General features: G+C 66.4%; 35 protein-coding genes (2 of these 35 cut by a window edge). 26 read left to right on the plus strand and 9 right to left on the minus strand.

The window, feature by feature from the left end:
- The 5 genes from HBK84_RS06545 to HBK84_RS06565 form a co-directional block, all read left to right on the plus strand.
- Positions 1-2,128: the 3' portion of an MMPL family transporter gene (locus HBK84_RS06545; protein ID WP_167318473.1), read on the plus strand. It extends 104 nt beyond the left edge of the window; only the last 2,128 of its 2,232 coding nucleotides appear in the window; its start codon lies off the left edge, out of view; it ends in the stop codon at positions 2,126-2,128.
- A gap of 110 nt (positions 2,129-2,238) precedes the next feature.
- Positions 2,239-3,168 (plus strand): phosphoserine phosphatase SerB, encoded by a 930-nt coding sequence (gene serB / locus HBK84_RS06550; RefSeq protein ID WP_167318474.1) that lies wholly within the window; start codon positions 2,239-2,241, stop codon positions 3,166-3,168.
- A 66-nt stretch (positions 3,169-3,234) separates the two neighbouring features.
- On the plus strand, positions 3,235-4,017 hold the full coding sequence (locus tag HBK84_RS06555) for an ABC transporter ATP-binding protein (RefSeq protein WP_131332912.1): 783 nt from the start codon (positions 3,235-3,237) through the stop codon (positions 4,015-4,017).
- Between the two features lie 9 nt (positions 4,018-4,026).
- Positions 4,027-4,932, plus strand: a complete 906-nt coding sequence (locus HBK84_RS06560; protein WP_167318475.1) for a sulfite exporter TauE/SafE family protein — start codon at positions 4,027-4,029, stop codon at positions 4,930-4,932.
- A 96-nt stretch (positions 4,933-5,028) separates the two neighbouring features.
- Entirely contained in the window at positions 5,029-5,859 is an 831-nt protein-coding gene (locus HBK84_RS06565; protein WP_167318476.1) for an RNA methyltransferase, read from the plus strand.
- Positions 5,860-6,212: 353 nt separating this feature from the next.
- Here HBK84_RS06565 and HBK84_RS06570 read toward each other — a convergent pair whose 3' ends face one another.
- The gene (locus tag HBK84_RS06570; protein WP_240918807.1) at positions 6,213-8,150 is read right to left on the minus strand and encodes a S8 family serine peptidase; all 1,938 of its coding nucleotides are present in this window, start codon (positions 8,148-8,150) and stop codon (positions 6,213-6,215) included.
- A 258-nt stretch (positions 8,151-8,408) separates the two neighbouring features.
- Positions 8,409-8,669 carry a type B 50S ribosomal protein L31 gene (locus HBK84_RS06575; RefSeq protein WP_035962003.1) on the minus strand — a complete coding sequence of 87 codons (261 nt, stop codon included), beginning with the start codon at positions 8,667-8,669 and terminating at the stop codon, positions 8,409-8,411.
- Positions 8,670-8,819: 150 nt separating this feature from the next.
- On the opposite strand from HBK84_RS06575, the gene HBK84_RS06580 reads away from it, so the two are divergent.
- The 17 genes from HBK84_RS06580 (at position 8,820) to HBK84_RS06660 (ending at position 39,219) form a co-directional block, all read left to right on the plus strand.
- Complete coding sequence (locus HBK84_RS06580) at positions 8,820-10,850, plus strand: hypothetical protein (protein WP_167318478.1); 2,031 nt, start codon at positions 8,820-8,822, stop codon at positions 10,848-10,850.
- On the plus strand, positions 10,851-11,915 hold the full coding sequence (locus HBK84_RS06585) for a lipoate--protein ligase family protein (protein ID WP_144931059.1): 1,065 nt from the start codon (positions 10,851-10,853) through the stop codon (positions 11,913-11,915).
- Between the two features lie 142 nt (positions 11,916-12,057).
- Positions 12,058-13,080 (plus strand): LCP family protein, encoded by a 1,023-nt coding sequence (locus tag HBK84_RS06590; RefSeq protein ID WP_370520633.1) that lies wholly within the window; start codon positions 12,058-12,060, stop codon positions 13,078-13,080.
- 121 nt (positions 13,081-13,201) lie between these two features.
- Positions 13,202-14,617 carry a glycosyltransferase family 4 protein gene (locus tag HBK84_RS06595; protein WP_240918809.1) on the plus strand — a complete coding sequence of 472 codons (1,416 nt, stop codon included), beginning with the start codon at positions 13,202-13,204 and terminating at the stop codon, positions 14,615-14,617.
- Positions 14,614-16,569, plus strand: a complete 1,956-nt coding sequence (locus HBK84_RS06600; protein ID WP_167318481.1) for a glycosyltransferase family 4 protein — start codon at positions 14,614-14,616, stop codon at positions 16,567-16,569. The genes HBK84_RS06595 and HBK84_RS06600 overlap by 4 nt, the downstream gene beginning before the upstream one ends.
- Entirely contained in the window at positions 16,562-17,464 is a 903-nt protein-coding gene (locus tag HBK84_RS06605) for an ABC transporter permease (RefSeq protein ID WP_240918811.1), read from the plus strand. The genes HBK84_RS06600 and HBK84_RS06605 overlap by 8 nt, the downstream gene beginning before the upstream one ends.
- Positions 17,454-18,437, plus strand: a complete 984-nt coding sequence (locus HBK84_RS06610) for an ABC transporter ATP-binding protein (RefSeq protein ID WP_240918813.1) — start codon at positions 17,454-17,456, stop codon at positions 18,435-18,437. Before HBK84_RS06605 ends, HBK84_RS06610 begins: the two co-directional genes overlap by 11 nt.
- Positions 18,434-20,359, plus strand: a complete 1,926-nt coding sequence (locus HBK84_RS06615; RefSeq protein WP_167318482.1) for a glycosyltransferase — start codon at positions 18,434-18,436, stop codon at positions 20,357-20,359. Before HBK84_RS06610 ends, HBK84_RS06615 begins: the two co-directional genes overlap by 4 nt.
- Before the next feature lie 88 nt (positions 20,360-20,447).
- Complete coding sequence (gene wecC, locus HBK84_RS06620) at positions 20,448-21,695, plus strand: UDP-N-acetyl-D-mannosamine dehydrogenase (protein WP_167318483.1); 1,248 nt, start codon at positions 20,448-20,450, stop codon at positions 21,693-21,695.
- Between the two features lie 98 nt (positions 21,696-21,793).
- Positions 21,794-26,227 (plus strand): glycosyltransferase, encoded by a 4,434-nt coding sequence (locus tag HBK84_RS06625; RefSeq protein WP_167318484.1) that lies wholly within the window; start codon positions 21,794-21,796, stop codon positions 26,225-26,227.
- Positions 26,224-26,580, plus strand: a complete 357-nt coding sequence (locus HBK84_RS06630; protein ID WP_131332923.1) for a hypothetical protein — start codon at positions 26,224-26,226, stop codon at positions 26,578-26,580. The genes HBK84_RS06625 and HBK84_RS06630 overlap by 4 nt, the downstream gene beginning before the upstream one ends.
- Positions 26,571-29,285 (plus strand): glycosyltransferase, encoded by a 2,715-nt coding sequence (locus HBK84_RS06635; protein WP_240918816.1) that lies wholly within the window; start codon positions 26,571-26,573, stop codon positions 29,283-29,285. The genes HBK84_RS06630 and HBK84_RS06635 overlap by 10 nt, the downstream gene beginning before the upstream one ends.
- Before the next feature lie 5 nt (positions 29,286-29,290).
- Positions 29,291-31,219: a heparinase II/III family protein gene (locus HBK84_RS06640; protein ID WP_167318485.1), complete on the plus strand. Its 1,929-nt coding sequence runs from the start codon at positions 29,291-29,293 to the stop codon at positions 31,217-31,219.
- 262 nt (positions 31,220-31,481) lie between these two features.
- Positions 31,482-31,859 carry a PASTA domain-containing protein gene (locus HBK84_RS06645; RefSeq protein WP_167318486.1) on the plus strand — a complete coding sequence of 126 codons (378 nt, stop codon included), beginning with the start codon at positions 31,482-31,484 and terminating at the stop codon, positions 31,857-31,859.
- A gap of 59 nt (positions 31,860-31,918) precedes the next feature.
- A complete protein-coding gene (locus tag HBK84_RS06650) occupies positions 31,919-34,633 on the plus strand; it encodes a heparinase II/III family protein (protein WP_167318487.1) in 2,715 nt (904 codons plus the stop codon).
- Between the two features lie 43 nt (positions 34,634-34,676).
- Positions 34,677-38,690, plus strand: coding sequence for a glycosyltransferase (locus HBK84_RS06655; protein WP_167318488.1), 4,014 nt, complete (start codon positions 34,677-34,679; stop codon positions 38,688-38,690).
- On the plus strand, positions 38,683-39,219 hold the full coding sequence (locus HBK84_RS06660; RefSeq protein ID WP_167318489.1) for a hypothetical protein: 537 nt from the start codon (positions 38,683-38,685) through the stop codon (positions 39,217-39,219). Before HBK84_RS06655 ends, HBK84_RS06660 begins: the two co-directional genes overlap by 8 nt.
- A gap of 83 nt (positions 39,220-39,302) precedes the next feature.
- Here HBK84_RS06660 and HBK84_RS06665 read toward each other — a convergent pair whose 3' ends face one another.
- Together HBK84_RS06665 and HBK84_RS06670 are read right to left on the minus strand one after the other, a co-directional pair.
- A complete protein-coding gene (locus HBK84_RS06665; RefSeq protein ID WP_167318490.1) occupies positions 39,303-41,282 on the minus strand; it encodes a DUF6270 domain-containing protein in 1,980 nt (659 codons plus the stop codon).
- Positions 41,283-41,311: 29 nt separating this feature from the next.
- Positions 41,312-43,900 carry an FkbM family methyltransferase gene (locus HBK84_RS06670; RefSeq protein WP_167318491.1) on the minus strand — a complete coding sequence of 863 codons (2,589 nt, stop codon included), beginning with the start codon at positions 43,898-43,900 and terminating at the stop codon, positions 41,312-41,314.
- A 527-nt stretch (positions 43,901-44,427) separates the two neighbouring features.
- On the opposite strand from HBK84_RS06670, the gene HBK84_RS06675 reads away from it, so the two are divergent.
- From HBK84_RS06675 to HBK84_RS12840, 3 genes are all read left to right on the plus strand, one after another.
- Positions 44,428-47,031, plus strand: coding sequence for an LGFP repeat-containing protein (locus HBK84_RS06675; protein WP_167318492.1), 2,604 nt, complete (start codon positions 44,428-44,430; stop codon positions 47,029-47,031).
- Positions 47,032-47,673: 642 nt separating this feature from the next.
- On the plus strand, positions 47,674-48,246 hold the full coding sequence (locus HBK84_RS06680) for an S-layer homology domain-containing protein (protein ID WP_167318493.1): 573 nt from the start codon (positions 47,674-47,676) through the stop codon (positions 48,244-48,246).
- Complete coding sequence (locus HBK84_RS12840) at positions 48,182-49,069, plus strand: NPCBM/NEW2 domain-containing protein (RefSeq protein ID WP_167318494.1); 888 nt, start codon at positions 48,182-48,184, stop codon at positions 49,067-49,069. Before HBK84_RS06680 ends, HBK84_RS12840 begins: the two co-directional genes overlap by 65 nt.
- Positions 49,070-49,266: 197 nt before the next feature.
- Here the strand turns inward: HBK84_RS12840 and HBK84_RS06690 are convergent, their stop codons facing one another.
- Both HBK84_RS06690 and wecB read right to left on the minus strand, forming a co-directional pair.
- Positions 49,267-50,616 carry a UDP-glucose/GDP-mannose dehydrogenase family protein gene (locus tag HBK84_RS06690; protein ID WP_167318495.1) on the minus strand — a complete coding sequence of 450 codons (1,350 nt, stop codon included), beginning with the start codon at positions 50,614-50,616 and terminating at the stop codon, positions 49,267-49,269.
- 42 nt (positions 50,617-50,658) lie between these two features.
- On the minus strand, positions 50,659-51,816 hold the full coding sequence (wecB, locus tag HBK84_RS06695) for a non-hydrolyzing UDP-N-acetylglucosamine 2-epimerase (RefSeq protein WP_370520507.1): 1,158 nt from the start codon (positions 51,814-51,816) through the stop codon (positions 50,659-50,661).
- Positions 51,817-52,147: 331 nt separating this feature from the next.
- Between wecB and HBK84_RS06700 the strand changes: the two genes are divergently transcribed.
- A complete protein-coding gene (locus HBK84_RS06700; protein WP_167318496.1) occupies positions 52,148-52,903 on the plus strand; it encodes a hypothetical protein in 756 nt (251 codons plus the stop codon).
- Positions 52,904-52,937: 34 nt separating this feature from the next.
- On the opposite strand, the gene HBK84_RS06705 is transcribed toward HBK84_RS06700, so the two are convergent.
- From HBK84_RS06705 to pepN, 3 genes are all read right to left on the minus strand, one after another.
- Positions 52,938-54,635 carry an AarF/ABC1/UbiB kinase family protein gene (locus HBK84_RS06705; RefSeq protein WP_167318497.1) on the minus strand — a complete coding sequence of 566 codons (1,698 nt, stop codon included), beginning with the start codon at positions 54,633-54,635 and terminating at the stop codon, positions 52,938-52,940.
- Between the two features lie 17 nt (positions 54,636-54,652).
- Positions 54,653-55,831 (minus strand): hypothetical protein, encoded by a 1,179-nt coding sequence (locus tag HBK84_RS06710; protein WP_167318498.1) that lies wholly within the window; start codon positions 55,829-55,831, stop codon positions 54,653-54,655.
- Positions 55,832-55,946: 115 nt separating this feature from the next.
- Positions 55,947-57,671 carry the 3' portion of an aminopeptidase N gene (pepN, locus tag HBK84_RS06715; protein WP_167318499.1) on the minus strand. It continues 969 nt past the right edge of the window, so 1,725 of the gene's 2,694 nt are visible here — the last part of the coding sequence; the start codon falls outside the window, past its right edge; it ends in the stop codon at positions 55,947-55,949.

A 57,671-nucleotide genomic window follows, 5' to 3' on the forward strand; every position in this document is an offset into this window, starting at 1 on the left:
CCCCGTGGTGCTCGTGCTTGCGTGGCTGGGGGTCATGGGCGTGGGCGGACCCACGTTCGGCAAGCTCTCGGACGTGGTGTCCAACTCGCAGACGGACTTTCTGCCCGTGGACTCGCAGGCCACACAGGTCCAGGACCGGCTCGGGGAGTTCCAGGATTCGGACGGTGTGCCGGCCATCGTGGTCATGGAGTCCGAGAACGAGATCACGCCGCGGCAACTACGCGCGATCGGGACGAACGCGCAGGCCCTGGGTGAGATCCAGGACGTCCTGGAGGTCTCCCCGCCCATCCCGAGCGAGGACGGCAAGGCCGTGGAGATCATCGCCCTGGTGAGCTCGGAGGCGGACACCGGCACCGTGGTCGAACACCTGCGCGAGCGACTGGCCGAGGACACCCCCGAGGGACTGTCGGTGGCCGTGACCGGTCCGGCGGGACTCGTGGCGGACCTCTCGGCGGCGTTCGCGGGTATCGACGGGCTGCTGCTGATCGTGGCCCTCGTGGCGGTGCTCGTGATCCTGGTGATCGTCTACCGCTCGCCGCTGTTGCCGTTCCTAGTGTTGCTCACGAGCGTGGGCGCGCTGTGCGGGGCGATCATCACCGTCTACTTCCTGGCCCAGCAGGGCTGGATCGATCTCAGCGGGCAGACGCAGGGGATCATGTCGATCGTGGTGATCGGTGCGGCCACCGACTACGGGCTGCTCTACACCGCGCGGTTCCGCGAGGCCCTGCACCACACGCCGTCGCGCTGGACCGCGACCCGTATGGCCTGGAAGGGCACCGTGCCCGCCGTGCTGGCGTCCGGGACCACGGTCATCGCGGGTCTGTTGTGCCTGCTGTTCTCCGCCCTGACCTCCAACCGCGGTGTGGGCCCGGCCACCGCCATGGGCGTGGTCTTCGCGATCCTCGCCGGTCTCACGCTGCTGCCGGCGCTGCTCGCCCTGTTCGGTCGGGTGGCCCTGTGGCCCAAGATGCCGCGCGTGGACGAGAACCCCGAGACCCACGAGCAGGCCATGAACCCCTACGACCACAAGGGGCTGTGGCCCTCCGTGGCGCGCCTCGTGGACCGGAGGTCGCGCGCGGTATGGCTCGCGTGCGCCGTCGTGCTGGGCGCCGCCGCCGTGGGCGCGAGCCAGCTCAACGCGGACGGCGTCCCGCAGTCCGAATTCGTGCTGGGGGAGTCCGAGGCCCGCGACGGTCTGGCGGTCATCGAGCGTCACTTCCCGGGCGGCGCGGGGGATCCCGTGTACGTCCTGGCCCCGCAGGAGGACGCCCAGGCGGTTGCCGAGCGGTTGTCCCAGGACGACGACGTCGCGTCCGTCGCGTTCACCGCCCAGGACTCCCCGAACGGGACCCTGCCATATCCCACGCCGCAGGGCGGACCCCTGGCGAACGCGGAACCCACCGTGAGCAACGGGGACGTACTGATCCAGGCGACCCTCACCTACGCGTCCGACTCCGAGGAGGCCCAGGCCACGGTCACCCGCTTACGCGACGATCTCGCCGGGATCACCCCCGACGCGAAGATCGGCGGGACCACCGCCGTGCAGGTGGACACGATCGCCGCGTCCGAACGTGACCGCGCGCTGATCATCCCCATCATCCTGGCGGTGATCCTGCTCATCCTCATGGTGTTGCTGCGCAGCATCCTGATGCCCGTGCTCTTGATCGCCACCACCGTGCTGTCCTTCTTCTCCGCGCTCGGCGTGGCCACCCTGGTGTTCCACCTCATGGACATCAACCAGGCAGACCCCACCGTGCCACTGTGCAGCTTCGTGTTCCTCGTGGCGCTGGGGATCGACTACAACATCTTCCTCATGAGCCGCGTGCGCGAGGAAGTCGTCACCGCGGGCCACCGCAAGGGCGTGCTGGCCGGACTCATCACCACCGGCGGGGTCATCACCTCCGCGGGCATCGTGCTGGCCGCGACGTTCGCCGCGCTGGCCGTGCTGCCCATCCTGTTCCTGGTGCAGCTGGCCATCATCGTCACGATCGGCGTGCTCATGGACACGATCATCGTGCGCTCGCTGCTGGTGCCCGCCCTGGCCCTGGACATCGGCCCCCGCTCGTGGTGGCCCTCGCGCGTGGGCAGCCCCGGGAAGCACCGCGCCCTGCCGACGACGCCGCGCTGAGCCTTCCTAACGCCGCACGGCTCACGTGCCCGAGGCCCGGGAACGGGCCGAGGGGCGTCGTGCCGGTGCCTTCTTTGTGCGCGCTTCCGCGGGGCCGATAAACTGCGACCATGTCCCTGAACTGTGCTGTCGTCGCCCTGGCCGTGTCCCCGGAGGACGGTGCCACCGAAGCCGTCCTCGACGCCGTGGAACGTGCCGGTGCCGTGGTCGAGACGCACAACTGGGTGCGGGTCACGGGGACCGCGTCGGACGGGCAGGCTGCGGACGTGGAGGGCTACAACGCCCTGACCGTGCGCGTGCAGACCGAGGACTCGCAACAGTTGCGCCGCGCCTTGCAACCGGACCCGCAGCGGCAGTTACTGCCGGGGATCGACCTCAACGTGGTGCCGCACACCTGGTTCGACCAGTCCCGCAAGAAGCTCGTGGTGCTGGACGTGGATTCCACGCTCATCCGCCAGGAGGTCATCGAACTGCTCGCCGCCCACGTGGGCCGCGAGGCGGAGGTCGCCGCGGTCACGGAACGCGCGATGCGCGGTGAGATCGACTTCGCGGCGTCCCTGCGCGAGCGCGTGGCCGTCCTGGAGGGACTGCCCGCCTCGGCGATCGACGACGTCGCTGCCGCCGTACGGCTCTCGCCCGGCGCCAAGGTGCTCGTGCAGACCCTGCTGCGCGAGGGACACGCGGTGGCCGCGGTCTCGGGCGGCTTCAGCCAGGTGCTGGACCCGCTCGCGGCGCACCTGGAACTCACCCGCGCGGCCGCCAACGAGCTCGAGATCCAGGACGGCGTGCTCACGGGACGCGTGGCCGGGCGCATCGTGGACCGCGCCATGAAGGCGGAGGTCATGGGGCAATGGGCCCAGGAATTGGGCGTGGCACCGGAGGACGTCATGGCCGTGGGGGACGGCGCCAACGACATCGACATGGCCCGCGCAGCCGGGCTGTCCGTGGCGTACCGGGCCAAGCCCGCGCTGCGGGAGGTCGCGGACACCCAGGTGAGCATCCCCAACCTGGACGCCCTGCGCTTCTTCCTGGATCTGTGACCGAGCCGGGCTGCCACGGAGCGCCGGACCGCGAACCGGCGCGCGCGGGGCACTAGAGTTGCCGTCATGAGTTCAGTGCTTGATCTGGTGGACGTCACGGTGGTCCGCGGCGAGAAGACCCTGTTGGACGGCGTGAACTGGACCGTGCGGGACGGGGAACGGTGGGTCATCCTGGGCCCCAACGGCGCGGGTAAGTCCACGCTGTTGTCGATCGCCGCCGCCCGGTTGCACCCCACGCGCGGCATGGTGGACATCCTCGACGAGATCCTCGGTGCGGTGGACGTCTTCGAGCTGCGCCCGCGGATCGGTGTGAGCTCCGCACCCCTGGCCGGTCAGATCCCGCATGCGGAGACCGTGGCCAACGTGGTGCTCACCGCGGCCTACGGCGTCACGGGGCGCTGGCGCGAGGAGTACGACGACGCCGACGTCCAGCGCAGTGAGGAACTGCTCGAGGCCTGGGGCTTGGGGGCCCTGCGCGAGCGCACGTACGGCACCTTGTCCGAGGGCGAGCGCAAGCGTGTTCTGATCGCCCGCGCCCTGATGACCGACCCCGAACTGTTGTTGCTCGACGAACCCGCCGCCGGTCTGGATGTGGGCGGGCGCGAGAAGCTCGTGCAGCGCCTCGATGAACTCGCCCGGGACGAGGCCGCCCCGGCCACGGTCATGGTGACCCACCACCTCGAGGAGGTCCCGGACGGGTTCACCCACGCGCTGTTGCTGCGTGAGGGTGCCATCGTGGCAGCCGGTCCGGTGGCGCAGGTGATGACGCAGAAGAATCTCTCCCACACCTTCGACATGCCCCTCAAGCTGGTGCGCGTGGCCGATCGTTACGCGGCGTTCGCCCGCTGATCCGCCTCCATGCTGACACTGTCCTCCGCCATGGTCCCCACGGAGTTCTTCGGTTCCGGCGGGACCGTGGGCTTCGAGTGGTGGCAGGTGCTGCTGATCCTCGTGGCCGGGTTATGGGCCGGGACGATCAACACCATCGTGGGGTCCGGCACGCTCGTGACGTTCCCGGTGCTCGTGACCATGGGGGTTCCCCCGGTCACGGCGTCCATGTCCAACGCCATGGGGCTGATCGCCGGTAACCTCACCGGCGCGTGGAGCTACCGCAGTGAACTGCGTGGGCTGACCCGCACGCTGGTGAAACTGCTGCCGTGCTCGATCCTGGGCGGGGTGATCGGCGCTTCCCTGCTGCTGCACCTGCCCGAGGAAGTCTTCGGTGTGGCCGCGCCCGTGCTGATCGTGGTCGCGCTGCTGTTCGTGGCATTCCAACCCACGCTCCAGGCCAAGGTCCGCGAGCGCAAGGAACGTCAGGCCCGGGACGCCGCGGCCGGCGGCCTGGATGCCCCGCAGGCGGGGGAGGCGGCCACGGACACCGAGGCCGTGGACCGGTCCAAGCAACCCTTGATGCTGTACGTGCTCGTGTTTTTCGCAGGCATCTACGGCGGGTACTTCGTGGCCGCGCAGGGCGTGTTGCTCGTGGGCATCCTGGGTGTGTTCCTGCTGGCCCCGCTGCAATCGGCGAACGCGGTCAAGAACGCCCTGGTCGCGGCGGTGAACATCGTGGCGGCGGTTTCCTACGTGCTGCTCGCATTCGACCGGATCAACTGGTGGGTCGTGGTGTTCATCGCCCTGAGCTCCACTCTGGGGTCGTGGCTGGGCGCCAAGATCGGTAAGCGGCTGTCCCCGGTGGCGCTGCGCGCCGTGATCGTGGTCCTCGGTCTCGTGGCGCTGATCAACATGGTTTCCCAGGTGTTCTGACCCTTCCTCGTCCCCCCCCTCCTGTCGTCCGACGGGTCCCGTTCTTCCGAAACCCAGTCCGTTCAAAGCCTTGTTCCTCCGATTCCCAGGATGTCCGTGAGCACTCCCGCGCCCCTGTCCGAACGTATCGTCTCGCTGACCGACCCCGCGGACCCGCGCGTGGCCGACTACACGAGCCTCACGGACGTGGCCCTGCGGCGTCGGCTGGAACCCGAGCGCGGGCTCTACCTCGCGGAATCGTCCAAGGTGCTGCGGAGAGCGCTCGACGCCGGCCACCGGCCGCGCTCGTTTTTCATGGCCGAGAAGTGGGTTGAGGGGCTGCGCGACGTGCTCGAACGCTACGACGTGCCCGTGTACGTGGGCTCCGACGAGGTGCTCGAGCGGATCACGGGGTTCCACCTGCATCGCGGCGCGATCGCGGCCATGCAGCGCCCCGAGCCCCTCGAGCTCACCGAGGTCCTCGCACGGTCACGGCGCGTGGCGATCCTCGAGGACATCGTGGACCACACCAACGTGGGCGCGATCTTCCGTTCCGCCGCGGCCCTGGACGTCGACGCCGTTCTGGTCACCCCGCGCTGCGCCGACCCGCTCTACCGCCGTGCCGTGCGGGTGTCCATGGGAACCGTGTTCCAGGTCCCGTGGGTGCGCCTGGAGCACTGGACCGCGGATCTGCAGCAGGTCAAGGATGCAGGGTTCCTCACGGCGGCCCTCGCCCTGTCCGACGACGCCGTCACGGTGGACGAGCTCGCGGCCGAGCACCCGGAGAAGTTGGCGTTGATCCTCGGGACCGAGGGCCAGGGGCTGAGCGCGGCCACGCTGCATCACGCCGAGCGGCACGTGATCATCCCCATGAGCCACGGCGTGGACTCGCTCAACGTGGCCGCGGCGAGCGCGGTGGCGTTCTGGGAGACCCGCCCGCGAGGGTGACCGCCGCGATTTCGTCCGGGTGCCATCCTGGCCCATCTTGCTGCCCCGCACCGCATGTCCACCCATGAACGTCCAGGCACCCTAAGGCCAGCCACGAGTTTCTGGGCACCCCGAGGCTATTCGCGGGGGTCTTTCGTGACCTCGGAGTGCCGAGGAGTTGCCCAGGTGTCCCCGGAGTGCCTCGGAGTTGCTGGACGGCGCGGCGGTAGCTGGGAGCTGCGCGAGGCGCAGAGGTGGCAGTGCGCCGTCGGCGGATACGGGCCGGGAATGACCGCAGGGCGGTTCCCCGGGAAGGGAACCGCCCTGCGGTGTTGTCGATGTCCCTCACGAGGGAGGGGCGACCGGGGGAGGGGTCAGCGCGTGGTCCACACCGCGCGCTGGGGGGTCCAGTGGGCGGTCACGCCGTTGGAGAAGCGCTGGTGGACCACACCGTTGGAGGTGTACTCGTCCGTGGCGGGCCAGCCCCAGCCGCGTTCGAGTCCGGCGCGCTTCCAGGCCTTGCCGATGGCTCCGGTCTCCTTCACGGCGTGGGCGCCCGTGGAGGGGCTCCACAGCACCTTGGTCTGCGCGGAGCCCTTGCGGTGCACCTGGTAGGCGCCGCCGGAGATGCGGATCTCGTCGGTGCTGGGGTAGCCGTAGCCGCGCTCACGGCCGGCGGAGATGAACTTCTTGCCCACCAGGGTGGAGTTCTCCAGGATGTGGGCGCCGGTGGCCGAGCTCCAGTAGATGGTGGTCTTGCGACCGTTCCTGGAGAACTCCTGGTAGCGACCACCGTTGGCGGCGTTGGCCTCGTTCATCACGGGGTTGCCCCACTTGGCGGCGCCACCGGTGGCACGCCACTTGGAACCGATCCCACCCGCGGCGGTGTAGGACGCCTGGACGGTGGTGCGAGGCGTGACGGCGCGCACGGCGGCGGCGGGGTCCAGGTTGAGCGAACCCAGCGGGCCGCTCGCGGTGGAGGTCAGCAGCTGCTCGATCCGCGCAGGGGTGAGCCCGGGGTCCCGCTGCTTCATGAGCGCCACGGTGCCGGAGACCAGTGGGGTGGCCATCGAGGTCCCGTAGAGGTTGCCGTACGTAGGAGCACCCGGGACCGTGGTGCCGGAGTTGAAGGTGGAGAGCATGGGGTTGGCGGCGGTCCCGCCCGGGGCCAGGATGTCCACGACCGCGCCGGTGTTGGAGTAGCCGGCGGTGTAGCCCGTGGTGTCCGAGGCGCCTACCACGATGGTGTTCGCGCAGTTGGCGGGAGCCGTGCCACCGGCGTTGACCGAGCTGTTGCCTGCGGCCACGACCACGGGGACCTTACGGCTGACCGCGGTGTTGATTGCGTTTTGCATCGTGGTGCCGCACTGGCCCGGGTAGTTCAGGGACAGGTTGATCACGGACGCGGGATTGCGGTTGGCCGACTGTCCGGCCACGGGAGCACCCGCGGACCACGAGATGCCGTCCGCGATGTCCGAGACCCACCCGTTGGTGCACTTGCCGAGCACGCGCACGGGGAGGATCTTGGCGCCGGGTGCCGCGCCGCTGATCCCCGCACCGTTGTGGGTCACACCGGCGGCGAGACCGGCCACGTGGGTCCCGTGCCACGAGGAGTTGCGGGCTCCGGCGGAGCACTCGCCGGGAGCACTCCAGTCGCCCTCGTCGCGGGGGTTGGCGTCACGCAGGTCGTAGTCGCGGGAGAGGTTCGTGTCGTTGATGAAGTCCCGTCCGGGCACCACCTTGGAGCCCAAGTCCCCGTGCGGGGTGATCCCGGTGTCCAGCACGGCGATGGTCTGTCCGTTGCCGCGGGACATGTCCCACGCGGCGGGGAAGTTCACGCCGCCCTGCTGGGGGAGCAGGCTCCACTGGAACTGGGTATAGGTGTCGTTGGGCACCCAGGACGCGGAGGCGAGCCGGTCCGCTTCCGCGTATTCGACGGCGGGGTTGGCCTCGATCTGGCGCACGAGGTCCTTCTGCTCGGACTCGTCCAACTCGCGGTCCAGTTTGATGACGTCCGCTCGCGTGGTGGTCTGCTTGACGTGTTCCTCGACCTCGGGGGTCTTGGTGTCACCCAGCGCCTGTTGGGCGGCGGTGTCCACGACCTTCTCCTTGGCGGCTTCCGGGGCCGCGGTGTCCCGGAACTTCACGATCACGCGATCGGATTCGGTGGGCGGATCGGAGGGCACCGTGGCGGCGGGGGCGTCCGGGCCGGCGGCAGGGTTGGTGGGTGCGGCCACGGCGGGTTGTGCGGTCAGTGCCAATGCGGCGGTGACCGCGAGAGGCAGGACCGCGCGGCGAACCAAGGCGCCCATGGAACCAGTCGACGGGGGAGTTGTGGCAGGGGGCAGGGGGGAGTGCAGGTGTGCAGAACTCATAGGTGGGGGAGACCTTTCGGTGGTCCCGGCACGAAGGAGGGGGAGCACCGGAACCTGGGGGGATAGAGCCTCGACCATCCTAGGGGAGAGATCACATTTTGATGACGATTGCGTATTTCATGTCGTCACGTGCCCGCACACGACGACGCCCGGCCCACCGAAGGGTGGACCGGGCGTCGGAGGAGAAGTTCGGACTTACTTGCCGGACTTCCCGAAGTTCGCGAACCGCTGGTTGAAGCGCTCCACACGGCCGGCGGAGTCCATGATGCGCTGCTTGCCGGTGTAGAACGGGTGTGACTCGGAAGAGATCTCCACCTCGATGATGGGGTACTCGTTGCCGTCCTCCCACGTCTCCGTCTTGGAGGAGGTGGCGGTGGAACGGGTCAGCACGACCTTGCCAGACGCGAGATCGCGGAACAGGACCGGGTGGTAATCCGGGTGAATGTCAGCCTTCATGGTGTCAACCTTCTGTAGGTGTCTGGATTTTGCCAGGCACGGCGTTGCTCGGATGCGGCGCACCCGAACGTGGGCACACCAACGCACTATGATACGCCCGTGGCGACGCACAGTCGATCCGGGCCGCGCGCATCCCGGTACGCTGGGCCCGTGAGGACCTCCCCCCGCCCTCCCGTCACCCCGGGGCGCACCGCACCGTCACCCAATCCGTCCCGTTCGTCGCAGGCCCCCGCGCGCTCCGGGTCGAGCGCATCGTCCCTCCCACACCGCAGGCTCCCGGTACGACGCCGCGCGCTCGCCATTCTGAGCACCGTCCTGTTGTGCGCGACCGCCTGCGCGGGACCGCGGCCCGACCCGTCCGCGTCGTCGGCGCCCGAGCCCACCGGACCCGTTCCCGGGGTGGCCCGTAATGCGCCGTTGCATGCCGTGGACCCGGGTCTCGTGGCGGCCGCCCGGGACATCCCCGAGACCTATCCGGGGAGTGCACCCCGCAAGAACGATCCCACCGTGCGGGTGACCCTGGGCCGGACGAGTCCCGGGGACGAGGACTACCGGCACGGCTCCGTGGGGCTGTCCTTGGAGTCCACGGATCTGGCGGACCCTCGGCTGGAGGAGGACAATCACGACCTCGTCTCGATCCTGCAGTCCCTCCATGAACCGACCCTGCGCTTCGGTGGCAACTCCACGGACCGGCGCTTCTTCTTCACCTCGACCGACGAACCGATCCCCACCGACTGGCCCCTGGCCAAGGGGGAGAAGATCACGAAGGTCACCCCGACGGACCTGGAACGCGTCGCGGTCCTCGCCCGCCGTACGGGGACGTCCGTGATCCTGAGTGCCAACCTGGCCCGCTACGACCCGGACCGGGCGGCAGATCTGGCGGCGCACGCGCGTGCGGCGTTCGGGGACCGGCTCGTGGGGCTGATGATCGGTAACGAGCCCAACGGGTTTCACCGGGGCTCGGACGACCCCCTCAACGTCAAGGGACCGGAGTGGAACCGGACGGTCTACGCTCGTCAACTCACCGCCTACGCCCGCGCGGTGCACCGGAAGGTTCCGCACCTGCGCATCGTGGCACCGGGGGCCTATTCCGATCCGTGGTGGGAAATCGCCGCCGGGGCCCCGGGCACGGCTCCCTTCGCGCTCGCACTGCACCAATACCCACTCTCCGAGTGCGGGACGCGGTGGACCCGGCAGAAGCCCACGGTGACCAACGCGGTGGCCCCGCAGACCCGCGAGCGCGTGGACGCCCTGGTCTCCCGCGCCCGCTCCGTGGCGGACGAGCACCGCGTACCGCTGTGGATCACCGAGACATCGCTGTCCTCGTGCCCCGGCGGGAACCAGATCACGGAGACCCTGGCCGCCGCCGTCTACCAGGCCGACTACTCCGTCCGGGTCCAGGCGCTCGCCGCGGAACGGGTCACCGCGCACTCGTCCCTGGGCCCGTGCCACGGTGGCCCGCCCATGTCCCCGCTGTGCTCGGACGGCACCGTGGGCTCGCCCGGCGAACGCTTCGGGCTGCGCGCCAACGGCCTCGCGCTCGCGTTGATCGCGAGCATTCCGCAGGGCACCATGACTCCGGCGCGCACCGGGTCCGAGGACCTCACGGCGTTCGCGGTGACCCACGCGGACGGGAGCACCTCGCTCGTGCTCTCCGACTTCCGGGACCCGGCCACCGCGGGCCCCCGCACCACCACGGTCACCACGCCCGGGCCGGTGCAGCGCGTCACGCAGTCCCAGTTGCGCGGCGGCTCGTGGCGCGCCACCGCTCCGGTGAGCGACGCCGCGGACGCCCCGGGCTCACCCGACGGCGCTACAGCCGGGGAGCAGGCGACGGACGACGCCGCACCGGGGGCGACGCCGTCGTACCCCGCGGACCCGCGCGTGCACCTGAGCGTGGAGAACGCACTACGCCCCTCGGCCGACGGCGCGGTGAGCGTGGACGGCTACGGCCTGCCCATCACCCCGCCCGCCGACCGACCCGAGGTCGCTGGGGTGCGGTCGGGAGCGACGTCGTTCGCGGTCTCGCTGCCCGCCGGCACCACCACAGTGCTTACCATCGAGACGAAACACGCCACGGCCCGGCCGAGCGCCACCGCGTCACCCTCCAGGGACGGGACCCCCACCCCGAAGGCCACACCGGGGGTGCCCCGGGCCACCACACGCAGCGGAGGTCAGTGAATGAACACGACGAGCGCACACGGGGAGTACAAGGTCCCCGGCGGGAAACTGGTGGTCGCGGACTTCGACGTCACGGACGGACACCTGGAGAACGTGTCCATCAACGGGGACTTCTTCCTGGAACCGGACGAGGCGCTCGCGGACATCAATGCGGCTCTGACCGGTCTGGCCGAGGACACGTCCCCGCAGGACATGGTCAAGCGGATTGAGGCGGCCGTGCCGCGCGACGCTGTGCTGTTCGGCTTCGACGCGCGCGCCGTGGTGATCGCGGTGCGCCGCGCGCTGGACCGGGCCACGAGCTGGTCCGATCACGCGTGGGAGGTGATCCCCGCGCAGGTGCGCCCCACCCTCGAGAACCTCGCGCTGGACGAGGTGCTCGCCAAGGAGGTGGGCGCGGGACACCGCCATCCCACGCTGCGGATCTGGGACTGGGACGAGCCCGCCGTGGTGATCGGATCGTTCCAGTCCGTGCGCAACGAGGTGGACCCGGAGGGGGCCGCGCGTCACGGGATACAGGTGGTACGCCGGGTCTCCGGGGGTGGGGCCATGTTCATGGAGGCCGGTAACTGCATCACGTACTCGCTGTACGTGCCGCAGACCCTGGTGGACGGGATGAGTTTCGCGGATTCCTACCCGTTCCTGGACGCGTGGGTCATGCAGGCCTTCGCGGACCTGGGGGTCGAGGCGTTCTATGTACCACTCAATGACATCGCCACGCCCCAGGGCAAGATCGGGGGAGCGGCGCAGAAGCGCTTCGCCAACGGCGGGATGGTGCATCACGTGACCATGAGTTACGACATCGACGCCGAGAAGATGACGGACGTGTTGCGCATCGGCAAGGAGAAGCTCTCGGACAAGGGCACCCGCTCCGCGAAGAAGCGCGTGGACCCGTTGCGACGCCAAACGGGGCTGGCCCGCCGGGACGTGATCTCGGCGCTGACCCGCACGTTCACGCATCGCTACTCGGCCGGTGTTGGTAAGGTCTCAGACAGCGAACTCGCCGCCGCCCGGGAGCTGGTGGAGCACAAATTCGGGACCGAGGGATGGATTCACCGCGTGCCGTAGGTACTATGTGCGATAGCAATCAACGGCTCCGCTGACCGACGGCCCGCCCCCGGGACGTGATCCCCAGCGTCGCCGTGGCGGCAGCGTTGTCCGGTGAGTGTCGCTCGATTCCGACCCCCCACCCACGGAGTGCCACGTGTCCATGAACCAGTTCGAGTTCGACGAAGAACAGTCCCGCCCGCGCGGAAAACACACCGGACGCAACATCCTGCTCACGGTGCTGGCCCTCCTGCTGGTGCTGGGCGTGGTCGCCGGTCTGTTCGTGTGGAACCTGGGTCGCAACTTCGATCGTGGGGCCTCGACCCTGGAATCGGCGTTCCCCGAGGAGTCGGCCCGCCCGGCCAAGGGCTCCGCCCAGGACGCCGGCACCACCGTGTTGCTCCTGGGTTCGGACAAGCGCCCCGACGGTGTGGACCCCAACGTCACCGGCTCCCGCGCGGACTCCATCATGCTGCTGCACATCCCCGAGGACGGGGGGCAGATGTACGTCATGTCCATCATGCGCGACACGTGGGTGGACATCCCCGGGGTGGGGGAGTCCAAGATCAACGCCGCCCTGGACCACGGCGGGATGCCGCTCATGGTCGAGACCATCGAGCAGAACTTCGGGACCCGCGTGGACGAGGTCGCGCTCGTGGACTTCGCGGGCTTCGAAGGCCTCACCAATGCCCTGGGCGGGGTGACGGTCAACGTCCCCGAGGCCTTCACTTCTCAGGACGGACACCGCTTCGAGGCCGGGCCCCAGGAGCTGAGCGGGGAACAGGCGCTCGCGTTCGTGCGGGAGCGCTATGCGTTCTCGGACGGTGACTACCAGCGGGTGCGCAATCAGCGCGCGTACCTGCAGGCCATGATCAACAAGCTCGTCAGCGCCGGCACCCTGACCAATCCGCTGAAACTCAACGAGGTGGTCAAGGAGATCTCCCCGTACCTGACCGTGAGTGACGGCCTCACCTCCGGGTGGATCGCCCAACAGGCCCCCAAGCTCGTGGGCCTGAGCAGCAGTGACATCCACATGTTCACGGTGCCCAACAACGGCGTGGGCACCTCCGCGGACGGCCAGTCGATCATCGTCGCGGACACCGACGCCATGCAACGGATCGGCAAGGCCATCTCCGACGGCACCCTGGACCAGTACGCCACGTCCCTGGACCAGCAAGGCCAGTAACCGCTCGACCACCCCCACCCATCCCGACTCGTGACCCCCCCGCGAGAGGCCCATGAACCGCACACAACCCCCCGCAACCGGTACCTCACCGGGTGAGCAGCCTCCGTTGAGGGTGCTGCTCATGGCCAGTTCTTACTGGCCCGAGCACTCGCCGCCCCAGCGGCGGTGGTACTCGCTCGTGAGCCACCTGCGGGAGCGGGGGTGGACCGTGTCCGTGGTGTGTCCCGTGGCGCACTACGGGGCGGGCCCGGACTACTCGACGCAGACGCGCGGTCGGGCGTGGCGGCGGCAGGCGGGGTTCCTGGGTGAACACATCTACCGGGTGCCCTACGTGTTCCTCGGGGACAATCGTGCCGGGAAGTTGCTGGACCAGCTCGTGAGCGCGGCCGCGTCCGTGGCGCGCGGGCTGTTCACGGGCCGCCAAAACATCGTGGTGGTCACGGCGCCGTCGTTACCGTTGCTGGCGTCCGCGTTGCTCGTGGCGCGCGTCAAGGGGATCCCCCTGGTCGTGGAGATGCGGGACGCGTGGCCCAACCTGGCCGAGGACGCCTCCCTGGTGCGCGGCGGGTCCAAGTCCGTGGTCAACCGCGCCGTGGTGTACGTGCAGAACCGCGCGGACCTCGTGGTCACGGTGACCCAGGGTTTCGCGAGCACCCTGCGCGAACGAGGGGTGCACAACGTGGTCACGGTGCGCAACGGCATCCTCCTGGAGCGCACACCGCAGCTGCCCCCGCCTCCGGCACGACGGCGCGGGCTGCGGGTGCTGTACCTGGGCAACCACGGCGAGTCCCAGTCCCTGGACCGGCTCATCCGCGCCGCCCACCTGGCCGGGGACTCGGTCCGTCTCACACTCGTGGGTCACGGCAGCCGCAAGCCCGCACTGCAGCAGCTGGCGCACCGGCTCGGCGCCAACGTGGAGTTCCTGCCCCCGGAGTACCGCGAGCGCGTGTTCGAGCGTTATCGCGACGCGGATTCGGTCGTGATCTCCCTGCGTGACGACTGGAAGTCGTTCGAGGACACCATCCCCTCCAAGACCTACGAGGTGCTCGCCGTGGGCCGGCACATCACCGCGGTCGTTCGCGGCGAGGCCGCCCACGTGCTCACCGACGCGGGCGAGGGGGACATCGTGGCCTCCGATCCCGAGCGGATCGCCGCGCTGTGGCGCGCGCTCGAGGCCGATCGTTCGCGGCTGGTCCCCAGTGGGTCCGGCCGGGAATGGGTGCGGCACAACGCGGACTACGCGGACCTGTCCGTGCAGTACGACCAGCACCTGCGCGCCACCGTCCGCGAGTATTCCCGCGTGTGCGGTCAGGGCGTGCTGCCCCGCCTGGGCAGGGTGCTGCGTGCCGTCACGCGCGGCGTCGCGGGGGCGGGTTCGCGCGAGTCGCCGTTCACCGCCCGTACGGCCGACGGCGGCGCTGCGCAGGGTCGTCCCGCCGCCGAGGCGGATTCCGGCACCCCTGATACCGACCACGCCTCTCGACGCCAGGGCGTCGAGGGCGGGAGCCTCGGTGGCGTCGAGCGGATGGCCTCATGAGCTCACGGCGCCGCGAACGGTCCCGTGAACTCGCGGTCAACTCGTGGCTCACGGCTCGCACGATCGGCCAGCACGTCACCGACGACCCCGTGGTCTTCTGGTTGCAGGTCTCCCGCCGGTTGCCGCGGCGCTGGGTCACCCCCGCGGCCCGGATCCTCTCACGGGTTCCCGGCCCGCGTTGTCTCGCCGCCCGGGCCACCGCCCTGCATGTCCTGGGGGACGACGACGCCGCTCGCGCCGCCCTCTCCCGCGCCCTCGCCTCCGCGGGGGACCCGGGTCACGAGCACCGGGAACATGCAGGGCCGGACCAGACGCGTCCGGGCCCGCCGCGGCCGAGAACGGCGCTGGGCGCCCTGGCGCGGGGGGGCAGGAACGGGGACACAGCGGCGTCGTTACGCGGCGGCGCGGAAGTGGCCCTGAGCATGGGGGACACCGGCCTCACCGCGAGCTTGCTCGCCGTACTCCCCGCCGACCATCCGGGAGCGGCTGCGACCCGCGCGCGCCTCGAGTGGTACCACGGCAATGTGGACCGCGCCGTGGAGGTGCTGGGCGACGCCGAGGCCCTCCGGCGGGCTACCCGCGGTGAACGAGCCCTCGCGCGCCGCCTGGCCGCCGAGCGGGACCTGCTGGGCGACTTCTTCCCGCGGCTGGAACCTGTCCGCGATTACCGGCCCAGGGACCGCACCGTGCTCTACGCCGTGACCAACTCCCTACCGCACACCGCGAGCGGCTACGCGCAGCGCTCGCACTCGTACCTCACCGCACTGCGGGACGAGGGGTGGGACGTCCACGCCATGACCCGCCCGGGGTACCCCGTGCAGGTGGGCAAGGTGCTCGCCCGCCACACAGACGTCGTGGACGGGATCCCGTACCACCGCGTGCTCCCGCGGCGGCTGTCCGCGACCGCCACGGGACGTGTGCAGCAACACGCGCACGCGCTGCTGGAGCTCGCGCTGCGCACGCGGCCCGCTGTCCTGCACACCACGAGCCACTATGTCAACGCGTTGGCCGTACACGCGGTGGCCCAGGCTTTGGGTATCCCGTGGGTCTACGAGGTTCGCGGACTCCTCGCGGACACGTGGGCCGCGACCCGTCCGCCGGAGGCCCTCACGTCCGAGCGCTACGAGCGCTTCCAGGCTCGCGAGGCGTGGGCCGTGACCACCGCGGACCGCACCGTGACGCTGGGCACGGAAATGGCCCGGCGACTCGAGGAGCTGCCTACACCGGCATCCGCCTCCGAAAACCCCCTGCGCGTGGACCTGGCCCCCAACGCCGTGGGCGGGGCCCTCGTGGAGAACGCACCGTCCCGACACGACGCCCGCGCCGCCCTGGGCCTCGCCCAGGAGACGTTTCTGATCGGCACCGTGACCTCCGTGGTGGACTACGAGGGCATTGATGACCTGTTGCGCGCCGCGGCCCAACTGCGCCCGCACGTACCGTCCCTGGCGGTGCTCGTGGTGGGGGACGGCGTGGCCCGCCCCACCCTGCAGCGGTTGGCCCGCGAGCTCGGTCTCGAGGACGTCGTGACCTTCACCGGCCGCGTGGACCGAGCCCTCGCACCGCAGTACACCGCGGCCCTGGACGTCTTTGTGATCCCGCGCAAGGACCGCTCCGTGACCCGCGCGGTGACCCCGCTGAAGCCGGTCGAGGCCATGGCTGCGCGCACCGCCGTGGTCGCAAGTGATCTGCCCGCCCTGCGCGAGAGCGTGCGCCACGACGAGACCGGGCTGCTCACACCGCCCGAGGACCCGGACACCCTTGCCGAGACACTGTTCGGCCTGGCCCGGGACCCCGAGCGCCGCGAACGCCTCGCGAACGCCGGACGGGACTGGGTGGTCGCACACAGGACGTGGCGGGTGATCGCCCAGCAGGCCTCCACGCGATATGGTGAATTGAATAAAGACGTCCCCCGGACGGCTACCCACCCCCCGAGGAGACCGACGCATGACTAGCAGCACCGCCCAGGTCAGCGGGGGACACGGGCAACCGGAGGACCGCACCGTCGAGACCTTCGACCCCACCGCGATGCACGCCGTGGGCGCCCGCCCGCCCCTGCGTAAGTACCTCCAGGACCTGTGGGGCTCCCGTCACTTCATCCTCTACGACGCCCGTGTCCGCCTGGCCGTGAGCCAGGACCACACCCTGCTGGGCAAGGTGTGGATCGTGCTCAACCCACTGCTACTGGGCTTTACGTTCTATGTGATCTTCGGACTGCTGCTGCGTACCGGACGCGGGATCGACAACTTCGTGGCGTTCATCGTGCTCGGTCTGACGATGTTCATGTACAGCTCTCGCTCCGTGGTCTCGGTCTCCCGCTCCATGACCTCCGCCAAGGCGCTCGTGCGTGGCTTCATGTTCCCGCGTGCCGCGCTCACGCTGTCCATCGTGGTGCGGGATGCCATGACCCAGCTCTACGCTCTCGCGGCGATCCTGGTGTTCCTGCTGATCGTCCCGCCCCTGGAGCCCATCTCGTGGACGTGGCTGCTGCTGATCCCCGTCTTCGTACTGCAGAGCATCTTCAACTGGGGACTGGGCATGCTCCTGGCCCCGGCGGTGCACCGGATCCCGGACGTCTCCAACATCCTGTCCTTCGTCATGCGGCTGTGGATGTACTCGTCCGGCATCTTCTACGACCCTTCCCGCTTCGTGGACGACGAGCGCATTCTGGCCCTGTTCCACTTCAACCCCCTGTACCAGGTGCTCTACATCAGCCGCGATCTGGTGCTGCGCGCGCAGGTTCCCAGCTGGTCCTCGTGGGCCGTGTTGGTCACGGCATCCCTCGGGATCCTGATCATCGGTTTCCTCGTGTTCTGGCGCAACGAGGAGAGCTACGCGGATGAACGCTAGGCACGACGACGTCGCGTCGCACACCCCGGGTAAGTCGGGCGTTTCCGCGCAGCGCCTCAGCGGTGTGCCCGCCCCCGGCGAGGGCGCTCCCGCCCCCGGCGACGGCGCTCCCGCACCTGCGCGGGAACCCGGCGCCGGGCCCGCCGTGGTGATCGACCACGTGAGCATGATCTACAACGTCACGTCCACGGGCGGTGGGGACGAGGTCCCGGTCTCCGCGCCGGTGCGATGGGCCCGGCGAGCGCTCGGGCGGCCCCCGATCGTGCGTAACCTGGCCGTCCACGACGTCACGCTCGCGGTACACCAGGGCGAGTTCGTGGGGTTCATCGGGCGCAACGGGTCCGGGAAGTCCACGCTCATGAACATCGTGGCCGGGCAGATGAATCCTACGTCGGGGCGGGTCTATTCGGTGGACACCCCCGTGAAACTGGGGGTCAACGTCTCCCTGGTCCCGGCGCTGTCCGGGGAGAAGAACATCCGCCTGGGCTGCCTGGCGCAGGGTATGCACCCGCGCCGGGTGGACGAATTGTTGCCCGAGCTCGTGGAGGTAGCTGCGCTGGGCAAAGCCATCCACTGGCCCATGAAGGCGTACTCCTCCGGGATGGCCGCGCGCTTGCGGTTCGCCGTGGCCACCGCCACAGACCCGCACATCCTCATCCTGGACGAGGCTCTGTCCACCGGGGACGCCCAGTTCCGCGAACGCGGGCAGGCCCGCATGGCCCAGATCCGCGAACAAGCCGGGTGTGTGCTGTTCGTGTCCCACTCGATGAACGAGGTACGGGAGATGTGCACCCGGGTGGTGTGGCTGGACCAGGGGGACACACTCATGGACGGGGACCCCGAGACCGTCACGGAGGAGTACGAGCAGTTCATGAAGCAGCTCGCCGCCGGCAACAACCTGGCCGCCCACAAACGTAAGTTCGAGCTGATGGATCGGCTCGTGCGCACCGAACTGCGGGAGGTGCACGCGTGAGTCCCCGCTCGCTGACCGGTGATCTGCGCACCCAGTTGTGGCACCTGCGCCACGGCGGGGTGTCCCAGTGGCGGACCTACCGGCGCCGGGCGGGACTGCCCGCGGGACCGTCCGCGAGCGCCGTCGTCACCGGAGCCGGCCGCGACGCCGCCTCCGCCGGGAACGACGGCGCGCAGCGCACGGTCTCGTTCACGGCGCAGGAGTGGCCCGAGCGCGAACCGGTGCGCGGGGACCTCACCGCCGCGGTGATCCTGGACGACTTCTCCTTGCGTGCCTTCCACTACGAGTGGCACCAGGTGGTGCTCACACGGCGGAACTGGCGCGCCGAACTGGCTGCGCAGCCCGTGGACCTGCTGTTCGTGGAGTCCGCGTGGCACGGCAACGCGGACGAGTGGCAGTACCAGCTCACCGGGACCTCGGGCGTGAAGGAGTCGATGCGCGAGCTCGTGGCCCACTGCCGCGAGCAGGGGATCCCTACGGTGTTCTGGAACAAGGAGGACCCGCCGCACTACGAGGACTTCCTGGAGTGCGCGCGACTGTTCGACACCGTGTTCACCACGGACGTCAACAAGATTCCCGACTACCACCGGGACCTGGGGCATGAGCGCGTGGGGGTGCTGCCCTTCGCTGCGCAACCCGCCGTGCACAACCCCGCGCGGCCCCGCAACGGGTTCCACGAACGGGACGTGGCCTTCGGGGGGATGTACTTCGCCCACAAGTTCCCCGAGCGGCGCGAGCAGATGGACGTGCTGCTCGGCGGCGCACATGATGCCTCGGCGAAACTTGACAGGGGGCTCGAGATCTTCTCCCGCTACCTGGGCCAGGACGAGCGCTACCAGTTCCCCGAGCCCCTGGACCAGCATGTGGTGGGCTCGCTGGGTTACGACCAGATGCTCACCGCCTACAAGGCGTACCGGGTCTTCCTCAACGTGAACTCGGTCGTGGATTCCCCGTCCATGTGCGCGCGGAGGATCTTCGAGATCACCGCGTGCGGCACCCCCGTGGTCTCCACACCGTCCGAGGCCGTGCGACGGTATTTCTCCCACGACCAACTGTCCGTTGTTGCGGACCGCGAGCACGCCGCGGACGTCATCCGTGCCCTCGTGCGCAGCCCGGAACTGGCAGATCGCATGGTCCACCGCGCGCAGCGCGAGATCTGGGCGCAGCACACTTACACGCACCGCGTGGAGACGATTGTGGAACGCGCCGTCCCGCAGCTCGCCGTCGCCCGCACCCGGCCCAACGTCACCGTGTTGCTGTGCACCAACCGCCCGCATCGACTCCCGGACGCCCTGCGCGGGATCGCGGCCCAGGTGGACGTGGAGCTGGACGTGGTGCTCGTGGCCCACGGCTTCGACCCGCGGGCGCGGGACGTCCAGCGCGTCGTCGAGGACTGCGGGATCCAGCGCGTGACCACCGTGGCCGCGGACGCGTCCCTCACGCTGGGGGAGTGCCTCAACCTCGCGGTCGAGCACGCCACCGGGGACGTGCTGTCCAAGATGGACGACGACGACTACTACGCCCCGCGCTACCTCGCCGACCTCCTGGACGCCCTGCGTTACGCAAACGCGGACGTGGTGGGCAAGCAGGGGCACTACATGTACGTGGAGTCTCAGGACGCCACCCTGGTGCGCTTCCCACACCGCGAGCACCGATACACGGACTTCGTCATGGGGCCCACGATCACGGGCTACCGCGAGGTCTTCCGGCAGATCCCGTTCCAGCGGCGCAGCACGGGGGAGGACACGTCCTTCCTGGCCGCGGTGCGCGAAGCCGGCTACGTCATCTACTCGGCGGACCGCTTCAATTTCGTCCAGTTCCGCGGCTCGGACAGCCACACGTGGCAGGTGTCCGACGCCGCTGCGCTGGCCTCGGGACGTGTCGTCATGTTCGGGGACAGCACCCGTCATGTGACGATATGATCCTAAGGATTCTGCATGTTTACGTTGAAAATGAATGGAAGTTCCGGTCAATCGGAACGAACCAGCAAACGCGTGGTGAGGTGCGTCAATGAGTGAGCCGTTGGAAGTCGTGTTCGTGGGGCTGGGGTACATCGGTCTACCCACCGCGGTGGTCATGGCGAATCACGGGGTGCGGGTCCACGGCGTGGACGTGAACGCCTCCGCGGTGGAGCGGATCCAGCGCGGCGAGGTCACGATCGTGGAGTCGGGGCTCGAGGAGCAGCTCAAGAAGGCGATCGACAGCGGCCAACTCACCGCGACGACCGAGATGCAGCACGGTGACGCGTTCGTGATCGCGGTGCCCACCCCGTTCAAGGAGAACTACGAGGGCGACCTGTCCTACATCCTCTCCGCCGCGGAATCCATCGCCCCGCAGCTGCGCGGGGACGAGACCGTGATCCTCGAATCCACCTCCCCGCCGCGCACCACCCAGACGCTCGCCCGTAAGATCATGGAGCTGCGGCCGGACCTGTCCCTGGACGGCGAGGACGGCAAGCCCGTGGTGTACTTCGCGTACTGCCCCGAGCGCATCCTGCCGGGCAAGGCGCTCGAGGAACTGATCAGCAACGACCGCATCATCGGCGGCAGCACCCCCGAGGCCGCGCGCCGCGCCAAGGAGGTCTACGCGTCCTTCTGTCAGGGTGAACTGCTCGCCACGGACGACGTCACGGCGGAGTTGTCCAAGCTCACGGAGAACTCGTTCCGTGACGTGAACATCGCGTTCGCGAACGAGCTGTCCCTGATCGCGGACACGTTGGGCATCGACGTGTGGGAGCTCATCGAGCTGGCCAACCACCACCCGCGCGTGAACATCCTGCAGCCCGGCCCCGGTGTGGGCGGGCACTGCATCGCGGTGGACCCCTGGTTCATCGTGGCCGCGGACCGGGAGAACTCCAACCTGATCCGCACCGCCCGCGAGGTCAACGATGGTAAGCCGAAGTGGGTCATCTCCAAGGTGGAGGAAGCCTGCTCCCACGTGGAGTCCCCGGTGATCGCAGCCCTGGGCCTCGCGTTCAAGGCCAACATCGACGACCTCCGTGAATCCCCGGCCATGAACATCACCAAGGACCTGGCCGAGCACGTGAGCCACGCGACGGTCCTGGCCGTGGAGCCGAATGTCTCCGAGCTGCCGAAGGGTCTGCAAGGCCTGGCGAATGTGGAGTTCGCGGACTACCAGGACGCCATCGAGCGCGCGGACGTGGTCCTGCTGCTCGTGGACCACGACGAGTTCAAGACCCTGCCGGCCACCGCTCTGAAGGGCAAGGCCGTGGTGGACACCAAGGGTCTGTGGCGCTGAGTCACTGAGGCGGGGGCGGTGGGAGCACCGTCCCCGCCGCCCCCGCATCGTCTTCTCGCGCGCACCCCCGGCGCGCCGTATCCCCCAGGAGCACCCCCATGCATCCAGACGAACGCCGCGATCCGGCCCGGTTGCGGGAACTGGTGTACCGCCAGGTCGCCCGGGATCCGCGTGGCACGTTCGATCAGCTGGAAGCAGCACAACGCAGGATCCGGTCCTTGGAGGCCGCGGCCGCCACGGCCCGGTCTCGGATCGAGAAGCTCACCGCGCAGAACCGCACATTGGCCGCCTCGTCGACGACTACGGAGGAACGGGCATCGGAGTCTGCCGCGGAACCCGCCGGCGACGGAACCGGGGCCCCGGTCGAGGACGGTACGTCGGCGGCCGCCACGAGCCCAGCAACCCGGGTTCACGACGACGCCGCGGCCACCGGCCCGTCGTACCAGACGCCCCACGCGTCGTCGGCCGGTACCGAACCGACCGCAGAGGTCGAGCCCTCCCTCGAGGACGTCCTGGCCACCCTGGAGGCCGAGCCCACCGCGGCGCACTTGTCCGCTGCCCTCAACCGGCTGTGGTACCGCGAAGGGGACATCGCACGTGCGGCGGAACTGGTCGACCGCCACCGCGGCCTGCTGCCGGATCTCACCGAGAAACAGCGCTACTTGACCGACCGCATCCTGGGCACCGTGGCACTGGACCGCACGGCGGCGCGACTCGTGCCCCCGCGCTCCCGCGGTGCGGCGTACCTGCCCGAGCGGCAACGCATCCTGTACTGCGCGTACTCCACGCCGATCTTCCATTCGAACGGGTACAGCGTTCGCACTGAGGGAGTGGTGGCCGGGCTGAAGGCCGCCGGCGCTGACGTGACCGTGATGGGGCGCTCGGGCTATCCGTGGGACATCTCGACCTCGCGCGCCAAGCCTCGCAAGCGGCGCCACGTGGAAACGCGCAACGGCGTGGACTGGGTGCACGTGCCGGAAGGCAACATCAACCACCTCGCGCCGGACGTCTACGTCAATGTCGCGGCCGATGCCGTGGTGCGGCAGGCCCGGTTGCTGCGCCCGTCCGTGATCCATGCGGCGTCGAACTACCTCAACGCGCTTCCGGCGCTGGTCGCCGCCCGGCGGCTCGGTGTGCCGTTCGTGTACGAGGTGAGGGGTCTGTGGGAGGTCACGGAGGCCTCTCTGAAACCGGGATGGGACGAGACGCAGCGGTATGTGAACCAGGCAGCCATGGAGACCCTGGTCGCTCGTGAGGCGGATGCCGTGCTGGCCATTACGCAAGAGGTCGCGGACGAACTCGTGCGCCGTGGGGTGTCCGAGAACAAGATCACGCTGCTGCCCAATGGTGTGAACACGGATGAATTCCTGCCGCTGCCCCGGGATACCGGCTACGCCGCGAAACGCGGGATCCGCACGGATGTGCCCGTGATCGGGTTTGCGGGCTCGCTCGTGGCCTACGAGGGTCTGGACACGCTGCTGCAAGCGGCCAACATCCTGCGCGGGCGCAAGGTGGACTTCCAGGTGGTGATCGCCGGCTCCGGAGGGGTGTACCCCGACCTGAAGAGTTATCAGGTCCGCAACAAGCTGCAGTCGCGAGTGAAATTCGTGGGCCGGCGGCCCGCGAGTGAGATCGCCCGGTTCATGAGCTGCGTGGACATCGTGGCGTGCCCCCGCACCAGCTTGCCCGTGACGGAGATGGTTTCGCCGCTCAAGCCACTCGAGGCGTTCAGCGCAGCCAAACCGGTGGTGCTCTCGGACGTCTCACCGCACCGTGCACTCGTGGGTGCCGTGGAGGGAGAGAGCGCCGGGCCGCGCGGTCTGCTGAGCCGAGCCGGGAACCCCAAGTCCCTCGCGAACGCGCTGCAGAAGCTCATCGAGGATCCTGAACTGCGCGTGTCGCAGGGGCAAGCCGGCCGTCTGTGGGCCGTGGACGAGCGGCAGTGGAGGAACCTCGGCCCGGTGGTCCGCCGGGTCTATGCCCAGGCCACGGCGGACCACGACGCCCTGGCACACGGTGGCCGGTCCCTCAAGGATCTGCGGATCGGTCTGATCGCGGACGAATTCACCACGGAGACCCTGCGCCGCTCGGCCACGATCATCCCGCTCGGCCCGGCCGATTACGCCGAGCAGCTGGCCGGCGAGAACCTGGACCTGGTGTTCGTCGAATCGGCGTGGTCGGGCAACGGCGGTGCGTGGCATCACAGGGTGGGGTACTACTCGGACGAGGAGCACACGCAGCTGCGGGACCTCCTGGCGCGGTGCCGCCACGCCGGGATTCCCACCGTGTTCTGGAACAAAGAGGATCCGGTGCACATCAACCGGTTCCGCAGGACCGGGGCGCTGTGCGATCACGTGTTCACCACGGACGCGGACATGATCCCGGAGTATCTTCACACAGCGCGTTTCCTGAGCGGCGGTCGCGCCGTTACGTCCTCTTCCCTACCCTTCTATGCCCAACCCGCGATCCACAACCCCCTCCCGGGTGCACGGGCGCCGGAGGACACCATTGCCTATGCCGGGACCTACTACGGGCAGCGATACCCCGAGCGCTCCCAGCAGCTCGAGCAATTGCTCGGCACGGCCAAGCCGTACGGGCTGGCCGTTTACGACCGGCAATTGGCCATCCCGGACTCACCGTACCGATTCCCACCCGAGTTCAGGCAATGGGTGCGGGGGGCATTGCCCTACGACGAGGTGATCGACAGCTACCGCGCGCACGTGGCCAGCCTCAACGTCAATTCCGCCCCGTACTCACCCACCATGTTCTCCCGCCGGGTCGTGGAGATCGCGGCGTGTGGGGGAGCGGTCCTCTCGAGCTGGGCGCGGGGCATCACCGAGACGTTCGACGGTGGCATTCCCTGCACCAACAACGCGGCATACGCCAAGGCTCTTCTGGGGGCATGGAGCGCCGATCCGGAAGAGCGGTTGCGCGAGGTGTGGCTGCAGCTGCGCACGGTCTTGCGCGCGCACACGGTGGACACAGCCCTGGTGATCCTCGCACGTACCGCGGGTCTACCGGTCGAGGCGTTCTCGCTGCCACGGTGGGGTCTCACCGCGCGCCCCGAACAGGTCCCGGGGATCCTGCGTCAATCCGTCCTGCCCAGCACGGTGCGGTTGACGGACGACGACGCCGCTGCCCGCGCCGCGCTCGAGGCGCACGGCGTACGCGTGCTCGGCTATCGCGAACCCTATCCCCACGACGTCGAGTTCTGGGCGTACCCGCCCGAGGACCCTGCACGGACATGGGCGGAGGACCTGCTGCAGACCACGCGCTGGGGATACTGGGACAAGATCGCAGGGCGCTCGCGCGGGGCGGACGAGGATGCTCGAGTGTTCGCGGTTCCCGGTACGAACACGCACGATGCCTGGGGAATGCTTCGGGCGACCCTCGTGAAAGACCCGGACACGTCGTTCCGTGCCGTGGACTCGGCCGCCACCCTCACGGTGACGCTTCCGCCATCGGACGAGCCCACGCGTCAGCTCGTGGCCACCCCGTCCGGTGAGAGTGCGGTGGAGCGTGCCGGCACGATCCTCGTGGCGGGACACGACCTGAAGTTCATCTCCTCGTGGCTGCATCACCTTCGTGCCGCAGGGGCACGAGTGCTGGTGGATCAGTGGGACAACCACGCGCATCACGATGAACAGCGCTCCGCGGAGCTGCTCGCGGAAGCGGACGTGGTGTTCTGCGAATGGGGTCTGGGCAATGCGATCTGGTACTCGGAACACGTGAACGACCACCAGCGGCTGATCGTGCGGGTTCACGCGCAGGAATTGCGCGGGCCCTACCTGCGCCGGATCCGACACGAGCAGGTGTCCCAGTACGTGTTCGTGAGTGATCTCATGCGCGAGGCCGCGATCACGAGTCACGGGCTTCCTCGCGCCACGTGCACGGTGATCCCCAACGTGGTCCGCACGGCGGACCTGGCCCGTGACAAGCACGAGAGCGCGCTGAAGACCGTGGGGTTCGTGGGGATCGTCCCTCAGTTGAAACGGCTCGACCGCGCCGTGGATCTCATGGAGCAGCTCGTGGCCGTGGATCCCGAGTTCTCGTTGCGGGTCAAGGGTAAGCGTCCCGAGGACTACGAGTGGATGCACAAGCGACCCGAGGAACTCGAGTGGTACCGGGCGTGCTACCGCCGCGTCCACGAGCTCAATCAACGCGCCGACCGGGAGGCCATCCGCTTCGACCCGCACGGCAACGACATGGCCGAGTGGTACCGGGGTGTGGGATACGGCATCTCGGTAAGCGACCACGAGTCATTCCACCTGACCCTCCCGGATGTCGCAGCATCCGGCGGTGTTCCCGTGTCCCTGGACTGGCCCGGTGCGGATCTCATCTATCCCAGGGAATGGCTGGTCCCGTCCGTCCACGAGATGGCGCAACGCATCCTGGATCTCTCGCGAGACCCGGAGACGCGCCGTTCGTTCAGCCACAACGCACACGACTTCACGACATCCACGTTCGACGCCGCCGCCGTCCATGAGCAGTTGGACCGCGCCCTAGCCCCCATCGGAGGCCCACGATCATGAATGCGCACCCGACCCCAGTGGGCGCCGCCGCCGACCACGCCGACGCGGTCGATGTCCTCAGTGACCTTCTGGCCCAACAAGCGCAGGAAATTCGCCGACTGAGCGAGGAACTGGTGGCCAGTTACGAGAAGGAGATCCGGTTCTTCCAGAACCTCGAGTCCCGGGACGAGCAACTGAAGACGCAGGAACGGACCTACCTGAAGAAGGTGTGGTGGTTGGAGTCCGAACTCCGTAAAACGCGTGAGGAGCGGGACACTGCCCGCGAACAGTGGGAGCGCACCAGGGCCTCGCGCACCTTCAGGCTGCAACGACGCGTGTGGAAGCTGCGGAAGGCGGTGCGGTCATGGCGATGAACATAGACCAGGTGAAGCGACGGCGTGCCAAGGTTCGCACGCGGATCGAGGAACTCCAGTTGAGGGAAGCCACGGCTGCAACGGACCGGCACTGGTTCCGCTCCCGGGCGTTCAAGGACTACGCGCGCCGTAACCGCGCGGACCGGTTGAACCCGGTGATCACGCAGGAGCAGTATCCCGAGTGGTTGTCACACAACGGGCGAGCAGAGCAGGTCCGCGACCTCGTGGAATCCGTGGCGGGGCTGCCCGATCACGCCGGTACCCGTGTCTTGACCCCGCACCCGGCCCGGGTGGCCATGATCGCGGACACGTTCCTGTACGAGACGTACGAGGGCACGGCGAACATGACGTACGTGACACCGGAGAACTTCCGGGACGTGGCTCGCACCAGCGATGTGCTCATCCTGACATCCACGTGGCGGGGCCGGTTCGAGGACTGGCACGGCACCACGGCGTCCGCGGGGCTCGTGCGCTCCGAGGTCATCCCGGCCTTCCGCGCACGCGATGTGCCCGTGATCTTCTACTCCAAGGAAGACCCGCCCAATTACGCCCGGTTCCGTCCCCTCGCCCAGGAAGCGGACGTGATCTTCACCTCCGCACAGGAAATGATCCCGAGCTACGCCGCGGATTGCCCCGAGGTGGGGGACATCCGCCCCCTGACCTTCGGTGTCAACCCCCTACTGCACACGCCCGTAGGATCCCGGCGGGTACGCCACTCCGAAGTCTTGTTCGCCGGGTCCTGGCTCTCTCACAAGTACCCCGCAAGACAATCGGCGGCGCGGTTCCTGTTCTCGGGCGTCCTGGATGCCGGACGGGATCTGTTGATCGTGGATCGGAACTCGTCCCTGGGCGATCCCAAGTACTTCTACCCCCGGGAGTTCGTGGACCACGTGGGCCCAGGGCTGGGCCACCGTGAACTCATGAAGGTCCAACGCAGCGTGGACGTCCATCTCAACCTCAACTCGGTCACCAATTCCGGGACCATGTACGCCAACCGAGTGGTGGAGCTGCAGGCGATGGGCGCGTTCGTTCTCTCCAACTACTCGCTCGCCGTCAACGATCGTTACCCCGAGGTCCAGCTGATCGACCGACCGCGGGAGGTACCCCTCATCCTGGACGGCATGACGGGGGAGCGGCTCTACCGCGCACAGTCCGACGGTTTGCGGCGCGTGTGGGAACACGACACGGCGTGGCAGCGCATGTCGGACATGCTCTCCGCCGTGGGTGCCCCCGTCGCGTCCTTGCACGAACGAGTGGCGGTCGTTCCGGACGGTGACACCACGATCGACCACGCGCGTGAGATCGCCGACACGCAGACAGCACTCGTGAGCGTCCTCACTCGGGGCGAGTTGGCGCAGCGCCGGGACGACTTCGACGTCGTCGTGCCCGTGTCCGCCGATCATGACTACGCGAGCGGCCACGTGCGCGACCTGCTCAACGTGTTCCGGTACGCGGACGTGGACGTGGCCACGAAGAACGGCTTCGAGACGAACGGCGGGATCACGAGCCTCGACGATCACGAGCTCACGGGCCGGGTTCGCAGCAGTGCTCGCAGCGGCCTCCGCGTCCAGGCGGACACCCCGGTGCTGCAGACCTGGCTCGACTCCGGGCGGATCGAGGGGCGGGCCTACAGCACCGCGCCGTTCGGCGCGGGGCCCCGGGTTGGCGAGCGCATCGAGGTCACGCTCACCGACGCCCCACAGTTGACCGTGGTGGTCCCGGTGTTCAACAACGGCAAACACCTGGTCTCCAAGTGCTTCCGCTCCCTGGAACGCTCCACGATCTTCAGGGACATGGAGATCCTGCTCATCGACGACGGCTCCACCGATCACGACACGGTGCTCGCGGTGCGCGAACTCGCGGCGCGGTACGACAACGTGCGCGCCCACTTCTTCGAGACAGGCGGATCGGGCAGCGCGTCCCGGCCGCGAAACGAGGGACTGAAACTCGCGACGGCGCCCTACATCACGTACTTGGACCCGGACAACGAAGCGCTCAACGATGGGTTCCGCGTGTTGCTGGAGACCGCCCGCGAGCTCGGGGTGCAATTCGCGATCGGGGACATGATCAAGCTCTCCTCGTACCGCCGGCACGTCTCGAACGTCAAAATCCTGACGAAGAACCTACCGGAGGATCCCACGGGCGGTCTGATGGTCCCGGAGGACGCCCTGCAGCGGATCAACTTCCAGCCCATGAGCATCCAGGCACTCGTGGCGAACACGCAATGGTTGCGCGCCATCGGTCTGCATCAACCGGTGGGTGCCCTGGGCCAGGATTCCCTGGCGTTCCAGCAGATGCTCCACGGGGCCAGGCGGATCGCTACGGTCCGCCTGCCCATCCACGTCTATTACGGGGCCGTGTCCAACTCGATGATCAACACGGTGGGGCCGAGCCTGTTCCGCAAGTACCTCCCCCTGGAGCACTACCGGGTGGAGTGGCTCCGACGGGAGGGGCTGTACGACGCCTATTGCCATACCCGGGTGGACGCGTTCTTCGACGGGTGGCTCGTCAACAAGTTCAACCGGTTCGTGCCCGCGGAGCAGAAGGCCGAGTGCCGCGCCTTGCTGGACGAATTGTGCGCGCTCTACGAGGTTGAACTCACACACGACGACCCGCAGGATCCGGCGTCGCCACTGCGCGTTGTGCCCCGGCCCGCGGAAGAACAACTCGCGCCCGCGGATGCCCTCGTCGGCGCGGAGAACTGATCCGCATGGTGAACCTGGACGCGGCTCGGCGACAAGCGCTGGGCACCCACTTCCGTTCATCAGCCGATGAGAACGCCAAGGTCAACGATCTCAAGGCGGGCCGTCTCACCATGGCGCCGCACAAAGCGTGGTCGCTCCCGGAAGAACCCACCTGGCGGGAAAACCCTTTTCAGGACAACAACTGGCAGTTCCAGTACCACATGCTGCGGTGGCTGGATCCGCTGCGGCGCGCCGCCAACCGCGGAGATGTCGAAGCTGCGCAACGGTGGGAGTTCCTGGCGCATTCGTGGATCACCGCCAACCCACCGGGCGCGGGACAGACGCGGTGGTCGTGGATCGACATGAGCGACGGCATTCGAGCCATGGAACTATGTCACGGTCTCACGGTGGTGGGGGAGCAGGAGTGGCTCCTGAGCTCTCTCCACGACCATGTGGCCTGGCTGTCCGAACCCTCCCATCTCAAACGGGGCAACCACGGATTCCACCAGCATGTGGGGTTGTTCGTACTGGGCGTGGTACTGGAAGATCCTGAGGTGACCGAACTTGCGCTCGAGCGGCTCACCGCCCAGCTCGCGGCGGCCTACGACGAACAGGGCGCCAACGAAGAAGGCTCCCTCGGCTACCACCTACAGAACTACGAGTGGTGGAAAGATGCTCTGACACGACTGGATCTGGAGGGGATTCCCCGCCCGGAACTCTCGCGTCGACTCGACCTGGCACCGCAGCTGTTGGCTCACGCAACGAGTCCGCTGGGACGGTTCGCCCGGATCGGGGACACCGACGGCGGCAATCCCCGCAGGATCAACCACCCGCTCACTCGTTTCGTGGTCACTCAAGGGCGAGAGGGAACCAAACCCGATACGACCACGGCCGTCTACGACGCCGGCTATGCATTCCTGCGTAGTGGTTGGGGAGAAGATCGCCCCTACCAGGATGAAACATTCGTCACGGCGGTATGGGGCCGGCAGGACAAGGTCCACGGTCACCGCGACGGTGGTTCGGTGACCTTTGCTGCCGACGGGGTGCAATGGATCGATGACTCCGGCAAGTACTACTACGGAAAGAGTCCCATGCGGGACTACGTCGTGGGCCGGGAGAGCCACAATGTCGCCGTGGTGCCCGGAAGGACGTACCGGAGGGACACCGAGGTCTCCTTACTCGGCCGCACGGAAACCGGTGACTACGTGGACCTCATCTTCGGCGACCCCGGGTACGACGACGTCGGAATCCTTCGGCGACTCATCTACCTCAAGGCCCGGCGTCAACTCCTCGTCCTCGACTCCGTGGAAACCCCGGAATCCACCGTCGTGGAACAGCGCTGGAATTGTGGTCGCGGCGTAGAGGCTCAGCGTCTCCGCACGGGTTTCATCCTTCGCCGCGAGAAGAAGAGCATCCACGTGAGCACCTTGAACGGCGGTCCGACGGAGGTCCGTCGCGGGGAAAAGAACCCCCTGGCGGGCTGGACGTCCACGGGATGGCGGAGGGCTTCACCCGTGGATCAGCTGGCCGTCACCGGGCAGGGACCCTCGTGTTTCTTCCCGACTCTGATCGGCCCGTGGGACGAGGCAGCGGTTGACGTGCTCGGCTCCCGCATGACGCCTGATGCATTGCAAGGACGGGTCGAAGACGTGCTCCCGTCCGCGCTACTGGCACGGGATCATACGGTTTCAGTCGTTGAACACGCCCAGGACAACACCGGGATGGCGGTCACGGTCTCCCGCACGGACCGCGGCCTGGTACGCGTGGTTGTCCGCGGTGGCGGGCCTCTCTACGCGTTCTACCTCATTCGGTCCGATGGCGCCATCGAACGGACGCCATACAACCGGCGCGCGTCTCACACGTTCTGCGCCGACGATTCGGCGTCCTGCCGTATCCGCGTGTTCTCCCGGGACGACGCGCAGACGATCAAGGTAAGGGCGGTGACAGCGGCATGACCCCACAGAGAATGCTATACCCATGATCGGTATGACATCGGTTTTGAGACTTACTACGCACGTAAAGAACCCCCGATAAGCCTTTCACACCCACGCCAGCTGTACGATGACCGGTAGAACCTTGCGTAAGCTATCCCCTCTTTCGGTATACGGAAACCGCCCCCGGGTGGTTCGCAAGTTCGCCTCCTCGGGCTATTCGGCGGCAATCGACTATCCACGCAATTTTAATTCCTTTTCGCCCCCCCCACAGAAAGTCTCGGACATGATCTCGCACAGATCTGCTCGTTCCCTGGCCCCGCGCCTTTTCTTGACCTCGACTGCGGCTGTCATCCTCCCGCTGACGTTGATCGGCTGCGGCTCGTCTCAGCCCGGAGAAACCGCAGCGGGTCAGACGAGCGTCTCACCGGCTGAACAGACGTCGGCCTCGAACACCCTGCCGGACTTCAAGGACAAACCCCTGTACGACGCCATCATCTTCGCGCGGGATAACGACGTCTCCTACACGGTGAAAGACCGCAAGGGACACACCCCAGAAACCAAGAACACGCGAGAATGGAAAGTCGTCTCGCAAACTCCTTCTGCTGGCACGCCTTTCGAACCGCGACAAAAGATCGAATTAACCGTAGAAAATTCCAAGTAAGCTATCGAGCAGTTTTCCGGCGGGTTCACGGAGTCGTCGGTCATTTTTCGGAAAGGCCCATGGAGTCAGCAACCTACGAAGCCATCAGGCGCATCACGGACTCATTCGTGCCTGAGATCGCCAACGATGCGGCCCGCCAGCGCGCCCGCTGCTTTCTGAATGAGCGGGTCATCATGCATCCCACGCTGGGTGGGATCGACGCCTCTCAGGAGACGGTGTGGCAGACCCCGCTGCCTCGGACCCACGGACGTTATCTCCATGGCTTCTTGTTCTTCGCGGATTGGCACGCCACCGTTCTCGCCACTCCCGGGGGAACAGAGACGGCCCATCAGGATGCGCTGAAATTGGTCCTCTCTTGGGCCACTTGCAACACCGGCGTTCCAGGTTCCTCGGACATGGCCTTTCACGATGAAACCACCGCGCAACGAAGCCTACAGATGGCGCGCTTGCTGGATGAGTTCCCGGGCGGTGTGCCCGAGGAGTACGTATCGGCCGTGCAAGCGCTGGTGACGCTGCATGTCGATCTGTTGTCGGCTGCCTCGTTCTATGCCGGTAACAACAATCACGGGATGTTCCAGGACATTGCACTACTACGCCTAGTGACGTCGGACGTGGGGATGGCAGTCACGGACCCCCCGCGCAGGGACGACCTACTGCACTTGGCCGCAGACAGGCTGCACCGTTACTTCACCTCGAGCTTCACCCGCGATGGCGTCCACGTGGAGAACAGCCCGGGATATCACTTGATGGTCAGCCGCTATCTTCGCGATCTGATTCCGGTACTGGACCTGCTGGAACCCGGTACCTCGGCATCGCTGCACCGGATCTACGAGGGTGCTGAACGTTTCGCGACCCACGTGATCATGCCGAACGGGTTCCTCCCGCCCCTCGGGGACACCAAAGTGGCCCGTGTGAGGGACATGTCCCACAGAAGTACGTTCTCCTCACCGGCCTACGACTATGCCGTCCACCAGGGGACCAGAGGAGCTGCGCCGTCGGAAACCACCGCCGTTTTCCCGGACGGGGGCTATGCGGTGCACCGTTCATCATGGGAAGTCCAAGACGCTGACTGGCTGGTCTTCAAGTCCGGGTACCGGTCGAACTACCACCATCACGCGGATGACCTCTCGTTGCTGGTGTACACCCACGGTCACCTGGTGTTGGGGGAGGCGGGACCATTCGGCTATGACTACTCTGACCCGCTTACCAAGTACGCGTTCTCCCAGTTCGCCCATAATGTCATCACCGTCGATGGCGTCAGCCAACCCCGTGCGGACCGGGAGCCCGGGGGCATCGAGTTCACTGATCACGGAAGCGAACCCACCGGGGAGCTGCTGGTCCAAGGTGTGAACAGACGTTCCGATCATTTCTGCCACATCCGTGACGTTTCGACAGCACAGGTAGAAGATGCGCAGACACCGTGGACCGCTGTCCATGTGGATGATCAGGTCACGACCGACGACGGGCACGAACACGACTACGTTCTTCGTTGGCATCTCGGCGCGGGTACGCGTCCCGTGCTTCGCGGTAACGGCCTGGAACTCTTCGTGGGCTCTCGAAAGGTTCTGGAGATGACCTGGTCTGGGCCTCGGCCGTCCACCACCCGAATTCGCCGGGCTGGGGAAGGCCCGGGTGTTCATAGCCATCGTTTCCCCACATTCGGCAAATCCGAACCCGGTGCCGTCCTCGAGATTGCAGCACGAGGTACCTCATTCCGACTCACCACGCTCATCCGTACAGGTGACTTCACCCTGCGTGACTGGGGTGTGGGTGCGCCAGGAAGCGGATGGCGACAGTTCCAAGCTGAGATGCCTGTGAATTACCTACTCGAAACTCGTCCCGGCGCACGCAAGCTCGTGGTGGTCTTCTCGGCCATGGCCCGAGTGGGGAGCTTCACGTACAACTATCGGGATGCCGTGTCGGTCCTCGATGCGCACACGCTGTTCGTCATGGACGACTGCGGTGATCAGGGAGCGTATTTCTTCTCTGACCACCGCGACGAGAGCATACGCCGGTCGGTTCTTTCGGCAGTGACGGACGTCAAGGATCGACTGGGAGTGGACTGGTCGGACGTGGCCTTCGTGGGCAGTTCGAAGGGGGGGACGGCGGCTTTGATCTTCGGCGGTACCGTCCCCGTGGGGCGGATCGTGGTGGGAGCGCCGCAGACACGGGTGGGCTCCTTCCTGAAAAAACCTCACCCCAACGTCCTCGAGTACATGACAGGGGGTACGGACGAGGCGGACATTGCGTGGGCGGATGAGATCGTGCCCCGGCAGTTGCGCGGTCTCTCACCAAGCACCTCGGTTGAGGTGATCATCGGCACCCGAGACCACCATTATCGAGATCATTTACCGCTATTGCGCCGGGAGCTATCGGCCATGGGGCATTCGAACCTCCTCGTGCGTGAGGTGCCGGGGCTGACCCACGCCGAGATTGGTCCTCCGTTCCGCCAGTTCATCAGGGAGCGGTTGGGCCCGTGGACCGGTGAGCGCAACCCTGAGGCGCAGACTGCACCCGCGGCGCCCGTTGTCGATGCCATGGCCCGGGGCGCGTGTGTCTCGGCCACGGTGACGGGCGCGGATCTCCCCGTGAGCGCGGCCTACTACCTGTATCGGGGCAAAGAGGCGATTCGCAAAATCGCTTATACGAAATACGCGTACGACATCCAGTTCGACGATGTCCCACCAGGCGTATACCGCGTCCGCTGTTTCCTGCGCACCCAGGTCACCGACACACCTACCGCCGTTTCATCTCCCTCCGTCAGGGTGATATGAGACCGCGCTCGCAAGCTGCTGTGAATCTCAATGATGGAGAACGATGAATAACGGGACCGACGAAGAACTCCATCCTTTGGTGGACCTGAACGAAGCAATCACGTTTCCGGACGCGCTGTCACCTGATTCCTGGGTACGAGTGGACCCTGCGGGTTACCAGCGGTACGTTGAGCTGGACCGCGCCGCCCGTCGCTCCGCAACGGAGGGGTTGGCTGTATGCGCGGGCGTCGTAACGGATGACGTGGACAAGATGCGGTTCATGGCGGGCTTCGCGAGCCAGCGCGCCGTACGCTTCCACTACGTACCCTCGGTGGCCACGGCGGATTTGAAGTTGCTGCTTGCTCCGTTCCTCGATCGGGACAATCGGGCACCTTCGATCGTGTACCTGCGTCACGAATTGGAGGAGCTCCCGGGGTTGGGACACGACGTCCACCAATTCTTTGATCGGCTGCCTGAAGGGTCTGCAGCCATGAACCACCATGCACTGCTGATCCCATCGGCCCAGCGTGATGAACAGGGTCGACCAATGCCGCGGAGTATCGCGTCTCATCTGGTTAACGCCGCCAACGACACCGGCGCAGTCCAGATCCTTACGGATGACGTGCATGTGACCTGGTCCCTGTTGGGGCACAAGAATTTGTCACCTCGCGTAATTTTCGTTGTGCCCGGGTCGACGGGCGACGAATCGGCCACCACCGGGGCGGAGGACCTGATTCGACTCGCGGAAGTTCTGCGGTCACGCGAAGGGCACATCCTGTTTGCAGACGCTGCAACTCGAGATGCCATGGCATTGCGACTCGGCATCGATGATGCTCGTGTCTCGCTGTACGTTCCCGACTGGGGAATTCCTGCCATCCAGGATCTCGCGGAAAAGGCCCGTCCCATGGCAACCTTGGGGCGGGACGTCAACTTGCTGATCGCCGGCCATGACTTCAAGTTCTTGGGTGAGCTGGTTAACGCCTTGCAACGCGTGCACGGTCTCACCCTTTCCTACGACCGGTGGCGGACCCAACGGCACCAGGATGTGCAGGCATCTGACACCGCCCTGTCAGAAGCGGACGTCATCCTGTGCGAATTCTCGTCGAACAACGCCGTGTGGTACTCCTGGCACAAGCGTCCCGGACAGACATTGATCGTCCACTTCCACGGCTACGAACTCTTCCAGGACATTGTTCACGACATCAACGTGGCCAACGTGGACAAATTCGTGTTCGTCTCCGAGTTCTACCGGCAACGGGTGATCCAGGAGCTCGGGTGGCCTGCCGAGCGGACCACTGTCATTCCCAACATGATCGAGGTGGCTGAGTATCTCGGCACCAAGATCGATGATGCACGGTTCCACCTTGGTTTGGCGGGCTACGTCCCCATCCTGAAAAGACCTGACCGGGCCCTGGATCTGCTCGAAACCCTCCTGGAACACGACGACCGCTACGTGCTGCATCTGCGGGGCCGCAACCCTTGGGACTACGCCTGGATGTGGCGCCAGCCGGTGGTCCAAGACGCCTATCGGGCGTTCTACGAGCGGCTCATCGACAACCCCGAGTTGCTGGCCCATGTCTCCTTCGACGCGTTCGATCCCGACATGGGGCGGTGGTTCCGCAGGATCGGGTGGATGCTCTCCCCGAGTTCTCGCGAGACCTTCCACCTCGCCCCGGTGGAGGGGCAGGCCAGCGGCGCTGTCCCCGTGGTGTGGGATCGTGAGGGCGCCCGCGAGATCTTTCCCGAAGAATTCGTGCATGCGGACACGGCCAGTGCGGCGGATGGCATTCTGCGTGCCAACGCCATCGAGTCGGGTTTCGACCGGGTATCGGCACGCGCCCGACAGGCCGTCCAGCGTTGGGACCTCAGTCGTATAGCCCCACTCTGGGCCGACGTCCTGTTCGGCGGCTCAACGCAACGCCCAGCTGTCGCTGACGAATTCGATCTCACGCGGATGCAGCAGAACTTCGACGAGACCAGTGACGTCGCAATGCTGGACCGGATGCTGTTGCTATTGCTCATCCGCGAGCGCGACCTGGTCGCCGCGGAGGCGCTACTGAACCGGTACCCCGGTCGGGAGGAAGAACTCAGCGCGCGGACCCGTGAACTCTTGTCCGAACATCGGGAGGAACACTTGTTCCGCTCGGGCAGTTTCGTGCGTCCGCCACGGAGCCCAGGCGCGGCTTACCTGCCCGTCCGGGATACTGCGCTCGCCATTTCCCTTGAGATGGCAGGGGCCTGCGGGGAATTGATTCCCGCCCGGGAGGTCAACGAGGCAGCCGCCCAGCTACGGATCACCACCCTGGGTTCAGCGGCTCCGGCGTCGGACATCGAATCCCTTTTCGCGGACCCAGAACTCCATCCGGTGCAGCAGGTGCAGTGGATCGCCGATGCCGTGACCCGTGCGGCCCGCGTGCACCGGCCGGCCGCGCTCGTCACGTCAGCACACCTCACCACGGCATGGGGGACGGTGCTCGCAGCCCGCAGGCTCGGCGTCCCCGCGATCCTGGAAACAGCCGGCGGCGACCCCGATGCCGCATGGATGCCGGGGTCGGACGAGTTCGACGCCGCGGTCGGCACTGCGGCCGAGGTGACCACGGATGTCGTGACAGCTGCAGTATCGGCGCACGCCTATCGCACGGCCGCCACACCGTCTGTGACTCTGGGGGACCTCACTGTGGGTGTGATCGCCGACGAGTTCACGCAGCGGACCATCGCCGGCCGGTGTCACGTGGTGAGCATCCCCCGCCGTGATGCCTACCTGCACGTGGCGTCCCAGAACCTCGATGTCCTGTTCGTGGAATCCGCGTGGACCGGTCACAACCGAGAATGGTTCCACGGCGTCGCTTATTACCCGAACGAACGGGACGACATCGAACGCGCCATCGCCACGGCACGGGCGCTCGGAGTCCCGGTGATCTTCTGGAACAAGGAGGACCCGGTCCATTTCCGGTCGTTCGCGCCCACCGCGGCCTTGTGTGATGCCATCTACACCACTGACGCGGATCGAATTCCCGCCTATCTGCAATTACCGGATGGGCATCGACCGGCCACTGTGGCTTCCATGCCGTTCTACGCCGAGCCCGTGCTGCACAATCCGCTGCCTGGTTTGTGGGCTGAGAAGCATACGGTCAGTTATGCCGGTACCTACTACGGAGCCCGCTACGCGCACCGCTCCGCCGAGTTGGACGCGTTGCTCGCCGCAGCCGCCACGCAGGGGTTGACCATTTACGATCGCCAGGTCAACGTGCCCAACTCGCCGTACCACTTCCCCTCGCACTATGACGATTTCATCGAGGGCGGACTGAGCTACGACCAAGTTCTCGAGGCCTACAAAGCCCACCCGGTCCACATCAACGTGAACTCGGTGGACGATTCACCCACCATGTTCTCACGCCGCGTGGTGGAGATCGCGGCATCCGGAGCAGTCGTGGTCAGCGGAACGGGCCTCGGATTGAGCCGCTGCCTCCCCGCGGTCCCCACGGAGAACGACCCCACACGGCTCGAGGAGATCTTGGCCCCGTGCATGAAGGACCGCGCACATTGGCGCCAGCTCTCCTGGGAGCAGCTGCGGCAAGTACGGCGTTCCTATCTCGCGGAGCACGCGCTCGCCATCATGTTCCGTGGCGTGGGAGTCCCCGTTGCGATACCGGATGACACGGCGTGGAGTGCCGTGGTGGAGGGTCTGACGCCCGATGTGGCCGCTGAACTGTTGGCCCAGACCCTGCGACCCCGGGATGTGACCGTGGCGGCCGCCCATGAAGACGCGCTAGTCACTCTCGCTTCAGCCGGCATCCCGGTGGTCTCAGAACCCACAGCGCCTTGGATCTGCACATGGCGCGGGCCCGCGGGGGAGACGTGGGCGGAGGACATCATGCACGCCGCGCGGTTCGCTCCACGAGACGTTCATCGTCTGGGCGCGCGGGTGGGTGAATTCACGGAGCACGGCTTGATGTCGTGGTCGGGCGCCACGAGTGGGCCGGTATTCGTTCGGCGCGGAGCGTCCACGGGGCGCACCCTGGTCTGGCTGTTGCCAGTACCCGAGGAAACGACCCAGGAGGAGAAGAACAATGACTGATCGCACTCGACCGCTGGTGGGTCGCGCCGCGACGCCTGAGCCTCCCGGCATGGGTTCCACGACTCTGGGGGACATTCTGAGTCTCGACGAATGGAAACAGTACAGCGGGCGCCGCGCAGTCATCGCCGCATCGACGTCGCATGGCCGCCAACTGCTTGATGACGCGGGATTCGTGGTGTTCCCTGCTGTTCCGGGCCTGGTGGAAGAGGCGGTGCGCCGACTTCGGCCCGGAGCCCTGATTCTGGACGCAACGGCTTTGGAGGCAGGCCCATGGAGCGGCGCGCTCACCGACGCGGCCCCGGAGCTCGGGGCGGAGCTGATCCGGACGGTATCAGCCGCGATCGACGCCGACGTTACGGTGTACTGGGTGGGAGAGGTCGCCGAGGGGGGTGCCCTGTTCCACGATGTGGTGACGGATGCGGTATTGGTTGTGGCACCCGGTAGCGAACTCTACGCGGGCACCGAGGAGGGCGCCCCTGCGAGCCGCCTCGTGAGGGCCCTGCGCTCCATGGCCGGTCGCGGGTTGTAGGTCGGTCACCCGCTGCGACATGGGCGGACGGTAGATGAGACACCCGGCTCCGGGGTCCCGCATCACCGACGCCAGGGTTGGGGCTACAGGTCGGACACCAACCGTACGAGTTGGTCACGGAAATGCTGGTAGACGCCGGATACGTAGTGGAACGGGGTCAGGTTCCATCGATGCTCCCGATCAGCCACCAGGATCTCGTCCGGATATGAGATCACATGGCAGGGGATCCGTGCTTCGAACGCGGCGTACATTGCTCGGAGGGCCTCGTTGTGAGCGCGCACGGGGTATTGGGGTTCGAGTCCTTCACCGTGATTGTCCGTCTCTGCCCAATAGATCTTGTTCAGGATCACTCGTTCCGGTTGCACCAGTTCGGCGAACTTCGCAACCGCGTCGTCCCAGAGAGGCATGAACCCGGGGGACAAGGGGGTGAACTCCGTCCCCGAGTCCTTATGCAACCCCGCCTCCTTGGCCTCATTCGATCTGGTGTAGGCGCCGGTGTCATCCACGTGTACCGCCAGCCGTTCGTCGATGAGATCGACGATCATCAGGTGGTGGGGTGTCTCTTCGAGCAATGTGGGCAAACTTTTGTCCAGATCCCGCTCGACCATACGGCGTTGGAATGCACTCGACAGCTGCTGCGGACTCCCGTCGACATCGCCCAGGTCCGGCTTCTCGCCCATCGCAGACAGCAAGGGCGACCTGGCCACATAATCGGCCACCTCGGGCATACCACTCAGGTTGAAAGCGTCACGCGTGACGCAACTCCCGTAGATGAATGCCTTGAGCTCAGGCAGGCTGGGGCCCTTTCGCTCAACGGGGAGCACGGCGAGCGTATTGTTCATGCCGTCACGCACGATCAATTTCAACTCACCGTCATGACGCACCCTGCGGGGCTCCACGGGAATGAATGTGGCGTCGGAATACCACGCGAGCTGTTCGGACTTCCCGGCTGCGAGTTGCTGCACCCCGAACCTCAGACCGCCGTATCCCGCCTTGACGTCCCCGCCCATCGACACTTCCACGATGCCCGACAGGTTGGCGTGCTCGGCATGCACCCAGGGCGCAATCGAATCCCGAAGGTTGCGAAGATCCCGGGGTGCCTTCGCGAGGTTTTCCCTCGATCGACACGTGTTCAGAGCCAGACGACGTCCGATCTCCAGCGGTGTTTCCTCGTTCGCGAGGAATGACCTCAATGATTCCGCCAGGGCATCCGGTTCCAGGGGCGCGTGGCCGGCTCCCCAGTCGCACACCTGCACGCAGTGCTGGGGATCGATCATGTAACTGCCCGTCCCGAGGTGCAGAATCCCGTGCGCGGCCACATAGGGCGCACAGTGGGCCACCGTTCGCCAGTCCGATTGGTTCTGCAGGTACAACAGTCGGTCGGTACGACCAGGTCTGTGCAGTCGGGGATCATTCAGGTTCTCCATGATGCCCGCTCGGCGGAATTGGACGCGACGCCGGTCTTGCCATTGAGCCGGGGGTACCTCCTCCTCGAACGTCGTCGGGTGGGCGAGGCGAAGGTAGGCGTCCACGAGCTGGCGATTGTAGGACCCCAGATCAGTGGGGGGATTCCAGACGAAAGCGGAACCTGCGGTCCGCATCCGCGATGCATACGAGAGCGCGGCGAACGCGCCGTCGGCCCCGCCGACGAGAACGAGTTCGCGGCCCCAAACCCGCGCCATGGTGTCCAACACGGTGAGGATGACGTCCCCGGCCCGCGTGCCCTCCATGCCGGCGTACCAGCCCATCTTGAGGGAGTCCGCGAATTCCAGGGATGGGTCTGCGAGCTCCACGAATCCATGGGCGACTCGTCGGCCGATGGCTGAGCCCCAGAATTGCGTCGCCCCGGAGGAGGATTCCCGACCGGCCGCGAAGAACACGGGCACGGCGCCCTCATGGTGACTGACGGCCCCGCTCACTCGGAGTTTGAGGTGGCGACCATCACCGATCGGCACGTGATGTTCCCCGGCGTAGTCACGGCTGAGGGCTTCTCCGAAGCCGGCGACGTCATGGTGCACGTGGAGTGTCCGGGTGCGGTCGGGCCCGGTGGCTGAATTGTTCATGTGCGGTGAGCTTCCTCGGGGGATCGTGTTCATCGGGTGTGCTGGGACAGGTAGCGGCCGAACTTGTCCAGCTTGGCGTCGAACTCGTTGAATCGGCTGACGAGTGCGGAGAGCGCATTGGCGAGGGTGTCCAACGCTTGCGTGGCTTCGTTCCCGGATGCCGGCATCGCCACGAGAGTAGGTGTCGCGTTGAACACCCCGAGAACCACGTAGTCGTGATCGGCGAGCCAGTTTCGGAGTCGGCGATCCATTTCCTGGTCCCGGGCCTCAATGACGAGAATCGGTCGATCGCGTCCGATGGTGGCCCGCGCACCGGCCAGAACATCGAGCTCCATCCCCTCGACGTCGATCTTGATCAGGCGTACCGGCACGGTTCGCGACTTCGCATCCAGAGTCGTCATCGCGATGGGGCCGTCGTCCCGAATCTCGAGGCTCGTGCTGCCGACATTCTGTGGATCCCACGATCTGATACCCAGCCGGCCGCTTGAAGCGCCCACCGCGGACGGTATGATTTCCACCCTCTCATCCAAGAAGTTGTCCATGACATTCGCCGTGAGAGAGGGAAGCAGGACGGGCAGTGCCTCATACGATTCCACCGTGCATCCCATGGGCCCCGCGAAGAAAACAGTATGGTTTCCGATATTGGCACCGACGTCCAGGACCAGGTCACCGGGTTCGACCAGAGTGGAGATGAACGAAAGTAGCTGTTCCTCGTAGAACTGGCCCGTGGTGTGGAGCATCCGGAAAATATGATCATCCTCGGTGGCGCCATACATCTTCCACTCCCGGCCTTGAAAAGCCACCATCGTGCTGGGCATTTCCAATCGCTGGGTGCCCGGCATCCAGGGTGAGCGGGCTTCATCACGGTCGATCGAGTCGTTGATGATTCTCACCGTCGTGGCCTTGTCGATGGCGTCATGACCGGCTGCTGCGTCTTGGTACGTGTGGACGGTCCAATGCGATGCGAAATCGGGATGCTGGTAGAGAAAATCCTGGACCTGGCCCAGATCCACCTCGGCATCGTGGTCGGACCCGAGATTCACCCAATAATCCACGTGTGAGGCCGGTGGGGTGCGCAGCATGAGGTCCAGCACGCTGGCGCGTTCCGGATGGCTGTGCCTGAACGCCTCGGCATCCACGCCTCCCAGACGTTGTTCCGTAAGGGTCGTAACCGTTCGGGGGATCCAGGTGGTCCAGTCGAACTGCGAATTGTTGATCACGGCTCGCGACCCGGGATCATGAGCGCTCAAGGCTACCGACAGAAAACCTCCGCCGGAGGACCCGTAGTACACGCGGTCGGATGAGGCATCAACCCCCAAGAGGGAAGAAATGCGTTGAACCGCCACGGCCGCGTCCGGGACCATCCAGTAGTCCGGGGAAATCTGCCCCCAGGCGAGGCTTACGGCCCCTGGATCGACGGTGGCTGGATCACACACATAGATCTGGTGGTGGAATATGTCCTTCCACCAAGAGGAGCGTTGGAAAATTGCACGTCCCCCCGACTTCTCGAGTCCCACCGCGGCATTCGACAAAGTGCACAGCCCCGTCGCTCCATCCCGCCGGACCACGAGTAATGGGATCGTGACGTGGTCGGTCTCGATATCGATCCTGGTGGGTGACTCCGCCGGGAAAACGGATCCATCCAATGAGGCGAGGGAATCGACGGAGATGCGCATGGGGGGATGTCCTTCTTCGCTCTTAACGGATCCACGTGGCGACCCACCTCCGACTCGAAGGCGCGCGTTTGAAACGTGTTCAACGGTAGTGGATTGGGGGAGGGGGGCAGTGGAGCTCTGGGGGCAATTCAGAATCTCCAGAGTCCGTTCTTTGGACATCGGATTGTGCCCTGCCACCGGGTCCTCGTATGGACGGATTTCGACGTTCCGGGTCAGCCGTGGGTAGGAACGGACGAAAGCCTCGAACATGGGGCGGTCTACCTCACGGTCGTGTTTGGACGCGAGGTTCACGTAGTAGACGATCCGGACAGGCTTGCGGCGCTTGGCGAGCATTTTCAGCACGTTGGTGCGCACCGGGTGCACCTTCCGCAGGTGGCTGGGGAGCATGTTGTCGAACCGAGCTTCGCGGAGTGGGTTCAGACCCGTGGCCATCCAGCGCGTCCAATCGAACTGCGCATTGTTGACGACCGCGGTGGCCCCGGCGTCCCCGGCCATCAGCGCCAATGCCATGAAGCCACCAGCCGAGGAGCCGTAGTAGACTCGTCGATCCGGTTCTTGCACACCGAGCTGGGCGGACAGCGCCTTCACGGCCCGTGCAGCGTCGTAAACCACCCAGTGCTCCCTGCTGAGCTGCCCCCAAGCGAGTGATAGTTGGTCCGTGCCCAGCGTGCCGGGATCGCAGAAATAGATTTGGTGGTGACGGATTTCCCGCCACCAGCTGGATCGTTGGAACACCGGGCGACCCTGCGCGATCTGGTGGTCCACTGCTCCATTATTCAGCACGAGCAGCTTGTCGGCCCCAGTCCGAGGCACGACGAGGAAGGGCAATACGGAGTGCTCAGCAACGACATCGATTCGATGCGGGGCGTCTGGCGCCAGGAATTGGAGGTCGTTGTTCTCGAGCGCCTCTAGAGTGACGATGGTTGTGTTCAGGTCGTTCATGGAATAGGTCAAACGGTGGCGTAGCCGGTCATAACACGTGTCGCCGTCACCCAGTCCCCGGCCAGGAACCGCGCGGGCCAGCCCATTCCGCGCAGCGCCGTAGGTCCATGTGGGAGGATCAACATCGACGAGGGCACGGCCACCACCTTGGGGGAGAGGATCAGTTCGGCACGCCCGCATCGGGCGACTTCGTCCCAGTTTAGGGGACACCTCAAGTAGACGGACTACGAGAGCGGGGCACCAAGGGCTCTAGGCACGCCGGGGGATCCATGCGGTCTCGTACTCTGAGCAAGTGTCGGCCTATCGATTCGGGACGCGTCCCAAGTACATGGGGCTGGAATGCGCGGGACATGAAGAATTGGACCGTCAATTCCCGGACTGCCATCTCGATTCATTTGCATCATCACCGTACAATTCCGGTTGTCATGGAGTGGTGTTCTCTCCCGTGCGCCCACCCCCGATCATCGGGTGCAGACGAATCGGACGGTTCGTGGGATGTGGGACCCGACGCGAACCGGGAGAATCGCATGCACCAGAACCACGGGATGTCGGCGCCCGCCGGGGTTTCCCGGCGCGGCCTTTTTTCGGCGGTGGCAGTCCTCGGATCGGCAGCAACCATCGCGTCCCATGTGCGTACCCCCGCCGTAGCTGCAGCCGCTGTCCAGGGGACGCAGGCACCGACAGGCAAGCTCGGGGTGTCCGGGGCAGTTGTCGTCCGCCATCGCAACATCTTCCGCAGCTTCACTCTCACGTCATCAAGTGGCATCGGCGTGATCGCGGTGGGGCAGAACCGGTACGTCATCACGTTCAATGCCGGGGACGGGTTGGACACGGTCCAGATCTTCAACGCGGACACGGGTGCGCTCCACTTCAAGGCATCGACATCCGCGAAAGTCGGTGGCAACTTCGTCCACGACGGCAAGGGGAACCTCTACTTCTCCGTTGGCAACCTGGTGATGCACGTATCCGTACCCGGCAAGACGATCCGACGTCTCGCGAACGTACAGGGCGGGATCACGGATCTGTACGATTTCCAGCTGGACTACAAGGGGCGACTGTGGGCCGGGACATACCCGACCGGCGTCGTCGTATGCCTCGAGCCGGCGACCGGAAAGGAAATCACTCGCACACCACGGCTGGGAACCGGCAACCACTACGCACGCGGCCTGTCCATTTCTCCCGACCGCAAAACCGTCTGGACCGGTACCGGCACCGCGGATCCGGACCTGTTCCGCATCGACGTCGATGCCCCCTCATTACCTAAACGTGTTGGCATTCCCGGCGTCGGGAAGAATTTCACCGTCTCACGCACGGCAGCCAGGGGACGCAAGGTGTTCGTCTGGCACAACGGCAGCACCGGGAAAGAGGTCCTATCGGTCTACGACACGGTGGCCCGCACCTGGGCGCCGTCCCCGACCTCCTTCGTCGGACGATCCGTCTCCGAGACGGACGCGGCCGGGTACGTCTACGTCAATGCCTGGGGCGTACTACGGCGGATGCGCCCGGGGGACGCGGCCATGAAGGCCGAGAACGTGGCCACCGTTTCGGAGAAATCTCTTGTGCACCTCGGAATAGCCGGCTCACACCTGTACCTGTTCACCGAGGCCCCGTCCGTACTGAGGGCGACCAGGATCACCACGGCCGGGGCGCGCACTGGGAGCGTGGACTACCGAGTGGTTCCCGTCCCGCTCATGACGCAATCGATGGTCATCGATCCGCGTACAAACACGCTCTTTTCGGGCGGCTACCGCGGCGACGGACTGTGTTCCACGAACCTGGCCACGGGGGCGTTTGCACACTCGGCGCCTGCTTCCGGCATCGAACAGATCGAGGGGATGGTCGTCGACGGCGAAAAGCTGTACGTCGGTTCTTACATCTCCAGCGTGATCGTGGAACACCGGACGAACCGCGGTGTCACCGACTCCGCTTCCTACCGCGCTCTTGCAAGGCTGGGACCGTCGCACCGTCAATCGCGACCCTTCGGATGGGCGGTCACCACATCACACGTGGTGTTCGGAACCGTGCCGGAGCCCGGCTACCGTGGCGGGGCGTTGGGAACCATCGAGCGCTCCACCGGAAAGGTGACGGTCTACAACAAGATCATGCCGGAGCTGTCGATCGTTGGCCTCGCCGCTGCGGGCGACATCGTCTATGCCTGTACGTCTGCACGGGCCGGGTACGGTGCGAACGACTACGAGGGCGCCTCCGTGGTCTTCGCAGCGGACGCCCGTACCGGGGCGGTTCGCTGGCGCCGGACGCTGCCCGGTACATCCGAGAATTACGGCCCGGTGCTGATGGGCAACTTCCTCTACATCGGCACTCTCGACACCGTGGTCGAACTGCGGGCGTCGGATGGCCGCGTCATGCGCACATTCGTCCTCGATGAGGGGCGGTCGGAACGGCCCGCGTGGCAGAACGCGGAACTCGTTCGGGTTCCGGGGACCACCAGATTGGCGCATCTCGCCTGGGGAACGGTGACGCTCCTCGACATCGCAACCGGGCAGCACGGTCGTGTATTGACCAACGCGCACAAACACATGTCCTTCGACTCGACCGGCGCCCTATGGGTGACAACGGGCAACGACGTGGTCAAGTTGCGTCTGGATGCCGAAAAAACCTCGGGTGCCATCGGCGTCAAGTATGCCGCGATGGGTGGCGCTCCCGTACTGGGTCACCCCGAGGGTCCGCAGCTAGCGGTGGCCACGAATTCTGGGATCATGCAGAGGTTCTACCGGAATGGCAAGGCCACCTCGATCTACTCCTCGTCCAGCACGGGTACGCATGCGGTTGAGACCTCGAGCGCCATAGGTAGGAAATTCGCCGGCCTCGGTAAGGCGGATCGGGGCTATGGACTCCCGAGCACCGACGCTGTGCGATTCTCCGGCGGGGCGTACCAGATCTTCAACAACGCAGGCCGCACGACTCGGGTGGTCACGACAACCCAGTACGGTACGTTCTCCATGGAAGAATATTGGGGCATCGGCAAGGCATGGGCCACAGCCGGGCGCGACACAGCCTGGGGCTGGCCCATAGAGGACGAGCATGCCGTGGGTTCCGAGTACGTGCAGAGGTTCTCCAAGAACGTCGCCGCGCATCGCGTGCCGGGCAAATCGGTTTGGGTGACAAAGTAAAACCACGCCGTGCTGAAGCGGCAGAATTTCCCACCCGAGCCCGCTCCAACGGCACGATAAGGCCATTCTCGGCCATGGAGCATGGAAACGCGGAACTGGTTTACGATGTGGGCCCCATGTGTGGCGCGTCACGAGCAGGTGTGAGCTGCATGATGAGTGCTTCAAGTCAACGCCCACGGCCCCGCAATGTGGCCGTAACCGACCCCGCATGTAAGGGTCTCGAGAGGCATTTCTAATAATTGACGTGCGCTTATAGAACCTCTTCGGAGAAAGAATGAAAATTCTCCAGAAATTGGTATCCCCCGGTGACGCGTGCGACTAGTATCACAAATTGCCATCGTTAATCTCACTTCCCATGTCTCCAGTTTGTTTACCCCCGATGCGCAGGGAAGCGTGAATAACGGCGGATCGCGAATCCTGACAGTCACGGACGGCCACGAGTGGACCCGTGCAGTGAGGAATTACCAACCAGCCACGCGTGGCAAGTATCCAGGGGAGAATTCCATGTCCAGAATCAATGACACACGGCGGGTCACCAAGATCGCTACCGGCGCCACAGTCATTTCCATGCTTACCGGCGTCGTCCCAGCTCAGGCGGCAGTGCACCCTCACGCTGCTCCGTAGCTATCCCAGGCACCCTCCATGTTGCCCCAAGCCGTGCGCTTCACCGACACTGCTCGCAACCCGTTCCGCACGGAGATCCAATGGCTTGCGGACAAGGGCATCACGACCGGCTATCCGGACGGTACTTTCCGCCCGGCGCAACCGATCAACAGAGATGCAATGGCGGCGTTCCTGTACCGCATGGCGGGCAAGCCGGCATATACGGCGCCGAAGACCTCGCGTTTCAAGGATGTGCGGCCGGGACAAGCGTTCTACAAGGAGATCCACTGGCTGGCTTCCAAGGGCATCACCACTGGCTACTCGGACGGCACGTTCCGACCGGGACAGCCCATCAACCGCGGTTCCATGGCAGCGTTCCTGTACCGCTATGCCGGGCAGCCGGCCTTTTCAGCGCCGAAGACCTCGCGTTTCAAGGATGTGCGGCCGGGACAAGCGTTCTACAAGGAGATCCAATGGCTGGCAGCCAGGAACATCACCACCGGGTACCAGGACCGAACCTTCCGCACAACCCGTCGCCCGAGATGCCATGGCCGCTTTCTTGTACCGGTACACGCATCCGCGGTGGAACGCGCCGAAGCCCAACGCGGGTAAGGCGACGTACCTCGCCAATCTGGAAGCCACGGACAGTGACGGGTTCTATCCCGAGGCAGGGCAGATCCGCGGCAGTACGTACGCCCGGTCAATTACCGGCGAATATTACGGTAACTACCAGGGCAGCGTATCCTACGGTTTGGCCGGGAAATTTGATCGTTTTCAGGCCACTCTGGGTATCGACGACCGCAGTCCCGATGCCACAGCCGTGTACCGGGTAGTGGTCTACGGAGATGACCGCATCATTGCCACCAAGGACGTCAGGATCAATCAAGCTGTCGGCCTCGATGTTTCCGTGGTGGGTAACGGTAATCTGCAGATCGAGGCGACGTCAATCGGGGGTGATGACGGCGCCACGCTGGTTCTCGGTAATGCGCGCATTTTATCCGGAGTGACCCCCAAACCCGCACCCCCTGCGCCCAATGCACCTCGCGTCGACTACCTCAGCCAGATGAGTTCAGTGTCCTTCGATTCATACTCGAATGGAACCTCCACGATCAGTGGCAAGATCTACCAGAGCTCGCTATCACGATTTTTCAACTATGACTCGCCCGAAGCTGTGGAATACAACCTGAGCCGCAAGTACAAAATGTTCCGGGCGTCATTGGGTGTCGATGACTCACGCGCCGACACCACGGCCCAGTACGATGTCCGGATCTACGTCGACGGCGTCGAACGGTACCGTGACGAAGTGGGCTTCGGGGAAGTGAAAGACATCGCCGTGCCCGTGTCGGGCAAGCTCCGTTTGCGCATCGTCGCCACCCTCGTGCACAGCTCCGGCGACTCCACTCTCGCCCTGGGTAATGCCCGGCTCGAATACTGATGCCGTAGATCACGGGTGTGGTTCACGGGCCATGGACGTAAGCGCAGGGTGTCAGTAGGCCCGTGGACCACACCCTCGGGTGATTCTCGTTCTTGAACGACAGTCGGATGGTCTCGATCCGCAATGACGGCAAAGTCGTTGCCGGTGTCACCCGGGGGCCGCACCGTCCCCGCTGAATGCGGTGAGGCCGGCGCAAATCAGCGCGAAGCACGTCCCAACGCCCGATACCGCCACCCCGCATCCTGCCACGCCGCGGGGTCCAAGACGTTGCGGCCGTCGATGATCGTGGGCGTGGACACAAGCTCCGAGACTCGACGGGGATCCATGTCCCGGAACTCCCGCCACTCGGTGAGCAGGAGGGTCACCTGTGCACCGGTCACGGCGGCGTCGAGCGAGTCCACGTAGTCCAGGCGGGGGAAGCGCTGGGCGGCGTTGGCGTTGGCCTGGGGGTCGTAGAGGCGCACGTCCGCGCCCATCGAGTGCAGCCGGGCGGCGATGTCCAGGGCGGGGGAGTCCCGGACGTCGTCGGACTCGGGCTTGAACGCCGCACCGAGCACGGCAATCTGGGTGCCTTGCAGGGAACCACCGCATTCCTGGACGGCCAGCTGCACGGTGTATTCGCGCCGTCGCAGGTTGATGTCGTCCACCTCGGCCAGGAACCGCAGGGACTGGTCCAGACCCAGCTCGGAGGCGCGGGCGCGCAGCGCGCGGATGTCCTTGGGGAGGCACCCGCCACCGAATCCCACGCCAGCGTTGAGGAACTTGCGACCAATGCGCTCGTCCAACCCGATCGCGTCCGCGAGCGTACGGATGTCCCCGCCCACGGTCTCGGTGATCTCGGACAGCGCGTTGATAAAGCTGATCTTGGTGGCCAGGAAGCTGTTGGCCGCGACCTTCACGAGCTCCGCGGTCGCGTAGTCGGTCACGATGAACGGGATCCCCGCCTCGAGCTGGTGCGCATACACCTCACGCAGCACGGCCTCGGCGGCCTGCGCCGCGGAGGTGGGGCGACCGGCGTCGTCGTACTCGAGGCCCAATACCATACGGTCCGGGCGCAGGGTGTCTTCCACCGCGTGACCTTCGCGCAGGAACTCGGGGTTCCACACGAGGCTCACGCGCGTGCCCGAGAGCGCCGAGGTCAGGGCCAGTTCCTGTAACCGGGCCGCCGAGCCCACGGGAACCGTGGACTTACCGGCGATCACGCAGTCGTGGGTCGCCGCGCGGGAGATCTGCTCCACGGCCGAGTCCACGTAGGTCATGTCCGCGGCGTGGCCGTTGCGCTTCTGGGGCGTTCCCACCCCGATGAAGTGCACGTCCCCGAAGGCGCCGGCCTCCTCGTAGGACGTGGTGAAGCGCACCGCGCCCGTGGCCACGTGCTTGCGCAGCAGCTCGGGCAGCCCCGGCTCGTGGAAGGGCACCTGCCCGGTGGAGAGTAGATCGATCTTGGCCTGGTCCACGTCCACGCCGAGCACCTCGTGACCGAGCTCGGCCATGGCCACCGCGTGCGTGGCACCGAGGTATCCGGTGCCGATGACTGTCATGCGCATGAAGAGACCGTGATCCTTCCGTTCGAGGCGAGGGGGCTGGGCTTACGCCTGGGAATCGAAGTCCGCCACGCGCCGGCCCACATCGAACATCTGCTCGATCGCGGCCAGTGAGCGCTCGGCGGCCTTGCCATCACCATACGGGTTCACGGCGTTGGCCATGGCCTGGTAGGCGTCCGCGTCGTTGAGCAGGCGGTCCACCTCGGTCACGATCCGCTCCTCGTCCGTACCGATGAGCTTCACGGTCCCGGCCGTGACGGCCTCCGGACGCTCGGTGTTCTCACGCATCACGAGCACGGGCTTGCCGAGCGACGGCGCTTCCTCCTGCACCCCGCCGGAGTCGGTCAGCACCACGTGCGCCACGGACAGCATGCGGGTGAACTCGCCGTAGGCGAGCGGCTCGGTCACGACCACATTGGGCTTGCCCTCGATGGCCGGCAGCACCGCCTCGCGCACCACTGGGTTGCGGTGGGCGGGCAGCACGATGGTCAGCTCGGGTTCCGCGTCCGCGATCCGAGCCAGGGCGCGTCCGACGCCGCGCATCGCCTCGCCCTGGTTCTCACGACGGTGCGTGGTCACCAACAGCACACGCTTGCCGGAGGACGCGATCTTCTCGAGCTGGGGGTCCGTGAAGGGCAGCTGCTGCTCCACGGTGTGCAGCAGAGCGTCGATCACGGTGTTGCCCGTGACCACGATGTCCTCCTCCGTGATGGCCTCGCGCAGGAGATTCTCCTTGGACGTGGTCGTGGGGGCCAGGTGCAGGGACGTGATCTGCGAGGTGATCTTGCGGTTGGCCTCCTCCGGGAACGGGGAGAACAGGTTGAAGGAGCGCAGCCCGGCCTCGGCGTGGATCACGGGGATGCCGCGGTAGAACGCGGCGATCGCCGCAGCGGTGGAGGTGGTGGTGTCACCCTGGACCACCACGGCGTCCGGGGGAGTGTCCTCGAAGATCCGGTCCAGACCCTCGACCGTGCGGGTCAGCACACCGTTGAGGGTTTGGCGGGGCTGGATGATGTTCAGATCGTGGTCCGGCGTGATCCCGAAGATCTCGTTGACCTGGTCCAGCATCTCGCGGTGCTGGCCGGTCACAGTGACCACGCACTCGAACTGATCGCTGTTCTGCAGGGCGGTGACGATGGGAGCCATCTTGATGGCCTCCGGACGGGTGCCGTAAATCGGCATGATCGTGAACACGCAATTCATCCTTACCTCGGCCAATGACGCGTTACGTGAGCCGCGGATCACCCAGCCCGGCCCCACACGCCCTGTACGGCCACAGTCTAAGGGAATACCAGGATTCACGCGGACAAGCTCGGATGATTGTGTCCACCATAGTGGCTACAAAAGTACCGGGGAGTAGGGACGATGGTGCTCCCCAGGGTGTCCTACACTGTGTGCATATGAATGCAGGTGTGACGTCGGCGAATACCCCCTAGGAAAACGGCGTTATTGCCGGGAAGTGTTCCCCCGAACACCCGGACCTCGGTGACCTGCGTTTCGGAAAAATGTCTCTGCGAGCTCGATGAAAGGCACCGTGGCACGCAACTATCTGGGCACCGTCCCCCCCAAGGCCCGTGTGATCGTCGCCGTCACCTACCGGGATGGCGACGGGCGACAGCTGGCCTTGCCGCAGTCACCGTTGCGCGAGAGCTTCACGGGTTTGCAATTGCTGACCCAGCAGTTGCTCGGGGACGCCAGGGGGATTATCTCCGGGTGGAACCAGGACTTCTCTATCGGCCAGCTGGGCCCATCAGCGTTCGAGATTGAGGTCCGGGCCGAGGCCCCGAAGCGCGTCAGTCTGCGCAGGCCGGCAACCATGACGAAGCACGTAATGGTCCTGGGTCTGCTGGAGCACCTCACGGATGTCTTGATCAACCTCGGGGATGTTGCGTGTTTCATGGCTGGTCATCCGACGGCCCATCTGCGGTACATAGACGGGTACCACGGGCCCTATTACGAGTTCATCCAGGACGGCCAGGCGGTCAAGACGATCGATGCACGCTTGCTGGAGCTGTTGGTGGCCCCGGGGTCCGTGGACGGAATCCGCGCGGTGGTCGCGAACCTCAAGCAACCTGGGGTTGCTTATGCGACAGTAGCCAAGCGCGTTCCTGGCCTGTACTACGTGAGCCGCGTCCAAGTCCCTGCCAACGAGCACTTACGGGACTTCGCGAACGGAGGGTCGCTTCCGTTCAGTCAAGCCTGCCTGGATGCGGCGCGAGCCCAGGCCCTGTCGGAGCAAACGGCTGACTCATCCTCGTCGAGGGCATATGACGGGCGGGAGCAGGACTGACCGCCCGGTAGAGCCTCGTGGACCACGTCCGGGCTCAACGCACGGTGCGCTTGGACTTGTTCCCGCGCAGCACCCGCACCACGTGGCGGACGCGTTCCACGTTGGAGGACACGGCCAGGTAGCCGCCGAGCGCCGCCACCGTGGACATCCCACCCACGATCAACGGCGTGTGGTACTTCTTCCACCGCTCGGGGTCCGAGGCGATGATGTGCGCAGTGCCGTTGATGGTCGCGGCGATCACGCCGCCGGCCACGACCTGGTGGCCGATCTTGGCGCCGCTCTTGACCAGGGGATCCAGCTCGTCCGTGCGCAGGTGGACGTCGAAGCCGCCGCGTTCGAGCACCACCAGGAAGCGGCGCACGTACTCGGGAACGTCCACGCCCATCTGTACGGCTTCTTCGATCGTGGAGCGCAACCGGTTGAACAGCATGTCCGGGGAGAGCCGGTTGATGATGAACCGCTCCGCGTAGGGCTGCACGGCCGAGACCAGGTCGAAGCCGGGGTCCAGGCCGGTACCCATGGACTCGGCGGTGACGAGCATGCGCAGCAGCAAGGCGGACTCGCGCGGGAGCTGCAGCTTGTGGTGGCGCAGCACGGAGATCAGATCCGCCATGAGCTCGCCCACCCGCACCTCTTCGAGCGGTTTGTTGGCGTAGCGGCGCATCATCACGGAGACGTCGCGTTCCAGGTCCCTCTTGGAGACGTCGTGCTGGCCGCTGTCGGTCAAGCCCAGCAGTCCGGTCGCGGCGCGGCGCGGGTTGTTCTGCACGACGCCGAGCAGCAGGGTGATCAGGTGGTCCCGGAACTCCTCACTGAGGTTGCCGACCATCCCGAAGTCGATGATCGCGATCCGCCCGTCCGGCTCCACGAACAAGTTGCCGGGGTGAGGATCCGCGTGGAAGAACCCGTCCTCGAACACCATCTTGCAGATCGCATCCGTGGCCTCCTTGGCCAGCAGATGACGGTTGACGCCCTCGGCCTCGAGAGCGTCGTAATCGTTGATCTTGACCCCGAACATCCGCTCCATGGTCAGCACACGGGAGGTCGTGGCCTCCCAATAGATCTCGGGGATGTGGATCTGCGGGTGGCCGATGAAGTTCTCGGCCATGCGCTGGGAGTTGCGGGCCTCCTGGATGAAGTCCAGTTCGTCCCGCAGGGAGGCGCTGAACTCCTCCACGAGCCCCTCGAGGTCGTAGTCCTGGGCTGCGGTCCAGTAGCGGGCCACCCACGAGGACATGTCCTGCAGGATCTCCAGGTCGCGATTGACCTCGTCGGTCACGCCGGGGCGGCGGACCTTGACGATGACTTCGTGTCCCTGGAACACGGCGGCGTGGGCCTGACCGATCGAGCCGGTGGCCACGGGCTCGGGGTCCATGTGCGTGAGGATCTCCTCCGCCTGGGAATCCGGTTCGGCCTCGATCATGGCCCGGATCTGCTCCACGGGGATCGGTGGGGTGTCGTCCTGGAGCTTGAGCAGTTCGTCCGCGTAGCCGGGGGGCAGCACGTCCGGGCGGGTCGAGACGAGCTGGCCCAGCTTGATGAACGTGGGTCCCAGTTCCTCCAGGGCCATGCGCAGGTGGTCGGGCTGGGAGTGGATGGTCTGCGGATCGATGAGTTTCACGCGCGCCAGGGGGGCCCGCCACTGCGGTTTCAACCCACCGAGAGCGAAACCGAAACCGTGCTTGGTGAGCACTTCGATGATCTGGAGGAACCGTTCGCGGCGAGAAATCATACGGGTGAAAGAACCCCTTACAGCGTTCTGTGCAGGTAGAAAGCCATGAATCCGGTGGCCACGGCCACGATCAACACGAGCGTCGTGGCCAATGGTTCCACACCCAGCAGGATGATGCTCACGAGTACCAGGATCATGGTGAGCGCGGCGAGCGCGGTGACCAGGGGCTTCAGCCCGCTCGTAAGTCCGCCCACCAGCCGGGCCGCACTGGACCCGCCGGTTGCGCGGCGGGGTTCACGCGCGGGGGCGGGTGCCGCAGGCCGGGTCTGGGCGCCGGGGCGGTTGCGAGCGGCGTCGTCGTCGGTGTGGGCGGCGCTGAAACCGCGGCGCCATTTCTTGGCGTTGCGCCCGCGGTCCGATTCCACGGGCACGTAGGCCGGGGGCACCTCGAAATCCTCGGCGTCCGGCAGCAGCTCGGGGACGTCGTTGGGCAGGTCCGTGAACCACTGCTGGGGGACCTCGGAGGCGCGGGCGGCCTGCAAGGTCATGGACACCTCGAACGAGGAACCACGAATCGTCCCCCACACGGCGGTGAGCAGATCCTGTTCGAACGCGTAGTGGATGATCGGGATGAACTGCTGGGACATCTGGGTAGAGAGCCGACCCACCTGTTTGCGTTCGTAGAGCACGTCCACGGTGTCGACGGTGAGCCCGTGGGAGTTCTTGACCTTGTTGACCTCGAGGGTGAGGATCACGCGGCCCTCACCGGAGGCTGGCACGATCGAGTGCAGATACTCGGCGAACTCCTGTTCGTCCAAAACCTTGATCGAGGAGCCCTGGGGCAGCACGGCCGATTGCGCGGGCGCGGTGTTGAGGGGGAACAGCAGGTCCGGGGGAGCGATGCCGATCGTCGCGCGCGCGGCGACCTCCGCCTGCCCGTCCTGGCGCTGCAACTCGGCCTCCAGGTGCAGCGGGACCACGGGGGTGTAGCCGGAGGCGATCACGCGTGAGAGGGGGTGCCAGTAACGGTGTGCGTCCCCGGAACTGAGGTGGGCCACCTTGTTCCCGCCCACGCGCACGGACACGGTGTGCGGGTCGAAGGGGTTGTCCGGTTCCAGGACCAGCGCGGCCGTCCCGGTCCACGTCTGCGCCCGGCCCACGGAGAGGCCTCCGAACACCCGCATGATCTCGGTGTCGTAGAAGTTCTCGGTGACGACGTCCAAGGACCCTCGGTCGTTGAGCGCGTAATCCCTCATGGTCTCCCTCGCAATAGCGCCGACGCGTGCTCCGCCGCGGCATCACACCACATGCTAACCGTTGATCCCAACGCATCGATATTCATCCGCTCGGTGGAAAGCGGACCCCCAGGGTTCACCGGGACAGGCACGCCACCTGCAGTTCCACGGCCCTTTCGGCGTCCGCCGCGAGTTCCATGATGATGCGTCGCAGGGCCCCCGGGGCGTCCCGGTGGGCGTCCAACCACGCGTGGGTCTCCCGCACCACGGGGTGTTCCTTCGGGTCAGACGACGCCGCCCGCACCTCGATCGCGCGCGGGTACAGTCCGCGCACCATACGGGTCGCGATCTCCATGGAGTGGGTGTCCCACCATTCGGCGAAGTGGGCGAAGTACTCGGACTCGTAGCGATGCAGCACGGCAGGGGCCGCCAACTGGAAGCCGGAGATCGTGGCGCTCAGCTCGTCGTTGGACAGCTCCCCGGCCACGATCCGCTGCCACGCCTCGTCCTTGGCCCGGTCCGAGCGGATGGCGGCCATGGCCCGGGTGTAGCCCAACCGGCCGTCGCGGGTGGGATCCTGCGCGTGTTCGGTCTCCAGCTCGGAGACCGTGGCGTGACCCGTGGCGGTGAGCGCGGTGAGAAGGGACCAGCGCAGCTCGGAGGACAGGGGCAGACCGGCCACCGTGCCCTCGTCCCCGAGCCACTCCTGCACCTGACGGGCGTAGCTGCCGTCCCGCGCCGCTTCGCGGGCGAAAGCGCGCGCGAGTACCAGCTGCTCACCGGAACCCGCCTCCGCGGCCAGCAGGGCATTGCGCAGGGCCTCGAAGAATTCACGCCGCGAGGCGGTGCGGTACTGGTAGGGCACGTACTCGCCCAGGGCCTGACCCGCGTGGTCCAGCACGGTCGTGAGGATCGCCGCGTGACGCTCCGCACCGCACTCACGCGCCGCCATGGACACGTACTCCCGCGGGGACAGCCGGGCATCGCGCACCGCGGCCCACACCTGCGAGTGCGCCACCGCTCGCGCGAGCGGGTCCTCGATCGCCCCCACCAGGCGGGTGATGGCCGCAAGCGATTCCGGGTCCGGATGGGCCAGGCAGTACGTGAGGTCAGTGTCGTTGACCAGCAGGAACGACTCGCCGTCCTGGGCCTCGCTGCTCGGGGCGTCGCCTAGACCCGTGACGGGAACGGGTGTGTCCGAGGCCGGCACCCGTACCTCGGTGCGAGCCGTGTTCACCACGGCATCGCCATCCCGCGTGTACCGGCCCACGGTCAGCCCGTGCGGACGCAACGACGCCGCTCGCTGGGTCAGCGTGGCGCTCGCCACCGCGGTGCCGTCCACTGCGGCGGGGTCACCGGACCCCGCGCCGTCGTGCGTGGCATGTGCACCCGGCGCCGCGGCGTCGTCCACCGAGCCCGGGAGGCGGACCTCCAGGACGGGGACACCCGTGGTGTGCAACCACTGCTGGGCCCACGCGCGGACGTCGTGATCGCTGGCCTCGTCCAGGACCTCCAGGAAGTCGTCCAGGCTCGTGTTCTCGAACGCGAACCGGCGGAAGTACGCACGGCACGCGTCCATGAACGCTTCCTCACCCACGAACGCTACGAGCTGCTTCAGCACGGAGGCGCCCTTGGCGTAGGTGATGCCGTCGAAGTTCTGCCGCGCGGCCTCCAGGTCCGGGATGTCCGCGACGATCGGGTGCGTGGTGGGCAACTGGTCCTGGCGGTATGCCCACTCCTTACGGGCGAGCGCAAACGTGACCCATGCGTCCGTGTACTCGGTCGCGTGCACGGACGCGTACGCGCCCATGAACTCCGCGAAGGACTCCTTCAACCACAGGTCGTCCCACCACCGCATGGT

The sequence above is a fragment of the Kocuria sp. KD4 genome (assembly GCF_011769905.1).
GTDB lineage: Bacteria > Actinomycetota > Actinomycetes > Actinomycetales > Micrococcaceae > Kocuria > Kocuria marina.

What these genes read in the sequence shown, in the direction of transcription:
- serB (WP_167318474.1), top strand. Translation starts at nt 2,239, where the DNA reads ATGTCCCTGAACTGTGCTGTCGTCGCCCTGGCCGTGTCCCCGGAGGAC.
- HBK84_RS06555 (WP_131332912.1), top strand. Translation starts at nt 3,235, where the DNA reads ATGAGTTCAGTGCTTGATCTGGTGGACGTCACGGTGGTCCGCGGCGAG.
- HBK84_RS06560 (WP_167318475.1), top strand. Translation starts at nt 4,027, where the DNA reads ATGCTGACACTGTCCTCCGCCATGGTCCCCACGGAGTTCTTCGGTTCC.
- HBK84_RS06570 (WP_240918807.1), bottom strand. Translation starts at nt 8,150, where the DNA reads ATGGGCGCCTTGGTTCGCCGCGCGGTCCTGCCTCTCGCGGTCACCGCC.
- HBK84_RS06575 (WP_035962003.1), bottom strand. Translation starts at nt 8,669, where the DNA reads ATGAAGGCTGACATTCACCCGGATTACCACCCGGTCCTGTTCCGCGAT.
- HBK84_RS06585 (WP_144931059.1), top strand. Translation starts at nt 10,851, where the DNA reads ATGAACACGACGAGCGCACACGGGGAGTACAAGGTCCCCGGCGGGAAA.
- HBK84_RS06590 (WP_370520633.1), top strand. Translation starts at nt 12,058, where the DNA reads ATGAACCAGTTCGAGTTCGACGAAGAACAGTCCCGCCCGCGCGGAAAA.
- HBK84_RS06595 (WP_240918809.1), top strand. Translation starts at nt 13,202, where the DNA reads ATGGCCAGTTCTTACTGGCCCGAGCACTCGCCGCCCCAGCGGCGGTGG.
- HBK84_RS06600 (WP_167318481.1), top strand. Translation starts at nt 14,614, where the DNA reads ATGAGCTCACGGCGCCGCGAACGGTCCCGTGAACTCGCGGTCAACTCG.
- HBK84_RS06605 (WP_240918811.1), top strand. Translation starts at nt 16,562, where the DNA reads ATGACTAGCAGCACCGCCCAGGTCAGCGGGGGACACGGGCAACCGGAG.
- HBK84_RS06610 (WP_240918813.1), top strand. Translation starts at nt 17,454, where the DNA reads ATGAACGCTAGGCACGACGACGTCGCGTCGCACACCCCGGGTAAGTCG.
- wecC (WP_167318483.1), top strand. Translation starts at nt 20,448, where the DNA reads ATGAGTGAGCCGTTGGAAGTCGTGTTCGTGGGGCTGGGGTACATCGGT.
- HBK84_RS06625 (WP_167318484.1), top strand. Translation starts at nt 21,794, where the DNA reads ATGCATCCAGACGAACGCCGCGATCCGGCCCGGTTGCGGGAACTGGTG.
- HBK84_RS06630 (WP_131332923.1), top strand. Translation starts at nt 26,224, where the DNA reads ATGAATGCGCACCCGACCCCAGTGGGCGCCGCCGCCGACCACGCCGAC.
- HBK84_RS06635 (WP_240918816.1), top strand. Translation starts at nt 26,571, where the DNA reads ATGGCGATGAACATAGACCAGGTGAAGCGACGGCGTGCCAAGGTTCGC.
- HBK84_RS06640 (WP_167318485.1), top strand. Translation starts at nt 29,291, where the DNA reads ATGGTGAACCTGGACGCGGCTCGGCGACAAGCGCTGGGCACCCACTTC.
- HBK84_RS06645 (WP_167318486.1), top strand. Translation starts at nt 31,482, where the DNA reads ATGATCTCGCACAGATCTGCTCGTTCCCTGGCCCCGCGCCTTTTCTTG.
- HBK84_RS06650 (WP_167318487.1), top strand. Translation starts at nt 31,919, where the DNA reads ATGGAGTCAGCAACCTACGAAGCCATCAGGCGCATCACGGACTCATTC.
- HBK84_RS06655 (WP_167318488.1), top strand. Translation starts at nt 34,677, where the DNA reads ATGAATAACGGGACCGACGAAGAACTCCATCCTTTGGTGGACCTGAAC.
- HBK84_RS06660 (WP_167318489.1), top strand. Translation starts at nt 38,683, where the DNA reads ATGACTGATCGCACTCGACCGCTGGTGGGTCGCGCCGCGACGCCTGAG.
- HBK84_RS06665 (WP_167318490.1), bottom strand. Translation starts at nt 41,282, where the DNA reads ATGAACAATTCAGCCACCGGGCCCGACCGCACCCGGACACTCCACGTG.
- HBK84_RS06670 (WP_167318491.1), bottom strand. Translation starts at nt 43,900, where the DNA reads ATGAACGACCTGAACACAACCATCGTCACTCTAGAGGCGCTCGAGAAC.
- HBK84_RS06675 (WP_167318492.1), top strand. Translation starts at nt 44,428, where the DNA reads ATGCACCAGAACCACGGGATGTCGGCGCCCGCCGGGGTTTCCCGGCGC.
- HBK84_RS06680 (WP_167318493.1), top strand. Translation starts at nt 47,674, where the DNA reads ATGTTGCCCCAAGCCGTGCGCTTCACCGACACTGCTCGCAACCCGTTC.
- HBK84_RS12840 (WP_167318494.1), top strand. Translation starts at nt 48,182, where the DNA reads ATGGCCGCTTTCTTGTACCGGTACACGCATCCGCGGTGGAACGCGCCG.
- HBK84_RS06690 (WP_167318495.1), bottom strand. Translation starts at nt 50,616, where the DNA reads ATGCGCATGACAGTCATCGGCACCGGATACCTCGGTGCCACGCACGCG.
- wecB (WP_370520507.1), bottom strand. Translation starts at nt 51,816, where the DNA reads ATGAATTGCGTGTTCACGATCATGCCGATTTACGGCACCCGTCCGGAG.
- HBK84_RS06705 (WP_167318497.1), bottom strand. Translation starts at nt 54,635, where the DNA reads ATGATTTCTCGCCGCGAACGGTTCCTCCAGATCATCGAAGTGCTCACC.
- HBK84_RS06710 (WP_167318498.1), bottom strand. Translation starts at nt 55,831, where the DNA reads ATGAGGGATTACGCGCTCAACGACCGAGGGTCCTTGGACGTCGTCACC.